Origin of the sequence: Cytobacillus sp. FSL R5-0377 (genome assembly GCF_038004385.1) — a bacterium.
In the GTDB taxonomy this organism is placed as follows: domain Bacteria; phylum Bacillota; class Bacilli; order Bacillales; family Cytobacillaceae; genus Cytobacillus.
The window spans coordinates 2,085,284-2,130,000 of the sequence record NZ_JBBORA010000001.1 but is presented as its reverse complement, the minus strand read 5'-3'; the positions used below and the strand labels follow the sequence as shown (position 1 = coordinate 2,130,000).

Sequence of the window (44,717 nt, the reverse complement as noted above, 5' to 3'; positions counted from 1 at the left end):
ATTTGAGAGGAGCTGTCCTTAGTACGAGAGGACCGGGATGGACGCACCGCTGGTGTACCAGTTGTCTTGCCAAAGGCATCGCTGGGTAGCTATGTGCGGAAGGGATAAGTGCTGAAAGCATCTAAGCATGAAGCCCCCCTCGAGATGAGATTTCCCATAGCGTCAAGCTAGTAAGATCCCTGAAAGATGATCAGGTTGATAGGTCAGAGGTGGAAGCGTGGCGACATGTGGAGCTGACTGATACTAATCGATCGAGGACTTAACCAAAACGAAAAGCGGAGGCGACTGTTCAACTTCGAGAGAAGTTAGGAGCCGAAGCTAGACAAGTCATTGGTGAATACTCGGCAGAATACTTCTTCATACATTATCTAGTTTTGAGGGAACGAAGTTTCTTCAGCCAAATAGTCCGGTGGCGATAGCGAGAAGGTCACACCCGTTCCCATACCGAACACGGAAGTTAAGCTTCTCAGCGCCGATGGTAGTTGGGGGCTGTCCCCCTGTGAGAGTAGGACGCTGCCGGGCAAATGAAAGAGCACCTGATGGGTGCTCTTTTTTGTGCTTTGAATGATTTTGGCGATCAGAAAAATATATTTAGGCTCTATTGTTAAAACATATATGTGTCACTTTACGCAGCATATGTGCTGCTTTTTCATTTTATGTGCCGCTTTCAGACATATATGTGCTACTCCTTATTTCCGCGTCTGTTTTAAAATTCAAAGCTGTTCTCTGTAAAGATAGCTAGTGCTAAATGTTAGATAAACTTCAAAGTATGCTAGATAAATTAAAAACCTGTTAGATAAATTTACAGTCATGTTAGATAAAACCCATAACATGCTAGATAACATCAGAAACCTGCTTGATAAGACTAATTAAACCTCTCTCCTTCATGTAGCCTCAACTAATACAGGCATAATTTCATCCTATTCAATAAAGGCTTTGCTTGAAAAGGAAAATAAATTCGGCATTATTTTAAAAGGAATACATATGTGCCACTTTGCCAAGCATTTGTGCTGCTATTTCATTTTATGTGGCGCTTGCACCCATATATGTGCAACTCTCTATTCCTCCGTTTGTAAAACCTCAAATTTGTTCTCTCTAAAGATCAAGAGTGCCAAATGCTAGATAAATCCAAAACCTGTTAGATAATATAAGATAAAACCCCAAACATGCCAAATAACATCCGAAACCTGCTAAATAAAACTGATCAAACTTCTCTCCATCTTATAAGCTCCACTACTACAGGCATAATTGAGCAGTTTCATCCCACTCAAAAAAGGATAACCTATTCATAAAGATTCAATTTTTGAAAAAAGGTTACCAAAAGCTAATTTCTTTTGTACAATAGTGACTTAATGGGGAGAGGACACTCCTTTGCCTCTTAATTCCTTATGAAGGAGGACTTGCGTTGCTGGAAAACAGTTTTATTATGGTCGCTATTATTTTGATCATTAATATCGTATATGTATCATTTTTTACCATCAGGATGATTTTGACGCTAAAGGGACAGCGTTACCTGGCAGCTTTTATAAGCACAATTGAAGTTGTTATTTATGTCATTGGACTTGGACTGGTTCTGGATAACCTGAATGAAATTCAAAATTTGATAGCCTATGCGGTCGGTTATGGAATCGGTGTTATTGTTGGAATGAAAATAGAAGAGAAGCTGGCCCTTGGTTATATTACCGTAAATGTCATTACAAAAGAATATGACCGGGATCTGCCAAAGGCTTTAAGAGATAAAGGCTATGGCGTGACAAACTGGGCTGCCAATGGTCTTGAAGGCGATCGGATGGCCCTGCAGATTCTGACACCGCGAAAATATGAATTGAAGCTTTATCAGACGATAAAAGAGCTGGATCCTAAAGCATTCATCATCGCCTATGAGCCGAAAACGATTCATGGCGGCTTCTGGGTAAAATCCGTTAAGAGAGGAAAGTTATCTCAATGAGAAAAGGCAAGAATAAAATGGCATTCGAAGTGCAGGAAAATGAAACCATTGACCAGTGCCTCGAAAGAATCAAAAAGACAGGCTATATGCCTGTTAGAAGGACGGAAAAGCCTATTTTCAAGGAAGTTAAAAAATCAGGACAGGTGGAGTATGAACCGGCCGGCCGGCAGATTGTTTTTGAAGCAAAGCGAGTTGAAGGCTAAAACACGAACATTAATTGTCTGACTTTTAGTATCGTTCGATTTTTCAATTGACAGAGTATCAGGTATGTTGTTAATATGATGGTAGTTAATAAAACGTGAATAACCCTCGTATAATAATGGGAATATGGCCCATAAGTTTCTACCTGGCAACCGTAAATTGCCGGACTATGAGGGAAAGCTGATATGCCCGGCATGTAGAAGGAATAGATCCTGCCGTTTGCAGGTGTCTTTCTAACGGTTCTTTTTAGCCCGGACAGATTACTTTCTCTCATATAAGAGAAGGGGTCTGTGCGGGTTTTTATATTAGAAGATTTGGAGGAGAAGGAATGAGCGCACAAGCAGCAGTCATTATGGGAAGCAAATCGGATTGGGAGACAATGAAGCACGCTTGCGGAATTCTGGAAGAGCTGGAAATCCCCTTTGAAAAAAAAGTTGTTTCAGCCCATCGCACTCCAGATCTAATGTTTGAATATGCGGAACAGGCAAGAGACAGAGGCATTAAGGTAATTATTGCGGGGGCAGGAGGAGCTGCACACCTGCCGGGAATGGTGGCAGCAAAAACAACACTTCCTGTGATTGGAGTGCCTGTCCAATCCAAAGCTTTAAACGGACTGGATTCATTGCTATCGATCGTTCAGATGCCTGGCGGAGTCCCGGTAGCAACCGTTGCGATTGGAAAAGCAGGTGCTGTAAATGCCGGATTGCTGGCAGCGCAAATCCTTGGCTCTTTTGATAAAGCCATTGCAGAACGCCTTCAGTCAAAAAGAGATAAAACAAAACAAGAAGTACTGGAAAGCAGTGATGACCTTGTCTAATAAAACCATTTTACCAGGACAAACTATTGGAATTATCGGCGGTGGACAGCTTGGGAGAATGATGGCCCTGGCAGCCAAGGCTAATGGCTTCAGGATTGCGGTATTAGATCCGTCAGAAGACTCTCCTTGCGGGCAGGTTGCGGATATTAGAATCCTTGGAGAATACGGAGATTTAGATTCTATAAAAGAGCTGGCAAAAGTAAGTGATGTTGTCACTTATGAATTCGAAAATATCAGTGCCGAAGCTCTTGAGTGGCTATGTGCAAATGCGTATGTCCCACAGGGAAGCGAAGTACTGGAGATCACCCAGGACCGGACAAAGGAAAAAGCAGCCATCCAAAAAGCCGGCTGTGAGGTAGCGCCATATGCGGTCATTACGACTGAAAAAGACATTTATGATAATATAGAAAAGCTTGGCTATCCAGCAGTATTAAAGACCTCCAGAGGCGGGTATGACGGAAAAGGGCAAGTTGTGATAAAGGACGGGCAGGATATTAAGAAAGCTGCACAGCTTCTTGATAATGGCGTGTGCGTCCTTGAAAAATGGATCACTTTTGAAAAGGAAATATCAGTTATTATTTGCCGGAATATCTCGGGAGAAAGCGCAGTATTTCCAGTCGGCGAAAATGTCCATAAAGAAAACATATTGCACCAGACAATTGTGCCGGCCATGATTACAGCTGATGCTGAGGAAAGGGCAGTAAGTGCAGCAAACCAGCTGGCAGAAGCTTTAAACCTTGTCGGAACATTGGCAGTTGAAATGTTTTTGACGAAAAACGGGCAGGTTTACATTAACGAGCTTGCACCCCGTCCGCATAACTCAGGCCATTATTCAATTGAAGCCTGCGAGACCTCTCAGTTTGAACAGCATATCCGTGCGGTCTGCAATTGGCCCCTTGGCAGCACAGAGCTATTAAAACCTGCTGTTATGGTAAACATACTAGGAGAGCACCAGGAACCTTTAATCAAGAAAATACCTGAATTGAATGACTGGAAGATTCATTTGTATGGAAAAAAGGATGCCAAATATAAACGCAAAATGGGCCATGTCACGCTTTTACGGAACTCTGCCGAAGAGGCACTTGAAGAAGCAGACAGAAGTGGCATTTGGACCCCTGTGAAGGAAAAGATCGGAGGATAAAACATGATTGAACGTTATACGAGACCGGAAATGGGAGCTATCTGGACAGAAGAAAACCGCTTTAAGGCATGGCTTGAGGTAGAAATACTTGCCTGTGAGGCCTGGGCTGAATTAGGAGATATTCCGAAAGAAGATGTTCAGAAAATCCGGGAAAATGCTTCTTTTAATATTGAGCGTATTAAAGAAATCGAAGCGGAAACACGGCATGATGTTGTCGCATTCACGCGCGCGGTATCTGAAACGCTTGGCGAGGAGCGCAAATGGGTTCATTACGGGCTTACTTCAACAGATGTGGTTGATACGGCGCTTTCATACCTAATCAAGCAGGCAAATGATATTCTTCTCAAAGATATCGAACGATTCGTGGAAATTCTGAAAAATAAAGCACAGGAACACAAGCATACAGTGATGATGGGACGTACACACGGGGTGCATGCTGAGCCGACTACATTCGGTTTAAAGCTTGCACTGTGGTATGAAGAAATGAAGCGCAATCTTGACCGCTTTAAAGAAGCTGCTGCAGGGGTAGAATTCGGTAAGATTTCTGGTGCAGTTGGAACGTATGCCAACATTGATCCATTTGTTGAAAAATATGTGTGTGAAAAGCTGGGCATCCAGCCAGCGCCGATCTCAACACAAACACTTCAGCGTGACCGTCATGCGCATTATATGGGTGCACTTGCACTTGTGGCCACTTCAATTGAAAAGTTTGCGACAGAAATCCGCGGCCTTCAAAAAAGCGAAACACGTGAAGTGGAAGAGTTTTTCGCGAAAGGTCAAAAGGGATCTTCAGCGATGCCGCATAAACGCAACCCGATTGGTTCAGAAAATATGACGGGAATGGCAAGAGTAATCCGCGGCTACATGATGACAGCGTATGAGAATGTAGGATTATGGCATGAGCGGGATATTTCCCACTCATCAGCAGAAAGAATTATTCTGCCTGATGCAACAATCGCGCTGAATTACATGCTGAACCGATTTGGGAATATTGTTAAGAACTTAACAGTTTTCCCTGACAACATGAAACGCAATATGGACCGTACACTGGGGCTTATTTACTCTCAGCGAGTTCTTCTTGCTTTAATTGACAAGGGCATGACTCGTGAAGAGGCATATGACACAGTACAGCCCCGTGCCATGGAAGCGTGGGAAAAGCAGGTCCAATTCCGCAGTTTGATCGAGCAGGACGAAATTATTACATCAAAGCTATCTTCATCAGAAATTGATGATTGCTTTGACTATAACTACCATATCAAGCATGTGGATACAATTTTTGACCGCTTAGGTTTGTAAAAAAATAAAGAGGTAGAGAGCAGTCTTTACCTCTTTATTAACGGGAAAATTCCCAATCTTCTTAATAATACGTCTAGCAGCCAATCAAATAAAGGGGGCTCTCCGCCATGGAAAAAGGAGCATTGTTATACGAAGGCAAAGCCAAAAAAGTTTATCAGACAAACGATGAAAACATCGTCTGGATTGAATATAAGGATTCTGCAACAGCCTTTAATGGCGAGAAAAAAGCAAGTATCAGCGGCAAGGGCCGTCTGAATAACGAGATTACGAGTCTGCTTTTTTCAAAGCTTCATGAACTGGGGATTGAATCTCACTTTATTGAAAAACTTTCAGAGACAGAGCAGCTTGTTAAAAAGGTGGAGATCATTCCGCTCGAAACAGTAGTCCGCAATGTTGCGGCGGGGAGCTTTTCTAAGAGATTGGGAGTTGAAGAAGGGAAAGAATTATCAAGGCCAATCGTTGAGTTCTACTACAAAGATGATGAGCTGGGTGATCCGCTGCTGACAGAAGATCATATTGAAGTTCTTCAGCTGGCTGAAAAGCAGGAAGCAGCCCTATTACAGGAAAAGGCACTTCAGGTTAATAATATTTTAAGAGATTTCTTCAAAGAGCTCGGCATTAAATTAGTAGATTTCAAGCTGGAGTTTGGTAAAGATGCAGCTGGCCAAATTCTGCTGGCTGATGAGATTTCACCAGATACCTGCAGGCTTTGGGATATTGAAACGAATGAAAAATTGGATAAAGATGTTTTCCGCAGGGACCTTGGAAATTTAACTGATGCATATGAAAATATTTTAGCGAGACTGGGAGGCCAAACAGTATGTACAAAGTAAAAGTTTTCGTCACATTAAGAGAAAGTGTTCTAGATCCTCAGGGAACGGTTGTAAAAAACTCTCTGCATTCCATGAATTACAGCGAAGTATCTGATGTGCGCATTGGAAAATACATGGAGCTGACAGTGGAAAAAAGCGATCGTCCTGTAGAAGAAGCTGTGAAGGAAATGTGTGAGCGCTTATTGGCTAACGTTGTGATTGAAGATTACCGCTTTGAAATCGAGGAGGCTGTTGCTCAGTGAAGTTCGCTGTGATCGTATTTCCAGGGTCCAATTGTGACATCGATATGTACCATGCAGTAAAGGACGAGCTTGGAGCGGAAGCTGAATATGTTTGGCATGACGCAGAAAGCTTAGACGAATATGACGGAATTCTTCTTCCCGGCGGTTTCTCTTACGGAGATTATCTTCGTTCAGGTGCTGTCGCACGCTTCAGTAATGTCATGAAGGAAGTTATAAAAGCGGCTGAGGCAGGCAAGCCAATCTTGGGAGTCTGCAACGGATTCCAAATTTTATTGGAAGCGGGTCTTTTGCCAGGAGCGATGAGAAGAAATGACAGTCTGAAATTCATCTGCCGTACGGTTGAGCTGAAGGTTGAAAACAACGAAACTATGTTTTCATCCGTATACGGAAAAGGCGAAGTAATTAATATTCCAATCGCCCATGGCGAAGGAAACTACTATTGTGATGAAGCAACTCTTGCAGCTTTAAAGGCAAATAATCAGATTGTCTTTACTTATAATGAAACAAATCCAAATGGCAGCCTGGAAAACATTGCAGGAATTGTCAATGAAAAAGGAAATGTCCTCGGTATGATGCCGCACCCTGAGAGAGCTGTTGATGAGCTTTTAGGGGGAGCAGATGGCCTGAAACTTTTTCAATCAATCGTAAAACAATGGAGGGAAGCACATGTCGTTAATGCTTGAGCCAAGTCCGGAACAATTAAAGGCACAGAAGGTATACAAAGAGATGGGATTGTCTGATGACGAATTTGCGTTGATTGAAAAGATTATCGGGCGTTTGCCAAATTACACAGAAATCGGTTTGTTTTCGGTTATGTGGTCAGAGCATTGCAGCTATAAAAACTCAAAGCCCGTTTTAAGCAAGTTCCCGACAACAGGAGAGAAAGTACTTCAGGGACCAGGGGAAGGAGCTGGAATTGTTGATATCGGCGATGGGCAAGCAGTTGTGTTTAAAATCGAAAGCCACAATCACCCTTCTGCAATCGAGCCTTACCAGGGGGCAGCAACAGGTGTCGGCGGGATTATCCGCGATGTATTTTCAATGGGCGCAAGACCGGTCGCACTCCTCAACTCTTTACGCTTTGGAGAATTGGATTCTCCTCGTGTACGGTACCTTTTTAAAGAAGTAGTCGCAGGCATTGCGGGTTACGGAAACTGCATCGGTATTCCGACAGTTGGCGGAGAAGTGCAGTTTGATTCTTCCTATGAAGGAAATCCGCTTGTAAACGCGATGTGTGTCGGCTTAATCGACCACAAAGATATTAAAAAAGGCCAGGCTCATGGAGTAGGCAACACCGTTATGTATGTTGGCGCGAAAACGGGACGTGACGGTATACATGGTGCTACTTTTGCATCAGAAGAATTAACAGACCAATCAGAATCAAAACGCCCGGCTGTACAGGTTGGCGATCCATTCATGGAAAAGCTTCTGCTGGAGGCATGTCTTGAACTGGTCCAGTCTGACGCACTTGTCGGCATTCAGGATATGGGAGCTGCAGGTCTGACAAGCTCTTCTGCTGAGATGGCCAGCAAAGCGGGATCGGGAATTGAAATGAATCTTGACCTTGTTCCTCAAAGGGAAACAGGCATGACGGCATATGAAATGATGCTTTCCGAGTCTCAGGAGAGAATGCTGATTGTTGTGAAAAAAGGACGCGAGCAGGAGATTGTTGATTTATTTTCCAAATATGGCCTGGAAGCCGTTTCTGTCGGCAAGGTAACCGATGATAAAATGCTTCGTCTGACTCATCAGGGAGAAGTGGTGGCAGAGCTGCCTGTAGATGCACTTGCAGAGGATGCGCCAGTTTACCATAAGCCATCAAGCGAGCCTGAGTATTTCCGTGAATTTCAGGCGATGGAGAACGAAATCCCAGCAGTGGACGATTACAAGGAAACGCTTGTGAAGCTTCTCCAGCAGCCGACAATCGCCAGCAAGGAATGGGTTTATGACCAGTACGACTATATGGTCCGCACGAATACTGTAGTGGCACCTGGATCAGATGCAGCTGTCATCCGCATCCGCGGCACCCGCAAAGGATTGGCTATGACGACAGACTGTAATTCACGGTATATGTATCTTGACCCGGAAACAGGCGGAAAAATTGCTGTGGCCGAAGCGGCAAGAAACATCATTTGCTCCGGCGGTCAGCCATTGGCGATAACAGATAATCTGAACTTTGGTAATCCGGAGAAGCCTGAAATCTTCTGGCAAATTGAAAAAGCGGCAGACGGAATCAGTGAAGCATGCCGCACATTGGATACACCAGTTATCGGCGGAAACGTCTCTTTATATAACGAAACAAATGGAACAGCGATCTATCCGACACCTGTCATCGGAATGGTCGGACTGGTAGAGGATATTGACCATGTAACATCTCAATCATTTAAAGCAGCTGGGGACTTAATTTATCTGGTTGGCGAAACAAAGGATGAGTTTGGCGGCAGTGAGCTTCAGAAAATGACATACGGCAGGATTTTCGGAAAAGCACCTGGGCTTGATCTCGAAAAAGAAGAAAAGGCACAGGAGCAAATTCTAAAAGCCATCCGTTCAGGACTTGTAGCATCTGCGCATGATGTAGCAGAAGGCGGATTAGCAGTAGCAGCCGCAGAAAGTCTCATCGGTTCAAAAGGTCTGGGAGCGGATATCAAGGTTACAGGAAATGCAACTTCAGCTTTATTCAGTGAATCACAATCCCGTTTCCTTCTTTCTGTAAAAAAAGAAAACCAGGAAGCATTCGAAAATTTAGTCGACGCGGCACTAATCGGTGAAGTAACAGAAGCACCTGTACTTTATATCTCTAATGAAGAGGGCCTATTGCTTGCCGAACAAGTTGACGTTCTAAAGCAGGCCTGGAAAGGAGCTATCCCATGCTTGCTGAAATAAGAGGACTGAATGAAGAGTGCGGTGTTTTTGGAATCTGGGGGCATCAGGATGCTTCCCAGATCACCTATTACGGGCTCCATAGCCTGCAGCACCGCGGCCAGGAAGGCACCGGAATGGTTGTTACCGATGGAAAGAAGCTGAAAGGCATTAAAGGTGAAGGCCTTGTAACGGAAATTTTCACATCAGATGCCATGAAGGAACTGGAAGGGAAAGCGGCAATCGGGCATGTACGCTATGCGACTGCCGGGGGTGGCGGTTATGAAAATGTCCAGCCTCTCCTGTTCAACTCTCAAAGCGGAAGCCTTGCTCTTTGCCATAATGGAAATCTGGTAAACGCGACTGCTTTAAAGCATCAGCTTGAAGGACAAGGAAGCATTTTCCAAACGAGCTCGGATACAGAGGTGCTTGCTCACTTAATTAAGCGTGCAGGATTTTCCTCCCTCAAGGATCGTGTCAAAAATGCGTTATCCATGATTAAAGGAGCTTATGCTTTTCTGATCATGACTGAAACAGAGCTGATGGTTGCGCTGGACCCGAACGGCATGAGGCCGCTCTCTCTTGGCAAAATCGGCGATGCTTATGCGGTTGCATCTGAAACCTGTGCTTTTGATGTGGTGGGAGCCGAGTTTATCCGCGATATTCTTCCGGGGGAGCTGCTGATTATTGATGATAATGGCTTCCGTTCAGAAATGTTTGCCATGGCCTCTAATATTGCCATGTGCACAATGGAATATGTTTATTTTTCCCGTCCGGACAGCAATATCAACGGGATCAACGTTCATACAGCCCGGAAAAACCTTGGAAAACAGCTGGCTCTTGAAGTGCCAATTGAAGGTGATGTTGTTACTGGTGTACCGGATTCCAGCATTTCGGTTGCGATTGGCTATGCTGAAGCATCCGGCATTCCTTACGAGATGGGTCTGATTAAAAACCGCTATGTAGGACGTACATTTATTCAGCCTTCGCAGTCGCTGCGTGAACAGGGTGTGAAGATGAAGCTGTCGCCTGTACGCGGGGTGGTAGAAGGCAAGAGAGTCATCATGGTGGACGACTCGATCGTTCGCGGAACAACAAGCAGACGGATCGTCACCATGCTGAAGGAAGCTGGAGCGACTGAAGTGCATGTGCTGATCAGTTCACCTCCGATTAAGAATCCATGCTTCTATGGAATCGATACATCGACAAAGGAAGAATTGATTGCCGGCAATCATTCTGTTGAGGAAATAAGAGAAATCATTGGTGCAGACACACTTACCTTTTTAAGTACAGAGGGCATGGTCAAAGCAATTGGACGGAAAGATGGACAATGCCTGGCATGCTTTACAGGGCAGTATCCGACTGAGATTTATCCAAGTACTTTGCATCCTTATGAAAAAGTATAACAATTCAATTGGCCGATAACCTGCTTTGTTTGGCCGATAAATATAGGAATTTGGCCGGAAAAACTTGATTTTTGACCGGTAAAAGCACTAATTTGGCCGATAAGTTGTAGGATCGGCCTTTATTGATGAAGAAGTAACTTTGAAATACGATAACTGTCTAGCTGTAGCGCCTGCCTCCTCGAGGTCATAAGACATTCCTTCCAGAAAGGCAAAGAACGCCTTCACGAGAGGCTCGTCTTTTGCTTGTCTGAGGTGAGCAAGGCGCTTACGCTTTTCTAATATGGGGTGAGAGACAGATGGCAAATGCATATAAACAGGCCGGAGTAGATATTGAAGCTGGATATGAAGCAGTTTCCCGCATGAAAAAACACGTACAGAAGACGATTCGTCCGGGTGTGCTCGGCGGTTTGGGCGGATTTGGCGGCATGTTCGATCTATCTGAACTAAACCTGAAGGAACCGGTTCTCGTTTCAGGTACAGATGGTGTCGGCACGAAGCTGATGCTTGCTTTTATGATGGATAAACATGACACCATTGGGATTGATGCAGTCGCCATGTGTGTAAATGATATTGTCGTACAGGGAGCAGAGCCTCTGTATTTCTTGGATTATATCGCCTGCGGAAAAGCGGCGCCTGAACGGATTGAAGCGATTGTGAAGGGCATTGCGGATGGCTGCGAACAGGCAGGGTGTGCACTTGTAGGCGGTGAAACTGCCGAAATGCCTGGCATGTACAGTGAGGAAGAATATGATCTTGCCGGATTTGCGGTTGGTGCCTGTGAAAAATCCAGACTGATTAATGGTGCGGACATCAAGGCAGGAGATGTACTGATCGGCCTTGCCTCAAGCGGAATTCACAGTAATGGCTACTCGCTTGTCAGAAAACTGTTTTTTGAAAAGGCGGATATGTCCTTAACAGATCATGTAGAAGAATTAGGCTGCACCTTAGGGGAAGAGCTGCTTCGCCCTACAAAAATATATGTAAAACCGCTGCTGTCAGCTATGAAGAAGTTCAAGCTGAAGGGCATGGCACATATTACAGGCGGCGGATTTATTGAAAATATTCCGCGCATGCTGCCTGAAGGTCTTGGCGCCCAGCTTACTGAAAGCAATTGGGAAGTGCCTCCGGTATTTTCAGTGATGGAGAAAATCGGCGGACTGGAACGCAAGGAAATGTACAATATTTTTAATATGGGAACAGGCATGGTGATTGCAGCAGATAAAGAAAAAGCTGATGAACTGATCGCCTATTTTAATGAAATTGATGAAAAGGCTTATCTGATGGGGACTGTAACGGATCAGGAAGGAATTGAAATTCTGTAACTTGGAGGAAGTCATGAAAAAAATAGCAGTGTTTGCTTCCGGAAGCGGAACGAACTTTCAAGCCATTGCTGATGCCGTCAGAAATGGGGACCTGCAGGCTGAGATCGTCCTGTTTGTCTGTGACCGGCCAGGTGCATACAGCATCCAGCGCGCTCAAAACGAGCAAGTTCCGCAATTTGTTTTTTCAGCTAAAGACTATGCAGGCAAAGCAGAGTACGAAAGAGCAATTTTGCAAGAGCTGAAGGAGAGCGGGGCAGAGTATATTATTCTCGCAGGCTATATGAGACTGATTGGCCCGACGCTTTTAAAAGAGTTTGAAGGCCGAATTATTAATATCCATCCTTCTCTTCTTCCTGCTTTTCCAGGTAAGGACGCGATTGGCCAGGCATTATCGGCCAAAGTGAAGGTAAGCGGTGTGACGGTTCATTTTGTAGATGAAGGCATGGATACGGGCCCGATAATTGCTCAAGCGCCAGTTGCTATAGATGCGGATGAAACGCTTGAGAGTCTTCAAAAGAAAATACATGAAGTCGAGCACAAACTTTATCCGCAGGTTTTGCAGGATCTTTTCTATGTTAAAATGGTAGAGTGCTAAAGTATATCATATCATCGATAGAGTCAGGGGGAGCGAACATGAAGAAACGTGCATTAATCAGTGTTTCCGACAAAAATGGCATAACAGAATTTGCCCAGCAGCTAAGTGAATTGGGTTTTGAAATTATCTCAACAGGCGGTACAAAAAAAGCGCTGGAGGAGAGCGGAGTTCCTGTTATCGGGGTAAGCGATGTGACAGGCTTTCCGGAAATTCTGGAAGGGCGTGTGAAAACATTAAATCCGTTGATACATGGCGGACTGCTGGCTAAGCATGGTGAGCCAGGCCACAAACAGCAGCTTGAGGAGCATGGGATCCAGCCTATCCAGGTTGTGTGCGTGAATTTATATCCGTTCCAGCAGACTATCGCAAAACCGGATGTGACAGTAGAGGATGCGATAGAGAATATTGATATCGGCGGTCCGGCCATGCTGCGTGCTTCCGCCAAGAACCATGACTATGTAACGGTTGTAGTGGATCCTGCTGATTATGAAACAGTTCTTTCACAGCTGAAAGAAACCGGAGAGGTTCAAAAGGAAACCCGCCGCAGGCTTGCTGCGAAGGTATTCCGCCACACAGCTGCCTATGATGCGATGATTGCTGAATATATGTCAGATTTGGCAAATGAAGAAACGCCTGAAAAATTAACGGTTACGTATGAATTGAAGCAAACTTTGAGATACGGGGAGAATCCTCACCAAAAAGCTGCTTTTTACCGCAAGCCGCTTGGATCTGAATTTTCGATTGCTAATGCTGAACAGCTTCACGGCAAAGAATTATCCTACAATAATATAAATGATGCAGATGCAGCGCTTCAGATTGTTAAGGAATTCTCTGAGCCTGCTGCAGTTGCTGTTAAGCATATGAACCCTTGTGGAGTTGGGACAGGGGAAAATGTCTTTGAAGCTTTCTCTAAAGCTTTTGAAGCAGATCCTGTATCGATTTTTGGCGGGATTATTGCCCTTAACAGGGAAGTGGATGCTGAGACAGCCAAAAAGCTATATGAAATTTTCCTTGAGATCATCATTGCACCTTCCTTCTCGGAGGAAGCACTTGAGATTTTAAAAGGGAAAAAGAATCTGCGTTTGCTGACTATTCCTTTTGGCGGTAAAAAGAAAGCGGAGATGAGATTATCCGCTATTGAAGGCGGTTTGCTGACGCAGGAATATGATCTGTTCACCCTTGAAAATGCCGAAGTAAAAGTAGCGACCAGGAGAGAGCCGACAGAAGAAGAGTGGAAAGCACTGAAGCTCGGCTGGAAAGTTGTTAAGCATGTAAAGTCCAATGCGATCGTCGTCAATGATGAAAATATGACACTTGGAGTTGGTGCAGGCCAGATGAACCGTGTGGGCTCTGCCAAAATTGCGCTTGAACAGGCCGGAGAAAAAGCAAATGGGGCAGTAATGGCATCTGATGCCTTCTTCCCAATGAACGACACAGTTGAAGTTGCAGCCAAAGCAGGCATCAAAGCCATCATTCAGCCGGGAGGATCCATCCGTGATGAGGATTCCATAAAAAAAGCTGATGAGTATGGCATTGCAATGGTCTTTACAGGTGTTAGACACTTTAAGCATTAAACGAAAGCGGAGGCGCCTCGAACTGAGGCCATGTTATTATAGCTGACATTATACGGAGGTGGGCATAATGAAGGTATTGGTTATTGGAAGAGGCGGACGTGAACATGCCATTTGCTGGAAGATGAATCAAGGTCCTTCAGTGGAACAGGTTTTTGCAGCACCGGGAAATCCAGGAATGGAAGATTCGGCACAACTGGTTTCCATTCAGGAAAACGAACAGGAAAAACTTGTGCAGTTTGCTCAGGAAAATGAAATTGATCTGACTGTAATTGGGCCAGAAGTACCGCTGCTAGAAGGGCTGGCAGACCGATTTGAAGAGGCTGGATTAAAGGTATTTGGACCGAAAAAAGCTGCAGCAGAAATTGAAGGCAGCAAGTCTTTTGCCAAAGAGCTAATGAAGAAATATGCGATTCCGACAGCTGAATATGGAGTATTCAGCGACTATGAAGAAGCGAAAGCCTATATTGAAGCAAAGGGTGCTCCCATTGTTCTGAAAGCAGATGGGCTTGCAGCAGGAAAAGGCGTAATAGTAGCCATGACTATGCAGGAAGCGTTATCCGGAATTAAGGAGCTTTTATTAAATGAAAAGTTTGGCCAAGCTTCTTCAACTGTCGTAATAGAAGAATTCCTTGAAGGGGAAGAATTCTCTTTAATGGCCTTTGTGAACGGAGAAACAGTGGTGCCGCTAGAAATTGCCCAGGATCACAAGCGTGCTTTTGATGGAGATCAGGGACCGAATACAGGCGGGATGGGGGCTTATTCACCCGTACCGCATATTGGTGATGAAATAGTTTCAGAGGCTGTTGAACAAGTTTTAAAGCCGGCGGCAAAAGCAATGGTTCAGGAAGGCCGGAGTTTTACCGGAATTTTATATGCAGGTCTGATTAAAACATCAAAAGGGCCGAAGGTAATCGAATTTAATGCCCGCTTTGGAGATCCTGAAACACAGGTAATTCTGCCGCGGATGAATTCGGATCTGGCTGAGGTCATGCTGGCAGTCCTAAATGGGGAGCAGCCTGAAATCGAGTGGAGTCAAGAAGCAATCGTCGGAGTGGTTGCTGCTTCAAAAGGCTATCCTGAAGCATACGAAAAAGGAGCTGTTCTGAATGGGCTGCATTTGCTTAAAGATGTTTTAGTCTTCCATGCCGGCACTGATCGAAACAGCTCAGGGGAGTTTGTAACAAATGGCGGGCGCGTGCTGCTGGCGGGAGCTAAGGCGTCCACATTGAAAGAAGCGCAGCAAAAAGTATATTCAGAACTGGAAAAACTTCAGTGTGAAGGTGTATTCTGCCGCAAAGATATTGCCGATAAAGCTATCGTGCACGTCCTTTCTTAGTTTTCCGGATATACACAAACAGGAGTGCTACAATGCTTCCTATTATGGCTGTCAGAACGAACGTCATATCCATTACGTATTCCCAGAACATATTGTCAGCTCCTTTCTAATGTTCAGCCCCCAAATAGGGGGCTGAATTATTTACTTTGCACGACCGGGGAGGGCTTGGTATTCTTTGTCTGCGCTCCTGTATGGCTAAGAAGGGTTAAAAGGCAGAATCTCCTCGGCAGCCTCATCATTGTTAACGTGATTTCCCCTTTTTTCCTGAACCATATCCTGTCCTCTTTCAAAAAGGGCTGTTAAAGGACAAAAGCGGACAATCCCCTCAGCCACTTTCATGCCACCCAGCATGGCCATCACAAGATAAGAGTCCCGCCAAGGCCGTTTTACAAGTTTTGAAGTGCTCCAGGCCAGTATCGTTAATCCAATTGTTATGCGTATTAAGGCATTTACAATGCCGATATTTGATTTTACCTGCACAGGTCCCACCGCCTTCACAAAATTTTTACAATCTTTTACTGATTCTTTAATGCGTTAAACAGTGAAATATGTTACTATAATAAACAAGAGAAAATGTAAGGGCTTTCTTTATTGATTTAAAGCCGTTTTACTCATTATATTCATTCTGAAAACAGAGTATTTATATATAGAAATCAACAAGGGAGGGAGTATGGTGCTGGAACAGCGTTACCGTTGGAAAAACAGGCACTTGCGTGAACATGTTTCCGTATTGGACGGAAAATTGTCACCGACGATATTACTTAAGAACGCTCGTTATCTGAACCAGGCACTTCGCAAATGGATAACAGCAAATATATGGATTTATGGCGACCGGATAGTTTATGTGGGCGAAAAGCTGCCCGAAAAAACAGATCGGAGTGAGATCATTGATTGCACTGGTCTTACGCTCGTTCCCGGATATATCGAGCCGCATGCCCATCCATTTCAATTATATAATCCCCATTCCCTGGCGAGCTATGCATCGCAGTTTGGTACCACAACCCTGATTAATGACAATATGGTGCTTGCTTTACAGCAGGATAAAAAGAAAGCGTTTTCCTTTTTGAGGGAAATGAGAAACATGCCTGCTACAACCTATTGGTGGTGCCGGTTTGACGCTCAAACAGAGATCCAGCACGAAGAATCTGTTTTTTCACATGGAAACGTTAAATCATGGCTTGAGCATGATGCTGTGCTCCAGGGTGGAGAGCTTACAGGGTGGCCGAAGCTATTGGATGGCGATGATATGATGCTCCATTGGATTCAGGAAACAAAGCGGATGAGGAAAAAGATTGAAGGGCATTTTCCGGGGGCATCTGAAAAAACGCTTGCAAAGCTTATGCTGCTGGGCGCGGATTGTGACCATGAGTCAATGACTGGGAAAGATGTGTACAATCGACTTTTGCAGGGATATACCGTATCACTCAGATATTCGTCCATCCGTCCGGATCTGCCGGTTTTATTGGAAGAAATGCATGAAATCGGAATTGATCAATATGATCGGATGGTATTCACAACAGACGGTTCCTTTTCCTCCTTTTATGAGCAGGGAATCATTGACCATATGATTCGCATTGCCATAGATAAAGGAGTGCCAGTTATTGATGCTTATAATATGGCAACCATTAATGTGGCCCGCCATTATGGAATCGATTATTTACATGGCTCCATTGCGACAGGAAGGGTTGCCAATATCAATTTCCTGTCAGATAAAAGCGAGCCAACCCCTATATCTGTTATTGCCAAAGGGGAATGGGTGAAGAGAGACGGTGAAAACCTGCATGCCTATAAGCCTATAGAATGGGAAGAATACGGCTTTGAACCGCTGGAGATTGATTGGGAGCTGACGGCTGATGATATGCAATTCTCCATGCCTTTTGGGATAAGACTTGAGAATGCGGTCATTACGAAGCCCTACTCCATCACAATTGACGTTTCAGCCGAAGAGCTGGATCGAGATCATGATGAATGTTTCTTCATGCTGGTAGACCGGAATGGAAACTGGCGCATTAATACCATACTGAAGGGTTTCTCGCAAAGCCTGGATGGAATGGCCAGTTCATTTTCCAATACTGGTGATATCATCTTAATTGGAAAAAACAAAAAGGAAATGCTAAATGCATTTAACCGGCTAAAGGAAATTGGCGGAGGCATTGTCATATCTGAAGGGGGGAGTATTGTCCAGGAGATGGAGCTCCGCTTAAAAGGCATCATGTCACATAAAAATGTGGAGGATTTAATGAAGGAAGAAAAACAGCTTGTGCATTATTTGCGTGATCAAGGTTATAGACATGAAGATCCAATGTACACGCTGCTCTTTTTCTCTTCAACTCATCTGCCTTATATCCGAATTACTCAGCAGGGAATGTATGATGTCATGAATAAAACGGTACTCTTTCCGACGATAATGCGTTAAAATATGAAAGAGAAGGAATAGAGAGAGATCAAAACTGCTCAAGGGAGCTAACATAGAAAGTGCATAAAAAGCTACAATCTTACGGGGTGAAAAATGTTAAAAAGATGGATAGCTATATCGGCAGCGGCATTGTTTCTCGTTTCTGGATGCAGTAAAGAAAAAGCAGGGGAGCCGGCAAAGCAGGAGACGGAAAAAGCGGAAGAAGCGACAAAAGGAGTCAGCTCTGAAAATGAACTTCCATTTCAGTATCCGCTCACAGGCATCGGGTCTGAAACCGAAGTGGATGGAAGGGCTGTCTCGGTGATGATCAATAACCATCCGAAAGCCCGTCCGCAATCTGGTATTAATCAGGCTGATATCGTCTACGAAATGCTGGCAGAAGGTGACGTGACTCGTTTTCTTGCTATTTTTCAAAGTGAGCGGCCCGAAATGATAGGACCTGTCAGAAGTTCCAGGGACTATTATATTGAGCTGGCCAAAGGCTTTGACAGCCTCTATATTGCGCATGGATACAGTCCGGAGGCCAAAGAATTGCTGGATCAGGGGTATGTAGATAACCTGAATGGGATGCACTATGACGGTACATTGTTTAAAAGGGAAAGCTTTAGACAGGCTCCGCATAATTCCTATATCTCTTTTGACAATGTGCTGAAGGGTGCCAAAGAAAAAAATTATGCGATGGACGATGAACCGAAATCACTTGAATTTCTGTCAAAGAAAGAGGTAAAGGCAATTCAGGGAGAGAAAGCTGACTCTGCCATGGTCTCCTACCGGGATAATGAATTATTCAATGTCATCTATGAATATGATGAAGGACTTGGGAAATACAAAAGATATTCCAACGGTGAGCTAACAGCTGACTACAAATCCGGGGAACCTGCATTACTCGATAACATTTTCATCGCAGAAGCGGATCATCAGGTGGCTGACAGCGCAGGCCGCCGTGATATTAACTTAACTTCTGGGGGAAAAGGTTATCTCCTTCAAAAAGGAAAAGTGACTGAGGTGCAGTGGGAAAATATTGACGGACGAATTCTGCCTGTCTTAAACGGCCAGCAGGCTGGACTGGTGCCGGGAAAAACATGGATCAACATCGTTCCATCAAACCCAGGGCTGGAGCAAACGGTTTCCTTTGATGCTAAACAATAAACTGTAAAATAAAGGGGTATGCAAATATATGCAAATTGATAAGCTAAGAGGCAAAGAACTCGATCAGTTATTTAAGTCTGTTTTATCTTTAAAAGATCTGGAAGAGTGCTACCGATTCTTTGACGACTTATGTACAGTGAATGAAATACAATCTCTGGCCCAGCGCCTGGAAGTAGCACGCATGCTTCGCGAAGGAAAAACGTATCATAAGATTGAAACAGATACGGGTGCCAGCACGGCAACCATTTCCCGTGTAAAGCGCTGCCTCAACTATGGAAATGATGCATATGAAATGGCATTGGAAAGAATCAAAGAAGAAGAAGCTGAAAAGGCGTAAATATTTGTTTTTGCCTAAACCGATGGGGCTGGTCCCGCGGTTTTTTTCTTTGTCTTCAATCCTTCCAATGGCGCTTCAGCTTTTATTTTTTATTCCTAATCTTAAATGATATAATGATGAAATGGAATGATAGAATGGAGGCAATTTTGCATGTATGATGTTCGCGAATGGAGCCACGTTTTCAAGCTCGATCCGGATAAAAATATATCAGATGAAGACCTGGAGATGATTTGCGAGTCAGGGACCGATGCGATAATTGTGGGCGGAACAGACGGAATCACGCTGGAGAAGGTGCTGGATTTAATGGCCCGCATCCGCAGATACACGGTGCCCTGTGTGCTGGAGGTTTCAGCAATTGATTCCGTTACTCCGGGGTTTGACCTGTACTTTATCCCGACAGTTCTTAACAGCCGGGATGTGAAGTGGGTTACAGGCCTTCATCAGGAAGCTGTAAAAGAGTATGGGGATATTATGAATTGGGAAGAAATCCTTGTTCAGGGCTATTGCATCCTCAATGAAGAATGTAAAGCTGCACAGGTCACCAACTCACGTACAGATTTATCGCTTGATGAGGTGAGAGCATATGCCATGATGGCAGAGAAAATGTTCCGCCTGCCAATCTTCTATCTGGAATACAGCGGAACGTACGGAGATGCCGAAATGGTCGCAGAGGTGAAAAGTACACTGGAAGAAACCGTATTATTTTACGGAGGCGGCATCCGGAATGCAGAACAGGCAAAAGAAATGGCTGAGCATGCAGACGTCATTGTGGTCGGAAATGTTATTTATGATGATCTGCAGGCGGCATTGGCCACAGTCAAAGCTGTTCGTGCTTAATTCAGGTTGCTGATGGGCAGCAAACAAGATAAAATATAAGAACATATGTTTCTATGGTGGTGAAGAAAAGGAATGCAATTTTTATCAGATAAATTATTGAACGGACTAAACCCGCAGCAGCAAAGTGCGGTAAAAGCAACTGACGGACCACTTCTTATAATGGCAGGAGCGGGAAGCGGAAAGACAAGAGTTCTTACGCACAGGATTGCTTACTTAATGGTGGAAAAGGGTGTGAACCCCTACAATATTCTAGCAATCACATTTACTAACAAAGCAGCACGTGAAATGCGTGACCGGATTCATAATATGATGGGCGGAGCTGCAGATGATATCTGGATTTCGACGTTCCACTCGATGTGTGTGCGGATTTTAAGAAGAGATATTGACCGGATTGGCTATAACCGAAATTTCACGATTCTGGATTCAACAGACCAGCAATCCGTTATTAAATCGATCCTGAAGGATAAAAATCTGGATCCAAAGAAATTTGATCCGCGTGCTATTCTGGGATCAATCAGCTCGGCAAAAAATGAATTGATCACTCCTGAAGAGTATGCGAAAACAGCCGGAGATTATATTCAGCAGGTTGCAAGTGATGTATATACCGAGTACCAAAAGAGATTAAGGCGCAACCAGGCGCTAGATTTTGATGATCTTATTATGATCACGATTCAGCTGTTCCAGCGAGTTCCGGAAGTGCTGGAATATTATCAAAGAAAATTCCAATACATTCATGTGGATGAGTATCAGGATACAAACAGAGCGCAATACATGCTTGTAAAGCTGCTGGCAAGCCGATTTAAGAATCTATGTGTAGTCGGTGACTCGGACCAGTCTATTTATAAATGGCGCGGTGCAGACATTGCCAACATCCTTTCCTTTGAAAAGGATTATCCTAATGCGCAAACCATCATGCTTGAACAAAATTACCGTTCAACAAAAAGGATCCTGCTGGCTGCGAACGAAGTCATCAGCAAAAACTTGAACAGAAAGCCGAAAAATCTATGGACCGAAAATGCTGAAGGCAATAAGATTTTCTACTATCGTGCCGACAGCGAACAGGGAGAAGCGCAGTTTGTTGCAGGCAAAATCAAGGAATACATCAGCACCGGCAAGCGAAGCCCTTCAGATATCGCGATCTTGTACCGAACCAATGCACAATCCCGTGTAATGGAGGAAGTGCTGTTAAAGTCAAATATAGAATACTCCATTGTCGGCGGCATCAAGTTCTATGACCGCAAAGAAATCAAGGACATCCTTGCTTATCTGCGCCTGATTGCCAATCCGGATGATGATATCAGTCTTCAGCGTGTAATTAATGTGCCAAAGCGCGGAATCGGCTCCGGTTCAGTTGATAAAATCGCCAACTTTGCACAGCTTCATGAAATGAGCATGTTTGAAGCACTCGAATCTATTGAATTGATTGGCTTGAGCCCAAAAATTACAAAAGGGGCCATTGAATTCAGGGATCTGGTTAAAAACTATACTCAAATGCAGGAATACCTATCTGTGACGGAACTGGTGGAAGAGCTTTTGGAGAAATCAGGCTACCGTGATATGCTGATTGCCGAGAAATCCATTGAAGCACAGAGCCGCCTGGAAAACATTGATGAATTCCTGTCGGTTACAAAAAACTTTGAAGAAGCCAGCGAAGATAAAACGCTTATTGCATTTCTAACTGATTTGGCGCTTGTGGCTGACATTGATAAATTGGATGATGATGGCGAAAAAGCCGAATCTGTTGTTCTTATGACACTTCACTCAGCAAAAGGGCTTGAATTCCCTGTTGTCTTTTTATTAGGCCTTGAGGAAGGGGTATTCCCTCACAGCCGTTCGTTAATGGAAGAGTCTGAAATGGAAGAGGAGCGGCGCCTTGCTTATGTGGGAATCACCAGGGCCGAAGAGGAGCTTTTTATTACGAATGCTCAAATGCGCACTTTATTTGGACGCACGAATATGAATCCGCCGTCCCGATTTATTAAAGAAATACCTGCTGATTTGCTGGATGGCCTTGAACCTGCTAAAAAGCCGTCTCCATTTGGCTCATCGCCGTTTGGTTCTCCTTCTGCTTCTGCTTCAAGAGGAGCACAGGTTCAGCGGAAAGCAGTGATCCGTCCATCCGCTTCGAACACAGGCGGAGACGATATAGCCTGGAAGGTTGGCGATAAAGCACAGCACGGAAAATGGGGCACAGGTACTGTTGTCAGTGTGAAAGGGTCCGGCGAAGGAACAGAGCTGGATATTGCATTTCCAAAACCGGTGGGCATTAAGCGCCTGCTGGCAAAATTTGCACCAATTACAAAGGCATAATCCCCCTGTATTTTTAATGGATTATAGAAAGGGTTGAATGTATGGACCTTCAATTGGCAGAAAAAAAGGTGAAAGATCTGCACAACCTTTTGAATCAGTATAATTATGAATATTATGTTCTTGATCAGCCCTCTGTTCCAGATGCTGAATACGATAGGCTGATGAGGGACCTGATTGAGCTTGAAGAGCAGTTTCCTGAGCTGAAAACAGAGGATTCTCCAACACAGCGGGTTGGAGGGGAAATCCTTGATATGTTTGAAAAAGTGGAGCATCAGTCGCAGATGCTCAGTTTGGGAAATGCCTTCAATGAACAGGATTTAAGAGACTTCGACCGCCGTGTCCGCCAGGGTGCCGGAGAAGAAGTTTCTTATGTATGTGAATTGAAAATTGATGGACTGGCTGTCTCTCTTCGCTATGAGGATGGTTTATTTATTCTCGGTGCCACACGCGGTGATGGAACCATAGGCGAAAATATTACAGCTAATCTAAAGACAATTCGTTCGATTCCTCTCCGGCTGAAAGAGAGCGTTACAATGGAAGTTCGCGGTGAGGCATTCATGCCAAGGCGTTCTTTTGAGAAATTGAATAAAGCGAAAGAGGAAAATGGGGAAGAGCCTTTTGCCAATCCAAGGAATGCTGCAGCAGGATCATTAAGGCAGCTTGATCCGCGCCTGGCAGCAAAGCGTAATCTCGATATTTATGTCTACGGTATAGCGAATGTAGGGGATACAGGCGTTGTATCTCATAGCGATGGACTGGACTATCTGGATAGCCTTGGATTTAAAACAAATAAAGAACGCAAAAAATGTGAAAGCATCGAGGAAGTTATTGAATACGTACAGGGCTGGACCGACAAACGTCCAAATTTGTCTTATGACATTGATGGCATTGTAATCAAGGTCGATTCACTTGAGGCGCAGGAGCAGCTGGGCGCTACGGCGAAAAGCCCACGCTGGGCCATAGCTTATAAATTCCCTGCCGAAGAGGTTGTTACCAAACTAAGGGATATTGAATTAAGCGTAGGGCGGACTGGCGTAGTTACTCCAACTGCACTTCTTGATCCTGTCCGTGTTGCCGGGACGACTGTTCAGAGGGCTTCACTTCATAACGAAGATTTGATCCGCGAAAAAGATATTAAGATTGGCGATCAGGTTGTTGTAAAAAAAGCTGGAGATATCATTCCCGAAGTTGTGAATGTACTGGCAGATAGGAGAACGGGTGAGGAGCAGGATTTTAATATGCCGAAACATTGTCCGGAATGTGAGAGCGAACTGGTCCGCCTTGATGGTGAAGTGGCTTTGCGCTGCATCAATCCAAAGTGCCCGGCCCAAATCAGGGAAGGCCTTATTCATTTCGTTTCCCGCAATGCCATGAACATTGATGGTCTTGGTGAAAAAGTAATCAGCCAGTTATTTGCTGAAAACCTGATTAAAGATGTGGCAGATATCTATAAATTAACGTATGAACAGCTCATCAAGCTTGAAAGGATGGGCGAAAAATCGGTAAATAATCTTCTTCAGGCCATTCAAAACTCAAAAGGCAATTCTCTTGAAAAATTGTTATTTGGCCTTGGAATCCGTCATGTGGGAGCAAAGGCAGCCAAAACGCTTGCCCAGGAGTTTAGCCATATGGGGGCTCTTGAAAAAGCATCCCGGGACGATTTAACAGCAATTAATGAAATTGGTGAAAAAATGGCGGACAGCATTGTTTCCTTCTTTGAACAAGAGGAAGCCCATGAACTGATTGCCGAGCTGAAAGCAGCCGGAGTCAACATGGCTTATAACGGGCCAAAGCCAGTTTCAGCCGAAAGCTCAGATAGCTTTTTTGCAGGGAAAACAGTAGTATTGACAGGAAAGCTGGAAATCATGAGCCGAAATGAAGCAAAAGACAAAATAGAGGCGCTTGGAGGCAAAGTTTCCGGAAGCGTCAGCAAAAAAACTGATGTTGTGATTGCCGGGGAAGATGCCGGATCCAAACTGACGAAAGCTCAGGAGCTGGGTGTAGAGGTTTGGAACGAGGAGAGACTGGTTGAAGAATTAAATAAGTAAGAGGGTGTAAGCTCCGTGAAAAATCTCATAATGCTTGCTTTATCCCTAACCCTTCTGCTCGCTGGCTGTGCGCCTAATTTTAATAAGCAGGAGGAAGTCGTTCAGGAAGACAAGAACGAAAAGGATAAGGCAATCATTCCGAACTATAAAATTTCTGAAAAGTATTATCGAACGCTGCTGCCATTTGAACCAAGTGAGTCCAGAGGCCTTGTGGTTAATAATATAAGCACTAAATATGACATTAATGAATTTGAGACCGGACTAATGCGAGTCGCACAGAACACGTTTGATCCGGATAAATATTTATTCCAGGAAGGGCAGTATCTAGAAAGAAGCACAGTCCAGGCCTGGCTGAACCGCAAATTCACTGACGATCAGCTGAAGGAACGAGACATGAAAGCCGAAGACAATATTGGCTTAAATCCAATGATTGCAGATGGCGGAGATATTGAAAAAAATAACGAAAAAAGCCCAATATACCTGGCACATATACTTGAGCACAACTATCTGCTGAAGAACGACGATGGAAAAGTGGGACTTGGCGGAGTTGTGATCGGCCTTGCCATGAACTCTGTTCATTATTATCAGAAAGAACAATATGGCGCGACTTTTGAAACGGACATTAAACGGTCTGTTATTGAACAGGAAGGCAAAAAGATGGCCGAGGAAATCCTTCAGAGAGTACGGCAAATCAAAGGCCTGAAGGATGTGCCGGTAACTATTGCTTTGTTTGAACAGCAATCAAGAACATCAGTTGTGCCGGGAAGCTTCTTTGCATACGCGACAGCAGACAAAGGAAGCACGAAGCTGGGAGGATGGGAAGATATCAATGAGAAATATGTCCTTTTCCCTTCAAACACCGCTGAAAAAAACCATCGTGATGATTTAACAGCTTTTCTTAACTTCAAGCAGGATGTGGAAACATACTTCCCTAACTTCAATGGAGTTATTGGAAAAGCTTTTTATGCCCAGGATCAGCTGCAGGAAATCAATATTGATATCCCAATCCAGTTCTATGGGAAAGCAGAAGGTATTGGATTTACACAATATGTGACAGGGCTTGTAGTCAAACACTTCCCTGAATACATCTCAGTCCAGGTAAATATCTCATCGGTCAACGGCCCGGAAGCACTTGTAGTCCGGAAAGCAGACCAAAGTGAACCATTTGTCCATATCTATCATTAAAACTATGATGCCCAGAAGTGCATACTATGCACCTTCTGGGTTTTTTGTGTTTTGAGGGAGCTGGATTTGCTGTGATGGTGGAAAAGGAAGGGGATAAGTTCGCCAAAGAGGTTTCAGGGAGCATGAAAGGAAGAAGCCTGAGGGGGATGGTCGCCCGAGAGGCTTCATCGTGCCCAAAAAGGAGGATCCCGAGGAAAATGGTTGCCCAAGGGACTTCATGACGCCCAAAAAGGAAGGAGCCGGAGGAAAATGGTCGCCCAAGAGGGTTCATGACGCCAAAAAGGAAGGAGCCGTAGGAAAATGGTCGCCCAAGTGGCTTCATGGCACCCAAAAAGGAAGAAGCCCGAGGAAAATGGTCGCCCAAGAGGGTTCATGGCGCCCCAAAAGGAAGGATCCCGAGGAAAATGGTCGCCCAAGAGGGTTCATGGCGCCCCAAAAGGAAGGAGCCGTAGGAAAATGGACGCCCAAGAGGGTTCATGGCGCCCCAAAAGGAAGGAGCCGTAGGAAAATGGTCGCCTATGAGCATTCTTGGTGCCCAAAAAGATAGATGCACAAGGAAAATAGTCACCATAGAGAGTTCTTAGCTTCTAATAAGCAAGAAGTTCTAGAACACTGGCTTTCACCGGCAAAAAATATGAATTTTGTCCAATACAGCACAAAAAAAATTATATAACAGTTTTATCCAACCCAACCCATTAGAGCCTCGACTCCTTATCCTTCTAGGTGAAGCAGCAACTTCGCCATGAAGATGTTAATATATAACATCCGCGGAGAATGTTTGAAGATAATGTTATTTTCATGTTAATATAGTGTTTGGATGAAAACGTTTTAAGAGAGTAGCAGACCATGCTCCAGCATGTCTATGTTATTATCGGACGTTTTCATATTTGTACACTCAGGAGGCGGTAAAAATGGTACAACCTTATAAGCATGAACCATTCACGAATTTTAAAGAAGAAGAAAATCGTGAAGCATATTTAAAGGGTTTACAAACTGTAGAAAGCTATTTGGGCCAGGATTATGATCTTTTAATTGGCGGAGAGCGCATTTCTACTGAAGATAAAATTGTATCCATCAATCCTTCTAATAAAGAAGAAGTAGTTGGCCGTGTTTCAAAGGCAAACCGCGAGCTTGCGGAAAAAGCGATGCAGGCTGCTGTGGAAGCATTCAAAACATGGAGAAAAGTGAAGCCGGAAACACGTGCAGATGTTTTATTCAAAGCTGCTGCGATTATCCGCCGCCGCAAGCATGAGTTTTCTGCCCTTTTAACAAAGGAAGCAGGTAAGCCTTGGAATGAGGCAGATGCTGATACTGCGGAAGCGATTGACTTCCTTGAGTACTATGCACGCCAGATCTTAAAAATTAAAGACGGTGTTCCAGTTAACAGCCGTCCAAACGAATATAACCGTTATGACTACATTCCATTGGGAGTGGGCATCATCATCTCCCCTTGGAATTTCCCGCTTGCGATCATGGCCGGCACTACTGTTGCCGCAATCGTGGCAGGAAACACTGTTCTATTAAAACCAGCTTCCACTACACCGGTTGTGGCTGCGAAATTCGTAGAAGTGATGGAAGAAGCAGGACTTCCGAAGGGCGTTCTAAACTTCGTGCCGGGCAGCGGGGCAGAAGTGGGCGACTACCTGGTTGACCATAAAGATACCCGCTTTATCTCCTTCACAGGTTCACGCGACGTGGGACTTCGCATCAACGAGCGCGCTTCCAAGTTAAATGAAGGCCAAATCTGGCTGAAGCGTGTCATCGCGGAAATGGGCGGCAAGGACACCATCGTTGTCGACAAAGATGCAGACCTTGAATTGGCTGCAACTTCCATCGTAGCATCTGCTTTCGGCTTCTCCGGCCAGAAGTGCTCTGCATGTTCACGTGCCGTTTTAGTAGAAGATGTTTATGATCAGGTTCTTAACCGTGTGGTGGAACTGACAAATGAATTAACGCAGGGCAATCCGGAAGACCAGAGCAATTATATGGGTCCAGTTATTGACCAGGCTGCATTTGATAAGATCATGAGCTACATCGAAATCGGTAAAGAAGAAGGCAAGCTGATGACAGGCGGAGAAGGAGACAGCTCAACAGGCTTCTTCATCAAGCCGACTGTATTTGCTGACCTTGCACCGGATGCACGCCTTATGCAGGAAGAGATCTTTGGTCCAGTTGTTGGTTTCACAAAAGCAAAAGATTTCGACCATGCGCTTGAAATAGCGAACAACACAGAGTACGGCTTAACAGGAGCTGTGATCACACAGAATCGCGAACACATCCAAAAAGCGCGCGAGGATTTCCATGTAGGAAACCTATACTTCAACCGCGGCTGTACAGGTGCGATCGTTGGATACCAGCCATTCGGCGGATTCAACATGTCAGGAACTGACTCTAAAGCGGGCGGACCTGACTACATTCTTCTGCATATGCAGGCGAAGACTACTTCTGAAATGTACTAATAAAATCTCCGATTGGAGACGGGAACAGCAACTTGGTTGCTGTTCCTTTTTTATTGGATATTCAGCACTTTGGAGTTTATGATGAAAATAGCCTATAGATTGGAGTGATGCAAAAATGCCAAACAAAGGTTTGATCAATATTGATTACACAAATGATTTCGTAGCGGAAGACGGTGCCCTGACTTGCGGTAAGCCTGGCCAGGTGCTGGAAAAGAAAATCTCAGAGCTCACGCAACAGTTTATCGAAACTGGGCAATTCACTGTTTTCGCCATTGATGTTCATGATGAAGGAGACACCCATCATCCGGAAACAAATTTATTCCCGCCGCATAATATCAGGAACACGAGTGGAAGAAATCTTTACGGTACATTGCAGCTGGTTTATGAAACCAACAAGGAAGCTGAGAATGTATATTTCATGGACAAAACAAGATACTCCGCATTTGCAGGAACGGATCTCGAGATAAAATTGAGGGAGCGCGGTGTAGAGGAAGTGCACCTGGTCGGTGTATGCACCGACATTTGCGTGCTTCATACAGCAGTCGATGCTTATAATAAAGGGTTTAAAATAGTCATTCATAAAGATGCTGTTGCATCATTTGACCAGGAGGGTCATGAGTGGGCCTTAAGGCATTTTGCAAATACGCTGGGAGCAGAAGTAATGTAAATTCCTAGTTTGGGCCGGCATTGCCCAAGCTGGAGGCTGTAAGCAAACGGCTTACATACAAAAAACCCTCTCCACATAGGAAGAGGGTTTCTGCAATTAATTTTTAAGTGTAGACTTATATCGATTGTACTGCTCCTGAACTTCCTTTGAAGGTGCCTTATCGAACAAGCTGACAATGATGATCGCCAGACCGGCAAATATAAAGCCGGGCGCCAATTCATACAAGTCAAACAGGCCGCCGGTAAGCTGTGCCCAAACAATTACTGTTACAGCACCAACAATAATGCCGGCTAGCGCCCCATTTCGCGTCATGCGTTTCCAGAACAGGCTCAGAATGATAACCGGCCCGAAGGCTGCACCAAATCCGGCCCATGCATAACTGACAAGTTCAAGTACTTTACTTTCAGGGTTATACCCTAAGAAGATGGCAATAATAGCTATGCCCAGTACAGCAATTCTGCCAACAATCATTTCTTCCTTTTTGGAAGCATTTCTTCTGAAGATAGATTTATAGAAATCCTGTGCCAATGCACTTGAAGAGACGAGCAATTGAGAGTCAACTGTGCTCATGATTGCTGAGAGAATGGCTGCTAATAAAAATCCAGCTACCCAAGGATTAAATAGTACTTGTGAAAACACGATGAAAACTGTTTCAGAATTCGCAAGCGGTGTATCTGCAAAGTACGCTATTCCGGCAAAACCTACAAACAGTGCTCCGAACAGAGACAGGACCATCCACGACATACCTATCAAACGGGCTTTAGGAACATCCTTTGTTGATTTTAATCCCATAAAACGAACAAGTATATGCGGCTGCCCAAAATAGCCCAGACCCCATGCAAGCAGTGAAACAACGCCAACAAACGTGGCTCCTGAGGTGACATCCAAATGTGTTGGATCTATTGCACTGATTTGATTTAATGTTTCATTCCATCCGCCAAGCTCTTGAATCGCGACAATTGGAATAATAATCAGGGCTAAGAACATTAATATACCTTGGATGAAGTCAGTCCAGCTGGCTGCCAAGAACCCGCCGAATAGTGTGTATGACAAAATAACAGCAGCTCCAACCCAAAGTGCGAGAGTATAATCCATCCCGAATGAATTTTCTAATAGAATGGCACCCCCAACTAGACTGGAAGAAGTATAGAAAGTGAAAAAGATTAATATAACGATTGCGGAAACTACCCGAAGCAATTTCGAGGTATCATGGAACCGGTTCTCAAAATACCCGGGAACTGTAATTGAATCGTTGGCTACCTCCGTGTATACACGTAATGGCTTCGCTACAAACTGCCAATTCAGATAGGCACCAACCGCCAAACCAATTGGAAGCCATATTTCACCCATACCGCCTAAGTAAACAGCTCCTGGAAGTCCCAGCATTAACCATCCGCTCATATCAGATGCCCCGGCACTTAAGGCTGCAACTCCAGCACCAAGACCTCGCCCGCCTAGCACATAATCAGATAAATCTTTAGTCATTCTGGCTGCAAGCACACCAATCAGCAGCATGCCGACCAGATAAACAATAATGGCAATTAACGTTGGTACATTTATATCCATATCTATTTATCTTCTCCTTTCAACAAAATATGAGATGCCTGATAGTACGATCAATAATGGCATTGGAATAAGAAGCCAAAGCCATGTCGCCATAGTGAAATCCATATGTTCGCCTCCATTTTTCTATTAGTATCCCCATTTTCTATCCCAATTGAATCTAAGTGAAAAAACATTCTTTATACAGTTACATGCAATTTTGTGATTTTAGAAAAAATCAATTTGGGGAAAATTCCACTTTGAAAAGACGTTTATTATCATAACATAGTTAAGGTGCAGGAACAAAAAATCTAAAAAACTATAAAGAAATAATTGTATAAAAATACGTTATTTCGCATTAATTTTCTGATATATCTACTATATCAACATATCTATTCATCCAAATTTATAAAATTAAGTTGGCTTGCAGGGAGGGTTTTGGGTTAAATAAAAAAGACCCGGCAGGTCCCTCAAGGGTTAATATTGATTTTATTAAGTACTTTTACTAGAGCGTTTTCAGTGATAATGTCCGTAAAGTCTATTCCAAGCTGAATGGCTGTCTGAGCAGCTTCAGGACGGATGCCGAGCAGGGTTGATTAAACACCGATAAGTTTTAGTGAGACGATTACCTGGAAAATTTGGTAAGAAACCATGGTGTCGACCATGATGCCCCCCGACAGGTCAATGATTAAATGACTAATCCCCAGCTTTACACTCTGCTGAAGAGTCGATTCCATAATAAACTTGGCCCGTTCTGTATCAATATCCCGATCAGCGGAAGTCTGCATTGTCCAATTAGCTATCGTTTCCTTCATTTCCTCTTCTGTCTGAAGCAGCGATTTTGCTCATCCACTTTCTTTACCCTTTCAGGAGGGGCATCGGAAGAGTAGTCAGATCCTGCCTTTCCACCTTGAAAGCTTCTCCAATCCTTCGTCATTTCAGATGCTTTTTCCACAAAGATAATTATATAAAGAGAGACTTCTATCTTTCTCCTTCATGTATCAAATTGATATCTAAAAACAAAACCAACACTCTATATCATAGCACAGTGAATGAAATTGAATAAAAACGGTTAAAACAATCTGTAAATTTAGAGTTTTTTTAAAATAAGGGCTTCCCATTCTAAAATAACTGTTATATAATACAAAACATAGATAATTAATTGTTTTATAACAACATAGAGTTATATCATAACAGGTTAATTACGTCTATCTGTTATGATACAGAGTTGTAGTGCATCCAGGTTCTTGCTGAAGTTAATTTTTGAAATCAAAAGGAGGATTTAATCAAATGTCAGATGAAAGAGTGCGTCAGTTGCAGGAAAGCTGGGAAATGGATGAACGCTGGAGCGGAGTAGAAAGGCCGTATACTGCTGAGGATGTCATTAAGTTAAGAGGGTCAATTGATATTGAACATACATTAGCACGCCGTGGAGCAGAGAAGCTGTGGAAGCTTGTCAATCAAGAAAATTTCGTTAATGCATTAGGGGCGTTAACAGGAAATCAGGCAGTTCAGCAGGTTAAGGCCGGGCTAAAGGCCATTTACTTAAGCGGCTGGCAGGTTGCTGCTGATGCCAACCTGTCCGGAAATATGTATCCGGACCAAAGCTTATATCCGGCCAACAGTGTACCAAATGTCGTAAAAAGGATTAATCAGGCCCTTCAGCGTGCTGACCAGATTCATCATATGGAAGGGGATCATTCCATTGACTGGTTTGCTCCAATTGTAGCAGATGCTGAAGCAGGGTTCGGTGGCCAGCTTAATGTATTTGAGCTTATGAAAGGCATGATTGAATCGGGTGCCGGCGGAGTACATTTTGAGGACCAGCTTTCATCTGAGAAGAAATGTGGACATCTTGGCGGGAAGGTATTGCTTCCAAGCCAGACCGCTGTTAAGAACTTAATATCTGCAAGGCTGGCAGCGGATGTTATGGGTGTGCCGACTGTTATTGTCGCCCGGACTGATGCTAACGCGGCCGACCTGATTACAAGTGATGTGGATCCGTATGATGCACCTTTCATTACGGGGGAACGCACTCCTGAAGGGTTCTTCCGGACAAAAGCAGGACTCGACCAAGCGATCGCTCGGGGATTGGCGTATGCTCCTTATGCCGACCTGGTATGGTGTGAAACATCTAAGCCGGACCTTGATGAAGCAAGACGTTTTGCTGAAGCAATCCACGAAAAATTCCCAGGCAAGCTGTTAGCGTATAATTGCTCTCCTTCATTCAATTGGAAGAAAAAGCTGGATGACGAAACGATTGCCAAATTCCAGGTGGAGCTTGGCAAAATGGGATACAAATTCCAGTTCGTTACTTTGGCAGGATTCCATGCACTGAACCATAGCATGTTTGAATTGGCACGCGGCTATAAAGACCACGGAATGGCGGCGTACTCTGAGCTTCAGCAGGCTGAGTTTGCCAGCGAAGCTCATGGATACACGGCGACGAGACATCAGCGCGAAGTGGGCACCGGCTATTTTGACCAGGTTTCAATGGTCATTACTGGAGGAACTTCCTCGACAACAGCTTTAAAGGGATCTACTGAAGAAGAACAGTTTACTGAAAAGCAGGAAGCTTAGTTTTTACCCGAATGTAACTTGATTTTTCACCTGTATATTCTCCTATTTTGAACCTCTCTTCCATGGAAGGGAGGTATTTTTTGATTAACAGGCAGGCACAGTACCTCCTGCAAAAACATACATATTATATAGGCGAAATTTGAAATAGGGCATAATAGTGAATACAATGAAAACAATGAAAACAATGAGGTCATATAAGGATGGAGGATATACAATTGGCTGAAAATATAGATGATTATCTTCAACAGGGGATTCATGGACAGAAACAAACCAAGCCTGATGAGCGCCGCAAGTTTCTTGGCTCGCTTCGGGAGAGGGTAGTCATTGCCCTAAAGCAGCCGCAGATGAGGGAAGATGGAATCTATCCTCAGGTGGAAGAAGCTATTAAAGCTAACCGCAAAGCTCATCTTTATTTGAATGGGAATATGAGCTACTCCTATTTATCAAAATATATAAAACTGGCTTCGGCCAATAAAGTAGAATATACAATTGTCACCAACAAAGATCATAATTCAGAGATCGGGCTCGTTCTTGCCTATGACTATGCGATTGATAAACCGGAAATATTTGTGGAGAGGAAAACGGTTAAAGCAGAGGCGGAAAAGCCGAAAAAAGGCGGCCTATTTGCCAAACTATTCAAGCGTAAATGAGCAGCGCTGCCACGCTGCTCTATTTTTTTAGGTGAAGGGATCGTAATACCGGCCGAGATGCAGGACTTTCGGCCAAACGCAATAAAATACCGGCACGACTTCGGCACTTCCTGGCCAAAGCCTATTCCAAGGGCTTCAGATACAGATGCGGATCCAAATCAGGACCTTCAATCACAATGGCAGTCATTCCAAGGTAAGAGCCTGATTCGTGTTCCTCGCCTTCAGACCAATAAACTGCGGTGCCTTTTTGGACTGCAATTTGCTCACCTCCAGCAGTTTTGACCCATCCTTCACCGTCAACGATGAGAAATAGCTGAGGACATGCTGCCGGGTGCATGCCTAAAACACTATTATCCTTAAGGTAGATGCACCCAACAGTAGCAGTTTTGTTTCTGATAATCGGGCTGATGCTGGTATTGTGGCTGCTGAATTGAGTAATTTCCCTGCCGACACCCAAATCAAATCGGAAAAAATCCATAATCGCACCTCCTGTACATATGGTCGCATCCCAAGTTATTCGGTTTCGCTTTTCATTTATCCTCTAAAAAGAGATGCAAACACAAAACTCATTTAACTCATGGTAAAATAGCAGAAGATTGCTGAAACAGCCCGTTCTCACGTGTTGCTTTAACGCACGAAAGTTTGGTATGATCATTATAATTGTGCATTGACAGTATTCAATTTTTGGAGGTGGCAGTAATGTCGAGAATTTCAACCGATCAGGTTAAGCATGTTGCACACTTGGCGCGACTTGCGATGACTGAAGAGGAAGCTAAAGCTTATACTGAACAGCTGGACAAGATGATTTCATTTGCGGAGCTTTTGAATGAGCTTGACACAGAGGATGTTGAACCAACATCCCATGTTCTTGATATGAAAAATGTACTAAGAGAAGATAAGGCGAAAAAAGGACTTCCACAGGAAGAAGTTTTGAAAAATGCGCCGGACCATCAGGATGGCTATATAAAAGTGCCGTCTATCATTGAGTAGGGAGGGAAAATGGTGAGTTTATTCGATCATAAGGTAGCTGAACTTCATCAGCTTTTACATAAAAAAGAAATTACAGTTACCGATCTTGTCAGTGAATCGTACAAGCGAATCAGTGAGGTTGAAGATCAGGTAAAAGCGTTCTTGACACTGAACGAAGAGAGAGCCCGCGAAGCAGCAAAGAAAATGGATGAAAAAATTGGAACGGACGAGGCGAAAGGCCTGTTGTTCGGTATGCCAATCGGCGTGAAAGATAACATTGTAACGAAAGGGCTGCGCACTACCAGTGCGAGTAAAATCCTTGAAAACTTTGACCCGATTTATGATGCAACGGTTGCTTCCAAATTACATAATGCTGAAACCATAACAATCGGTAAACTGAATATGGATGAATTTGCAATGGGATCATCCAATGAAAACTCTGGCTTTCAGGTAACTCGAAATCCATGGAATCTTGAAAGAGTGCCGGGCGGGTCTTCCGGCGGCTCTGCTGCTTCTGTTGCAGCAGGAGAGGTTTTATTTTCTCTTGGCTCAGATACAGGCGGCTCAATCAGACAGCCTGCTTCGTATTGCGGAGTTGTCGGGTTAAAACCTACATATGGCAGAGTATCCCGTTTTGGACTGATTGCATTTGCTTCATCTTTAGACCAGATTGGACCGATTACCCGCACAGTTGAAGACAACGCTTATCTGCTTCAGGCTATTTCAGGTCTGGACCCAATGGATTCTACTTCGGCAAATGTAGATGTTCCAAGCTATGCTGAAAGTTTAACTGGCGATGTTAAGGGCTTGAGAATCGCCGTACCAAAAGAATATCTGGCCGAAGGTGTAGATGAAGATGTGCGCCAGTCCGTGCTGGATGCCCTAAAGGTATTAGAAAAACTAGGGGCAACATGGGAGGAAGTTTCCCTGCCGCACTCCAAATATGCCCTTGCAACGTATTATCTGCTGTCCTCCTCCGAGGCATCTGCCAACCTGGCGCGCTTTGATGGTGTTCGCTATGGCTATAGAACTGCAGATCCTGAGAGTTTAATCGATTTATACAAAAAAACCCGTGCAGAAGGCTTCGGGGATGAAGTAAAACGCCGTATTATGCTTGGAACGTTTGCCTTAAGTTCTGGCTATTATGATGCTTACTATAAAAAGGCTCAAAAGGTGCGTACACTGATTAAACAAGACTTTGAAAAGGTCTTTGAAAAGTATGATGTCATTATTGGGCCGACAGCGCCAACTCCTGCCTTTAAGATTGGTGAAAATACGTCTGACCCGCTGACTATGTACGCGAATGATATCCTGACGATTCCAGTAAATCTTGCAGGCGTGCCTGGAATCAGCGTACCTTGCGGATTCATGGATGGATTGCCGCTTGGCCTTCAAATTATCGGAAAGCATTTTGATGAAAGCACTGTTTACCGTGTAGCGCATGCTTTTGAGCAGGCTACAGAATACCATAAGCAAAAACCGGGACTGTAAGGGGGGAAATAAATGAAATACGAAACGGTTATAGGACTTGAAGTACACGTTGAACTAAAAACGGATTCAAAAATATTCTCGGCAAGCCCAAACCACTTTGGGGCAGAGCCTAACTCCAACACGACGGTCGTCGATCTTGGCTACCCTGGAGTGCTTCCTGTCATTAATAAAAAGGCTGTTGAATTCGGAATGAAAGCTGCGATGGCACTGAATTGTGAAATTGCACCTGTTACAAAATTTGACCGGAAAAACTACTTTTACCCGGATAACCCAAAAGCCTACCAGATTTCTCAATTTGATAAGCCTATTGGAGAGCATGGCTGGATTGAGATTGAAGTTGATGGCTATAAGAAAAAAATTGGCATTACGCGGATTCATCTTGAAGAAGATGCAGGCAAGCTGTCACATGCTAAAGGATATTCCCTTGTAGACTATAACCGCCAGGGTACTCCGCTGATTGAGATCGTTTCTGAGCCGGATATCCGTACGCCAAATGAAGCTTATGCCTATTTGGAGAAGCTAAAATCCATCATTCAGTATACTGGCGTTTCTGACTGTAAAATGGAGGAAGGTTCACTTCGCTGTGATGCGAATATTTCCCTTCGTCCTGTCGGCCAGGAGGAATTTGGCACTAAGACAGAGCTTAAGAACCTGAACTCGTTTAACTTTGTCCGCAAAGGGCTGGAATACGAGGAGAAGAGACAGGAAGAGATTCTTAGTTCTGGCGGAACAATACAGCAGGAAACATTGCGCTATGATGAAGCGACCAATAAAACGATTCTAATGAGGGTAAAAGAAGGTTCGGATGATTATCGTTATTTCCCTGAACCTGACTTACTTGATATCCACATTGATGAAGAGTGGAAAGAGCGCATTCGTGCAGAGATTCCTGAGCTTCCGGACCAGAGAAAGAACCGCTATATTGAAGAACTTGGGCTGCCGGCCTATGATGCAGCTGTCCTGACAGTGACAAAAGAAACTTCTGATTTCTTTGAGGCAGCTGTCAATAAAGGAGCAGACGCCAAGCAGGCTTCCAACTGGGTAATGGGTGAATTGTCAGCTTATTTAAATGCTGAACAAAAAGAGCTAACTGATATTGCTTTGACACCTGAGGGACTTGCCGGAATGATTAAGCTGATCGAAAATGGAACTATCTCTTCCAAAATTGCTAAAACAGTCTTCAAAGAACTGGTTGAAAATGGCGGAGATCCGGAAACAATCGTAAAAGAAAAAGGCTTGGTCCAAATTTCGGACGAAGGCGCACTTCTTAAAATTATCGGTGAAACACTTGATGCGAATCCGCAATCCATCGAGGATTTCAAGAATGGAAAGCAAAAAGCAATCGGCTTCCTTGTCGGCCAGATTATGAAAGCCACAAAAGGACAGGCCAACCCGCCGCTTGTTAACAAATTATTGCAGCAGGAAATACAAAAAAGATAAAAGGTGAGCTGATGGGAATCCATCAGCTTTTCCTATATTCCGACAAAAAAGTGAAGGCTATTTCCCAGGAAAAGATAGAGTTTTACAAAGTGCTACAGCAAATGCAGGAATGAAAGCGGATGGAAAAGAATATACACTAAAGAAATCGAAATAAGGGAGTGGGTTTTATGAACTTAATGGAATGGTTTGAGAAGGGTCTAAGTCCGCAGAATTATATAGATGCGATGCAAGTTAACAAAGAAGAGATGAATAAAATATATAATCGTTTTTCTTTATCTGATGAGGAAAAAATAAGATTGGCAGATCTTAATGATGCTGGCTTGAAAGTAGTTGCCCTGACTGAGGATTGGTGCGGTGACGCCATGCTTAATAATCCGATCCTCTTAAAAATCGCAGAGGAAGCCGGTATGGAAGTCCGTTTTGTTTTAAGGGATCAGAACCTTGAGCTGATGGACCAGTATTTGACTAATGGAACATCCAGAGCGATACCGATTTATATCTTTATAGATAAAGAAGGGGATGAAAAAGCTGTTTGGGGACCGCGGGCCAAACAGATTCAGGAATTGGTGGCTAGTGAAAGAAGCAAGCTTCCGGCACAGGATGCTGATGACTTTAAGGACAAGCAGATGAACATGTATAGAAGATTAACTGCTTCTTATCAGGAGGACTCTAAGATTTGGCATACGGTGGCCGATAGTATAATAGATGCTCTAGTTTCTGGAAAATAAGGTCGGAAGGATGTTTTAAATGGGCTGGAAACAAAATTCCTTAACTGCGATGCTGGGAATCCAATATCCTATCTTCCAGGCTCCAATGGCTGGCGGGCTGACAACTCCGCAATTAATAAGCGGGGTATCTAATTGCGGCGGACTTGGGAATATGGGTGCGGGCTATATGATGCCAGATGATATAAGAGAGGATATAAAACAGGTTCGGGAATTGACTGATCGGCCCTTTGGCATCAATCTCTTTGTTCCGGATCACGATGTATCAGCTAAAGCAGAAGACATTAGCGCCATGGGGACTGTTCTTGAACGATACAGCAGTGAGCTTGGTATGGTGGAAAAACCAGCTCTACCTGAAAAGGATTATGCAGCATTATACAAAAAACAGCTTGCTGTTTTAATCGAAGAACGAGTGCCTGTATGCAGCTTTACGTTTGGCATACCTGATACCGCGGATATTTCTGAATTAAAGAAACAGGGTACGATTATTATTGGAACTGCAACCAATGTTAATGAAGCTGTGGAATGGGAAGAAGCTGGAGCAGATGTGATTGTTGTTCAGGGGATTGAAGCCGGGGGGCACCGGGGGACTTTTCACAGGGAGGAAAGCGGTCAGATCGGTTCCATGGCTCTTATACCGCAGGCTGCAGATGCAGTAAGCTGTCCTGTGGCTGCTGCAGGGGGAATCATGGATGCCAGGGGCATTGCTGCTGCTATAATTCTAGGGGCAGAAGGAGTACAGCTTGGAACGGCCTTTCTTACATGCAGGGAAAGCGGGACTCACCCGTTGTATAAGCAGGCATTGCTAAATGCGAGGGAAGATAGGACAGCTGTTACGAAAGCATTCTCAGGAAAATCTGCAAGAGGGATCCGCAATCGGTTCATGGAAGAAATGCAAGAAGTGCCGCTGTTGCCTTATCCCTTACAGAATGACATGACAGCTCCTATCCGGAAGCAGGCAGCGAAGCTAAAGCGGCCGGATTTTATGTCTTTATGGGCCGGACAGGGAGTGGGACTGTCTGAAGAGGTGACAGTGAAGGCACTGATGAGTAAGCTTGTTAAGGGGACAGAAGCATTATTGGATAAGTAAAAAGCAGTGCCAAGTGTGGCACTGCTTTTGTTTTATTTGCCTGCCAATACGTTTGTAAGAGGCGGGACAATTTGCTTTTTGCGTGAAACAACGCCCTTTAATACGGCACTGTTGTTTTTTAGTGTTACATCATAAGCCTTTTCAACAGCTGCTGCTTCTTTTCCAAGAGAGATGGCGACTGAGTCGTTGTTAAGGATGTCAGTTAAAACAAAAACAAAAAGGTCAAGCTCTTTGTTATTGATGTTTTCAGTAATGACAGCTTCTAATTCTTCCTGGCGGCTTAAAACGTCATTCAGATCAACTGCATTTACCTGAGCGATTTCTGTTTTATAGCTTCCCATTTGGAATTCTTTTGCATCAAGGGAGATTAGCTCTTTCACGCTCTTCTTGCTTAAGTCTGCTCCTGCTTTTAGCATTTCCAGACCATATTCTTCTGCGTTTACTCCTGCAATTTCAGCAAGTTCACGTGCTGCTGCAACGTCCTGATCTGTACATGTTGGAGATTTGAACAGAAGGGAATCAGAGATAATGGCAGAAAGCATCAGGCCAGCAGTTTCCTTGCTGATTTCCACTCCGTTTTCCTTGTACATTTTGTTTAGAATGGTTGCTGTACAGCCAACAGGCTCTGCGCGGTAGTAAAGCGGATCGCTTGTTTCAAAGTTAGCAATGCGGTGATGGTCTATAACCTCAAGGATTTTCACATCTCTGATGTCATCAGCGCTTTGCTGGAACTCATTGTGGTCTACAAGAATGACTTCGCCTGCTTCTTTGGATACTGCCTCAACAAGCCGGGGAGCTTCAGTCTTAAAATAATCTAAAGCATATTGTGTTTCCTCATTTACCTGGCCGAGGCGGATTGGCTCTGCATCAACGCCTAATTTGTTTTTTAATTCAGCATAAGCAAGTGCTGAACAGATTGAGTCAGTGTCAGGGTTTTTGTGTCCGAATACAAATACTTTTGACATAATTCCTACTCCTTCTATATGTAATGTTGGTTTTTGGCATGCTGTTATTTTACCATATTTCTAATGTAATGGCGGCAAAGTGAAAAATCAAATATTGTTTTTTTCAATTGATAGAGGAAGCTTGGGTGTTTTGGAGAAGTATAAAAAAGTAAGGAGGAGACAAACATGGGAAAAGTAGCTGTAATATCTGATATACATGGAAATATAACAGCACTGGAGGCTGTGCTGGACAATATCCGTGAACGCGGAATAGAGAACATCTTTTGCCTGGGTGATCTGATAGGAAAAGGTCCCAATTCTCTTAAAGCTGTTGAACGGATAAAAGAAACCTGTGAGGTGGTCCTCCTTGGAAATTGGGATGACTTTATGCAGAAGCCGCTGGATTTTGAAGAGGGACGGTGGCATCAAAGACAGCTGGGGGAAGATGCCTTATCCTATTTAGGAACACTGCCGTTCCATCACGATTTTTATATGAGCGGAAAATACATCAGACTCTACCATGCTTCAGCCAAAAGCATTTATCACCGGGTTGTGCCGATGAGGGATTCATATGAAGAAAAGCTGGCTATGTTCGACAATACAGATCATATCATTGCCGGAGAGGAGGGCAGGATCCCAGATGTTGTCGGGTACGGGGATATTCACGCTGCCCTGGTTGAACCGGTTCATCCCCAAAAAACACTATTCAATGCAGGAAGCGTCGGGAATTCCCTTGATATTCCCCAGGCCACCTATGCAATTTTGCATGGGGAATACTTATCAAAAGAGGCTGCGCCTTTTTCCATCGAAATAGTCCGGATTCCATATGATATTGAAAAGGAAATCAGCATTGCCAAAGAAATGGGCATGCCGAACCTTGAGGCCTACGCGCTGGAGCTGCGTGAAGCTAAATATAGGGGGGCTCCGAAGAAGGTGCAGTCAGAGAAATAAGAGCAACTGTGGCTGAGCGCACATAAAAAAGTTTATCCGCACACAAAAAACGGCGAGCGCACATAAAAAGGTTTATCCACACACAAAAAACGGTGAGCGCACATAAAAAAGTTTATCCTCACAAAAAAATGGTGAGCGCACATAAAAAGGTTTATCCGCACACAAAAAGCGGTGAGCGCACATAAAAAAATCTATCCGCACACAAAAGGCGGCGAACGCACATAAAAAAATCTATCCGCACACAAATTCCGGCTATCCGCACATAATTCTGCGGCTACAGCCATTTATAACTCCAAAAAAGCTGACTTCCCGTCCTATGGTAGTCAGCTTTTTAGATTATTAAAAGATTTTCCTGCCTTTTTTGGAAAGAGCGTAATAAATGCCGTGCTGCAGGTTTGTAAAGCAGTTAAATTTGGAAAGATTAAAATTGGTTTCCGTAATTTTAGTGCCAAGTTCCGGAGAAATGCCAACCAGAATCGTTTCAGTGCCGATCAGGTTAGCTGCAGCAGCTAGTTTACTTAAAAATTCTACCGTGTAGGAACTGATAGACTGATTTAATCCGGTCAAGTCCAGGATTAGGCAATCGGCCTGGTGCTTTGGAAGGCTATGAAGAGTTTTATCGACGAGTTCTTCAGAACGGAATTCGTCATACCTTCCCAGTAGAGGGACAACAACAATTCCATCCAGGACAGGAATAACCGGTGATGAGATTTCTTTAACCAGCTGCTTAAGTTCTAACGTGCGCACTTCCACTAGTTTCTCAAGCTCTCTGATTTTTTTGGATTCTTCGCGTCTCGCTAAAGCGTGGATATTTTCCTCAACTGTAACACTTGAAGGGAAAAAATCCAGCTCAGAATACTCCGCGCCTGCTAACTGATCAGATTCTTTTTTATACCATATGCTTGTATCGAACACAGCCGAAAAAATCCCTGCAAAATGTCCTGGCAGAAAGGTTCCGGATTCGGTTTTTCCTTGTTTTCTGTTAATCTTATATTCCCAGCTGTCAACCGTTTTGACCCTGGCAGTGTTGGCAGCGGGATCAACCTCAGAGATGATAAAATTCCCCCAGCCTGCCGACGCATATATTCTGGGGATGATATTAGCTACTTCTGCAATAGGCAGGTTCATGTCTTTAAAAAACTTGCCTACCACTAATCCCTGCCTGAAGCCGGCGGTCTCAAGTACAAGACTGGAAGTTTCTTTTCCTGAAATCTCTTCAATTGTATCGAAAAAGCTTTTCATGGCAGAACTTATCCAAAAGAGGACCGAGTCTTCCCCTTCAAAATTAAACTGACCTTTTTCCAGGTCCCAATTAAAATGAAAACCATCAATTTTTGTTTCAAGCACTAGACCTTCTTCTTTCATACCATTACCCCCTGATATTGATATGTATAGTTAAGCATTTTTATTTTTCTGGTATACAACTCATATTTAATACCCTGAATTTTAATTAATAAACCTATTTGCGCCTATTGATATTCAATTTCTTAGACTTTTCATTTACATATGCATACATAATCTCTTTTTCATTCAAATCGTTTTGCCGCAGCTGCTCTAAAAGCCAATCTTTAGTCTGTCCCAGCAGCTGGAGATTGCGCACCTGGATTCTGCCATCAACAATCACCGCAATGGGGAGGCCTTCATCCTGGATGGGAATCTTTAAATGTTCGACGGTCACAGGCGTATTGGCCACTTTCGGTATGATGCTCACTTCACCAATTGGCTCGAGAATAGCGTAATCTACGTCAGCGATTTTTGGATATCCTTTGCTTCTTAAGATGGACAGCAGCTGAGACATGGATAAATGGGATTTTTCCAGATTGTCTTCAAGGATTTCTCCGTTTTTAATCAGCATCGTCGGCTCACCAAGAAAAAACCGGTTGCCAATTTGGTTTAAAGTTAAATAGGAGAAGAGGATGTGGAGGCCCACAAGTATTGCTAATGCTGCTAATGTCGGCCAGTATTTTGTGCTGATGAGAGGCTCAGAAGCAACTGTGCCAACGATAATGATGGCGACAAGGTCATAAGGAGTCATCTGGATAATCGTTGACTTCCCCATCAGTCTCATAATCATAATAGTGAGTAAGTAAAGACTCGCTATTTTTATAATCAAGAACATAATGCAAGCTCCTTTAAACGCAATTTATTCAAAGGTTTTGCTTAAAGAGCTGCTTTCATGTGAAAAATAATAAAAAACCCGAATCCAGGATCCGGGTTTTGATCATGCCCGCTTTTTATCATCTCTTGGAGGGATGCGGTCATCTTTTAAGCGCTTATCATTGATTTTAGGCTCATTATGATCAAAAAAGTTATTAATGTTCGAACGATGCAGAAAAATCAGGAATAATAGAAAAATAGAAAAGATAAGTTCATGTTCAGTGCCTTCAGTAAATAAGGAATAGATAAGCAAGGATGCACCCACAGATAAAGAGCCGAAAAATACATATTTCGTTAGGAAAATGATAGCGATAAAAGAAATATAGGCGATTAAAAACATCCAAATATTTGCTGTAAGCAATACTCCAGCTGTAGTGGCGATGGCTTTTCCTCCGCGGAATCCTGCAAAGACCGGAAAGCAGTGGCCGGCAACCGCGACCATCCCGACTATTAGCGGATCAGCCTCAGCGTTCAGAATGGCAGGCAATGCCGCAGCCGCAGCTCCCTTTCCCACATCCACCAGCAGCACCACGATAGCTGCGTTTTTGCCAAGTACCCTTAAGGTATTAGTTGCACCGGGATTATTGCTCCCATGATCACGTATGTCAATTCCAAAGGCATATTTGCCTACCAATAAGGCAGTTGGAATTGATCCTATCAAGTAAGCTGCCAGGTAAATAAGAAAAGTCATCGTTTTCATCCTTTTTCATCAATATATTCACTTGTTTTTTAGAGTTGTCCATTATTCGAAAATTTTTTTCTAGCCTCCTCAAAATGTAGTCATTGATTACAGTTTACCATATAATGGTTTGGTGAAAAGGGAGAATTAATCATTATCTATAATATCAAGATTGGGAAATCATGTATTTTATAAGTGGGAGATTATTAAAAAAGGTATTGAATTATTCCATGCGCTAAATTATGATTGTGTCGGCACTCAAAAAGGAAGCAGGTTATCCGAATAGTTATAAGGATATGTTTGCTAAGAATAATCCCAGCAGGATATTTTTTGGTGTTTTAGAGCAATCCCTGAGAGAAAAACATTGGAAGGAGATGATTTTCATGGAGCATTTCTCAATGGAGGATTGGCGGAAATATGTGAAAAATGAGCTTACCGAACCTGAGCGTGAACTCTATGAAGATCATCTATATATATGTGATGAATGTCTGGAAGTATACCTCGAAGCGATGGACGAGGAG

40 protein-coding genes, 2 rRNA genes, 1 pseudogene and 1 riboswitch (2 of these 44 running past the window's edge) are annotated in these 44,717 nt (G+C 43.8%); of the genes and pseudogenes, 34 read left to right on the top strand and 9 right to left on the bottom strand.

The genetic code is table 11. The annotated features are described in order from the left end of the window. The 16 genes from NSQ49_RS10935 to purD all read left to right on the top strand — a co-directional run. Positions 1–267: ribosomal RNA gene (locus NSQ49_RS10935) — 23S ribosomal RNA — on the top strand; it begins 2,669 nt to the left of the window's first position. Between the two features lie 138 nt (positions 268–405). Beyond that, positions 406–522 (top strand): 5S ribosomal RNA (gene rrf, locus NSQ49_RS10930). An 883-nt stretch (positions 523–1,405) separates the two neighbouring features. Further along, positions 1,406–1,948, top strand: a complete 543-nt coding sequence (locus NSQ49_RS10925; protein ID WP_053433027.1) for a DUF2179 domain-containing protein — start codon at positions 1,406–1,408, stop codon at positions 1,946–1,948. After that, positions 1,945–2,151, top strand: a complete 207-nt coding sequence (locus tag NSQ49_RS10920; protein ID WP_251284344.1) for an NETI motif-containing protein — start codon at positions 1,945–1,947, stop codon at positions 2,149–2,151. Before NSQ49_RS10925 ends, NSQ49_RS10920 begins: the two co-directional genes overlap by 4 nt. 86 nt (positions 2,152–2,237) lie before the next feature. Continuing rightward, a riboswitch (purine riboswitch) is annotated at positions 2,238–2,339 on the top strand. A 138-nt stretch (positions 2,340–2,477) separates the two neighbouring features. Next, the gene (purE, locus tag NSQ49_RS10915; RefSeq protein ID WP_251284343.1) at positions 2,478–2,966 is read left to right on the top strand and encodes a 5-(carboxyamino)imidazole ribonucleotide mutase; all 489 of its coding nucleotides are present in this window, start codon (positions 2,478–2,480) and stop codon (positions 2,964–2,966) included. Then, positions 2,959–4,107, top strand: coding sequence for a 5-(carboxyamino)imidazole ribonucleotide synthase (purK, locus tag NSQ49_RS10910; RefSeq protein WP_396399156.1), 1,149 nt, complete (start codon positions 2,959–2,961; stop codon positions 4,105–4,107). Before purE ends, purK begins: the two co-directional genes overlap by 8 nt. A 3-nt stretch (positions 4,108–4,110) precedes the next feature. After that, positions 4,111–5,403: an adenylosuccinate lyase gene (gene purB / locus NSQ49_RS10905; RefSeq protein WP_251284342.1), complete on the top strand. Its 1,293-nt coding sequence runs from the start codon at positions 4,111–4,113 to the stop codon at positions 5,401–5,403. Positions 5,404–5,510: 107 nt separating this feature from the next. After that, positions 5,511–6,236, top strand: a complete 726-nt coding sequence (gene purC / locus NSQ49_RS10900; protein ID WP_251284341.1) for a phosphoribosylaminoimidazolesuccinocarboxamide synthase — start codon at positions 5,511–5,513, stop codon at positions 6,234–6,236. Next, positions 6,224–6,478 carry a phosphoribosylformylglycinamidine synthase subunit PurS gene (purS, locus tag NSQ49_RS10895; protein ID WP_009336741.1) on the top strand — a complete coding sequence of 85 codons (255 nt, stop codon included), beginning with the start codon at positions 6,224–6,226 and terminating at the stop codon, positions 6,476–6,478. Before purC ends, purS begins: the two co-directional genes overlap by 13 nt. Continuing rightward, entirely contained in the window at positions 6,475–7,161 is a 687-nt protein-coding gene (purQ, locus tag NSQ49_RS10890) for a phosphoribosylformylglycinamidine synthase subunit PurQ (RefSeq protein WP_159871264.1), read from the top strand. Before purS ends, purQ begins: the two co-directional genes overlap by 4 nt. Beyond that, positions 7,145–9,361, top strand: coding sequence for a phosphoribosylformylglycinamidine synthase subunit PurL (purL, locus tag NSQ49_RS10885; RefSeq protein ID WP_159871267.1), 2,217 nt, complete (start codon positions 7,145–7,147; stop codon positions 9,359–9,361). Before purQ ends, purL begins: the two co-directional genes overlap by 17 nt. Beyond that, complete coding sequence (gene purF, locus NSQ49_RS10880) at positions 9,346–10,743, top strand: amidophosphoribosyltransferase (protein ID WP_159871270.1); 1,398 nt, start codon at positions 9,346–9,348, stop codon at positions 10,741–10,743. The genes purL and purF overlap by 16 nt, the downstream gene beginning before the upstream one ends. A gap of 296 nt (positions 10,744–11,039) precedes the next feature. Beyond that, complete coding sequence (gene purM, locus NSQ49_RS10875) at positions 11,040–12,065, top strand: phosphoribosylformylglycinamidine cyclo-ligase (protein WP_159871273.1); 1,026 nt, start codon at positions 11,040–11,042, stop codon at positions 12,063–12,065. A 13-nt stretch (positions 12,066–12,078) separates the two neighbouring features. Continuing rightward, positions 12,079–12,660 carry a phosphoribosylglycinamide formyltransferase gene (gene purN, locus NSQ49_RS10870; protein WP_251284340.1) on the top strand — a complete coding sequence of 194 codons (582 nt, stop codon included), beginning with the start codon at positions 12,079–12,081 and terminating at the stop codon, positions 12,658–12,660. Between the two features lie 38 nt (positions 12,661–12,698). Continuing rightward, on the top strand, positions 12,699–14,234 hold the full coding sequence (purH, locus tag NSQ49_RS10865; RefSeq protein ID WP_159871279.1) for a bifunctional phosphoribosylaminoimidazolecarboxamide formyltransferase/IMP cyclohydrolase: 1,536 nt from the start codon (positions 12,699–12,701) through the stop codon (positions 14,232–14,234). Between the two features lie 67 nt (positions 14,235–14,301). After that, positions 14,302–15,570 carry a phosphoribosylamine--glycine ligase gene (gene purD / locus NSQ49_RS10860; protein ID WP_251284339.1) on the top strand — a complete coding sequence of 423 codons (1,269 nt, stop codon included), beginning with the start codon at positions 14,302–14,304 and terminating at the stop codon, positions 15,568–15,570. Here the strand turns inward: purD and NSQ49_RS10855 are convergent. Both NSQ49_RS10855 and NSQ49_RS10850 read right to left on the bottom strand, forming a co-directional pair. Then, positions 15,548–15,637: an EYxxD motif small membrane protein gene (locus tag NSQ49_RS10855; RefSeq protein WP_328143322.1), complete on the bottom strand. Its 90-nt coding sequence runs from the start codon at positions 15,635–15,637 to the stop codon at positions 15,548–15,550. The two genes, purD and NSQ49_RS10855, sit on opposite strands and share 23 nt — an antisense overlap. 128 nt (positions 15,638–15,765) lie before the next feature. Next, positions 15,766–16,050, bottom strand: a complete 285-nt coding sequence (locus tag NSQ49_RS10850) for a YgaP family membrane protein (protein ID WP_159871285.1) — start codon at positions 16,048–16,050, stop codon at positions 15,766–15,768. A 193-nt stretch (positions 16,051–16,243) separates the two neighbouring features. Here NSQ49_RS10850 and NSQ49_RS10845 point away from each other — a divergent pair, with 193 nt between their 5' ends. The 9 genes from NSQ49_RS10845 (at position 16,244) to NSQ49_RS10805 (ending at position 28,978) form a co-directional block, all read left to right on the top strand. Next, the gene (locus NSQ49_RS10845) at positions 16,244–17,986 is read left to right on the top strand and encodes an adenine deaminase C-terminal domain-containing protein (RefSeq protein ID WP_251284347.1); all 1,743 of its coding nucleotides are present in this window, start codon (positions 16,244–16,246) and stop codon (positions 17,984–17,986) included. A 93-nt stretch (positions 17,987–18,079) separates the two neighbouring features. Continuing rightward, positions 18,080–19,135, top strand: a complete 1,056-nt coding sequence (locus NSQ49_RS10840) for a DUF3048 domain-containing protein (RefSeq protein WP_251284338.1) — start codon at positions 18,080–18,082, stop codon at positions 19,133–19,135. Between the two features lie 28 nt (positions 19,136–19,163). Beyond that, complete coding sequence (locus NSQ49_RS10835) at positions 19,164–19,472, top strand: YerC/YecD family TrpR-related protein (protein ID WP_035333268.1); 309 nt, start codon at positions 19,164–19,166, stop codon at positions 19,470–19,472. Between the two features lie 150 nt (positions 19,473–19,622). Then, positions 19,623–20,309 carry a heptaprenylglyceryl phosphate synthase gene (locus NSQ49_RS10830; protein WP_251284337.1) on the top strand — a complete coding sequence of 229 codons (687 nt, stop codon included), beginning with the start codon at positions 19,623–19,625 and terminating at the stop codon, positions 20,307–20,309. 72 nt (positions 20,310–20,381) lie between these two features. Continuing rightward, positions 20,382–22,619 carry a DNA helicase PcrA gene (gene pcrA / locus NSQ49_RS10825; protein WP_251284336.1) on the top strand — a complete coding sequence of 746 codons (2,238 nt, stop codon included), beginning with the start codon at positions 20,382–20,384 and terminating at the stop codon, positions 22,617–22,619. 41 nt (positions 22,620–22,660) lie between these two features. Next, positions 22,661–24,667: an NAD-dependent DNA ligase LigA gene (gene ligA, locus NSQ49_RS10820; RefSeq protein ID WP_251284335.1), complete on the top strand. Its 2,007-nt coding sequence runs from the start codon at positions 22,661–22,663 to the stop codon at positions 24,665–24,667. 15 nt (positions 24,668–24,682) lie between these two features. Next, positions 24,683–25,852: a CamS family sex pheromone protein gene (locus NSQ49_RS10815; RefSeq protein ID WP_159871303.1), complete on the top strand. Its 1,170-nt coding sequence runs from the start codon at positions 24,683–24,685 to the stop codon at positions 25,850–25,852. Positions 25,853–26,763: 911 nt separating this feature from the next. Further along, positions 26,764–28,311 (top strand): L-glutamate gamma-semialdehyde dehydrogenase, encoded by a 1,548-nt coding sequence (gene pruA, locus NSQ49_RS10810; protein WP_251284334.1) that lies wholly within the window; start codon positions 26,764–26,766, stop codon positions 28,309–28,311. A 115-nt stretch (positions 28,312–28,426) separates the two neighbouring features. Continuing rightward, positions 28,427–28,978 (top strand): cysteine hydrolase family protein, encoded by a 552-nt coding sequence (locus tag NSQ49_RS10805; RefSeq protein ID WP_159870728.1) that lies wholly within the window; start codon positions 28,427–28,429, stop codon positions 28,976–28,978. 96 nt (positions 28,979–29,074) lie between these two features. Here NSQ49_RS10805 and putP read toward each other — a convergent pair whose 3' ends face one another. Together putP and NSQ49_RS10795 are read right to left on the bottom strand one after the other, a co-directional pair. Beyond that, positions 29,075–30,544 (bottom strand): sodium/proline symporter PutP, encoded by a 1,470-nt coding sequence (putP, locus tag NSQ49_RS10800; protein WP_159870725.1) that lies wholly within the window; start codon positions 30,542–30,544, stop codon positions 29,075–29,077. A gap of 446 nt (positions 30,545–30,990) precedes the next feature. Beyond that, positions 30,991–31,287 (bottom strand): annotated as a pseudogene (locus NSQ49_RS10795) (STAS domain-containing protein); the annotation flags it as partial. A 523-nt stretch (positions 31,288–31,810) separates the two neighbouring features. Between NSQ49_RS10795 and aceA the strand changes: the two are divergent. Continuing rightward, the gene (gene aceA, locus NSQ49_RS10790; RefSeq protein ID WP_341070734.1) at positions 31,811–33,100 is read left to right on the top strand and encodes an isocitrate lyase; all 1,290 of its coding nucleotides are present in this window, start codon (positions 31,811–31,813) and stop codon (positions 33,098–33,100) included. Between the two features lie 215 nt (positions 33,101–33,315). Continuing rightward, positions 33,316–33,750 carry a YueI family protein gene (locus NSQ49_RS10785; protein ID WP_159870716.1) on the top strand — a complete coding sequence of 145 codons (435 nt, stop codon included), beginning with the start codon at positions 33,316–33,318 and terminating at the stop codon, positions 33,748–33,750. Positions 33,751–33,871: 121 nt separating this feature from the next. Here NSQ49_RS10785 and NSQ49_RS10780 read toward each other — a convergent pair whose 3' ends face one another. Beyond that, positions 33,872–34,228, bottom strand: coding sequence for a cupin (locus NSQ49_RS10780; RefSeq protein WP_159870713.1), 357 nt, complete (start codon positions 34,226–34,228; stop codon positions 33,872–33,874). Between the two features lie 221 nt (positions 34,229–34,449). Here NSQ49_RS10780 and gatC point away from each other — a divergent pair, with 221 nt between their 5' ends. The 5 genes from gatC (at position 34,450) to NSQ49_RS10755 (ending at position 39,465) form a co-directional block, all read left to right on the top strand. Beyond that, positions 34,450–34,740, top strand: a complete 291-nt coding sequence (gatC, locus tag NSQ49_RS10775) for an Asp-tRNA(Asn)/Glu-tRNA(Gln) amidotransferase subunit GatC (protein WP_159870710.1) — start codon at positions 34,450–34,452, stop codon at positions 34,738–34,740. Positions 34,741–34,752: 12 nt separating this feature from the next. After that, positions 34,753–36,210, top strand: coding sequence for an Asp-tRNA(Asn)/Glu-tRNA(Gln) amidotransferase subunit GatA (gene gatA, locus NSQ49_RS10770; protein ID WP_251284346.1), 1,458 nt, complete (start codon positions 34,753–34,755; stop codon positions 36,208–36,210). 12 nt (positions 36,211–36,222) lie between these two features. Then, a complete protein-coding gene (gatB, locus tag NSQ49_RS10765; protein WP_159870707.1) occupies positions 36,223–37,650 on the top strand; it encodes an Asp-tRNA(Asn)/Glu-tRNA(Gln) amidotransferase subunit GatB in 1,428 nt (475 codons plus the stop codon). Positions 37,651–37,817: 167 nt separating this feature from the next. After that, positions 37,818–38,378: a thioredoxin family protein gene (locus NSQ49_RS10760; RefSeq protein ID WP_159870704.1), complete on the top strand. Its 561-nt coding sequence runs from the start codon at positions 37,818–37,820 to the stop codon at positions 38,376–38,378. Positions 38,379–38,397: 19 nt separating this feature from the next. Further along, a complete protein-coding gene (locus NSQ49_RS10755; RefSeq protein WP_251284331.1) occupies positions 38,398–39,465 on the top strand; it encodes an NAD(P)H-dependent flavin oxidoreductase in 1,068 nt (355 codons plus the stop codon). A 32-nt stretch (positions 39,466–39,497) separates the two neighbouring features. Here the strand turns inward: NSQ49_RS10755 and NSQ49_RS10750 are convergent, their stop codons facing one another. After that, on the bottom strand, positions 39,498–40,430 hold the full coding sequence (locus NSQ49_RS10750) for a manganese-dependent inorganic pyrophosphatase (RefSeq protein ID WP_159870698.1): 933 nt from the start codon (positions 40,428–40,430) through the stop codon (positions 39,498–39,500). A 165-nt stretch (positions 40,431–40,595) separates the two neighbouring features. Between NSQ49_RS10750 and NSQ49_RS10745 the strand changes: the two genes are divergently transcribed. Beyond that, the gene (locus NSQ49_RS10745; RefSeq protein ID WP_159870695.1) at positions 40,596–41,360 is read left to right on the top strand and encodes a metallophosphoesterase family protein; all 765 of its coding nucleotides are present in this window, start codon (positions 40,596–40,598) and stop codon (positions 41,358–41,360) included. 339 nt (positions 41,361–41,699) lie between these two features. Here NSQ49_RS10745 and NSQ49_RS10740 read toward each other — a convergent pair whose 3' ends face one another. The 3 genes from NSQ49_RS10740 to plsY all read right to left on the bottom strand — a co-directional run bounded on the left by NSQ49_RS10740 (position 41,700) and on the right by plsY (position 44,208). Next, positions 41,700–42,725 carry an STAS domain-containing protein gene (locus NSQ49_RS10740; protein ID WP_159870692.1) on the bottom strand — a complete coding sequence of 342 codons (1,026 nt, stop codon included), beginning with the start codon at positions 42,723–42,725 and terminating at the stop codon, positions 41,700–41,702. Positions 42,726–42,819: 94 nt separating this feature from the next. Continuing rightward, positions 42,820–43,479: a DUF421 domain-containing protein gene (locus tag NSQ49_RS10735; RefSeq protein WP_251284330.1), complete on the bottom strand. Its 660-nt coding sequence runs from the start codon at positions 43,477–43,479 to the stop codon at positions 42,820–42,822. Between the two features lie 102 nt (positions 43,480–43,581). Continuing rightward, on the bottom strand, positions 43,582–44,208 hold the full coding sequence (gene plsY, locus NSQ49_RS10730; protein WP_159870686.1) for a glycerol-3-phosphate 1-O-acyltransferase PlsY: 627 nt from the start codon (positions 44,206–44,208) through the stop codon (positions 43,582–43,584). Positions 44,209–44,579: 371 nt separating this feature from the next. Between plsY and NSQ49_RS10725 the strand changes: the two genes are divergently transcribed. After that, a protein-coding gene (locus NSQ49_RS10725; RefSeq protein ID WP_159870683.1) for a hypothetical protein crosses the window boundary here: on the top strand, positions 44,580–44,717 show its 5' portion. 219 nt of this gene lie beyond the right edge of the window; the window shows 138 of its 357 coding nt (coding positions 1–138); its start codon is at positions 44,580–44,582; its stop codon lies off the right edge, out of view.

Excerpts from the sequence above, each read along its gene's own strand:
- purM (WP_159871273.1), top strand. The coding sequence starts at position 11,040 with ATGGCAAATGCATATAAACAGGCCGGAGTAGATATTGAAGCTGGATAT.
- purD (WP_251284339.1), top strand. The coding sequence starts at position 14,302 with ATGAAGGTATTGGTTATTGGAAGAGGCGGACGTGAACATGCCATTTGC.
- purB (WP_251284342.1), top strand. The coding sequence starts at position 4,111 with ATGATTGAACGTTATACGAGACCGGAAATGGGAGCTATCTGGACAGAA.
- purC (WP_251284341.1), top strand. The coding sequence starts at position 5,511 with ATGGAAAAAGGAGCATTGTTATACGAAGGCAAAGCCAAAAAAGTTTAT.
- NSQ49_RS10835 (WP_035333268.1), top strand. The coding sequence starts at position 19,164 with ATGCAAATTGATAAGCTAAGAGGCAAAGAACTCGATCAGTTATTTAAG.
- gatB (WP_159870707.1), top strand. The coding sequence starts at position 36,223 with ATGAAATACGAAACGGTTATAGGACTTGAAGTACACGTTGAACTAAAA.
- NSQ49_RS10750 (WP_159870698.1), bottom strand. The coding sequence starts at position 40,430 with ATGTCAAAAGTATTTGTATTCGGACACAAAAACCCTGACACTGACTCA.
- NSQ49_RS10840 (WP_251284338.1), top strand. The coding sequence starts at position 18,080 with ATGTTAAAAAGATGGATAGCTATATCGGCAGCGGCATTGTTTCTCGTT.
- NSQ49_RS10805 (WP_159870728.1), top strand. The coding sequence starts at position 28,427 with ATGCCAAACAAAGGTTTGATCAATATTGATTACACAAATGATTTCGTA.
- NSQ49_RS10855 (WP_328143322.1), bottom strand. The coding sequence starts at position 15,637 with ATGACGTTCGTTCTGACAGCCATAATAGGAAGCATTGTAGCACTCCTG.
- gatC (WP_159870710.1), top strand. The coding sequence starts at position 34,450 with ATGTCGAGAATTTCAACCGATCAGGTTAAGCATGTTGCACACTTGGCG.
- purF (WP_159871270.1), top strand. The coding sequence starts at position 9,346 with ATGCTTGCTGAAATAAGAGGACTGAATGAAGAGTGCGGTGTTTTTGGA.
- NSQ49_RS10735 (WP_251284330.1), bottom strand. The coding sequence starts at position 43,479 with ATGTTCTTGATTATAAAAATAGCGAGTCTTTACTTACTCACTATTATG.
- ligA (WP_251284335.1), top strand. The coding sequence starts at position 22,661 with ATGGACCTTCAATTGGCAGAAAAAAAGGTGAAAGATCTGCACAACCTT.
- pruA (WP_251284334.1), top strand. The coding sequence starts at position 26,764 with ATGGTACAACCTTATAAGCATGAACCATTCACGAATTTTAAAGAAGAA.
- plsY (WP_159870686.1), bottom strand. The coding sequence starts at position 44,208 with ATGACTTTTCTTATTTACCTGGCAGCTTACTTGATAGGATCAATTCCA.
- purN (WP_251284340.1), top strand. The coding sequence starts at position 12,079 with ATGAAAAAAATAGCAGTGTTTGCTTCCGGAAGCGGAACGAACTTTCAA.
- putP (WP_159870725.1), bottom strand. The coding sequence starts at position 30,544 with ATGGATATAAATGTACCAACGTTAATTGCCATTATTGTTTATCTGGTC.
- purS (WP_009336741.1), top strand. The coding sequence starts at position 6,224 with ATGTACAAAGTAAAAGTTTTCGTCACATTAAGAGAAAGTGTTCTAGAT.
- purH (WP_159871279.1), top strand. The coding sequence starts at position 12,699 with ATGAAGAAACGTGCATTAATCAGTGTTTCCGACAAAAATGGCATAACA.
- NSQ49_RS10920 (WP_251284344.1), top strand. The coding sequence starts at position 1,945 with ATGAGAAAAGGCAAGAATAAAATGGCATTCGAAGTGCAGGAAAATGAA.
- NSQ49_RS10760 (WP_159870704.1), top strand. The coding sequence starts at position 37,818 with ATGAACTTAATGGAATGGTTTGAGAAGGGTCTAAGTCCGCAGAATTAT.
- NSQ49_RS10740 (WP_159870692.1), bottom strand. The coding sequence starts at position 42,725 with ATGAAAGAAGAAGGTCTAGTGCTTGAAACAAAAATTGATGGTTTTCAT.
- NSQ49_RS10780 (WP_159870713.1), bottom strand. The coding sequence starts at position 34,228 with ATGGATTTTTTCCGATTTGATTTGGGTGTCGGCAGGGAAATTACTCAA.
- aceA (WP_341070734.1), top strand. The coding sequence starts at position 31,811 with ATGTCAGATGAAAGAGTGCGTCAGTTGCAGGAAAGCTGGGAAATGGAT.
- purE (WP_251284343.1), top strand. The coding sequence starts at position 2,478 with ATGAGCGCACAAGCAGCAGTCATTATGGGAAGCAAATCGGATTGGGAG.
- purL (WP_159871267.1), top strand. The coding sequence starts at position 7,145 with ATGTCGTTAATGCTTGAGCCAAGTCCGGAACAATTAAAGGCACAGAAG.
- pcrA (WP_251284336.1), top strand. The coding sequence starts at position 20,382 with ATGCAATTTTTATCAGATAAATTATTGAACGGACTAAACCCGCAGCAG.
- NSQ49_RS10830 (WP_251284337.1), top strand. The coding sequence starts at position 19,623 with ATGTATGATGTTCGCGAATGGAGCCACGTTTTCAAGCTCGATCCGGAT.
- NSQ49_RS10745 (WP_159870695.1), top strand. The coding sequence starts at position 40,596 with ATGGGAAAAGTAGCTGTAATATCTGATATACATGGAAATATAACAGCA.
- NSQ49_RS10755 (WP_251284331.1), top strand. The coding sequence starts at position 38,398 with ATGGGCTGGAAACAAAATTCCTTAACTGCGATGCTGGGAATCCAATAT.